The sequence below is a fragment of the Pantoea pleuroti genome (assembly GCF_014156615.1).
Taxonomy (GTDB): Bacteria; Pseudomonadota; Gammaproteobacteria; order Enterobacterales; family Enterobacteriaceae; genus Pantoea; species Pantoea agglomerans.
On the sequence record NZ_SBFD01000001.1, the window covers coordinates 733770 to 790158 of the forward strand.

Consider the following 56389-nt stretch of genomic DNA (forward strand, 5'->3'; position numbering starts at 1 on the left):
CCGTAATTATCAGCGTACGGCCGGAGAGATCGAAGATGATTTCCATACGCTGTTTGGCGAGGCCTTTCTCCACGCCTATGACATGGAGGTGAATCAGTACAAGGACTCTCAGACGCGGGTAGATGAACCATGAAAATCGTTTTTGCCAGCCGCTGCCAGCAGGGGCTACGCGATGATAATCAGGATCGCACCGGCGCAGAGCTGGATGAGCGTAAAGCCTGCTTTGTGGTCTGCGACGGCGTGGCCGGTCTGCCCGGCGGCGAGATGGCGGCGCAGCTGGTGCGTGACACCCTGCTGAGCCAGTTACAGGCGCACGCCGATCTGACGCCGGAGATAACCCATCAGGCGATTGAACAGTGCCGCTTAGCGCTGCATGAGGCACAGGGTAAAAATCCGAAATATTCACGCATGAGCACCACGCTGGCGGCCCTGTTTATTGACCGTGAAAAACAGCGTGCATGGTGGGCGCATGCCGGTGACAGCCGGGTTTACCACTTCCGCCGCGGCGTGCTTCATGAGGTCACTCGCGATCACAGTCTGGCCCAGCAGCTGAAAGAAGCGGGCTATGAAAATACCGGCATTAACAGTAATTTACTCTATAATGCGCTCGGCGCTGAACCGCCTCGCTTAGTAAGCTTTTCGCAGGAGATTGCGCTGGAGGATGGCGACGCGTTTCTGGTCTGCACCGATGGCTTCTGGCTTAATCTGGCCAGTCATGAAATGGAACAGGCGCTGCGCATGGTGAATGCCTGCGAAGAGTGGCTGGCTCTGATGGAACAGGCGGTGAGCCGCAACGTTAAGAAAGATAATCTCAGCGCACTGGCGGTCTGGATTGGTGAGCCGGAGGAGGCAACGCTGCTCTATTCACTGGCTGATTCGGCGCGCTTTCTGCCGCCTCGTTTTTGATTCCAAGGATCCTTATGAAACTGTGGTTGCCCGGCATCATCACCCTGCTGATTGCCTTTCACGCCCAGGCTGAAAATTATCGGGTTGTCTACTCCCCCAGCCTGGCGCTGGAGGTCTATATCGATAATGTGGTGAGTAAAGCGCCTGACGACTGGTGCAAAGAGACGCTGCCACTGCGCATCGTCTCCGGCAAAAGTAAGGATTCGGCGGTGCTGACCACCTTTTTACCGCGCGTCGGCACCCTGCTCGCTAATCAGTGCGGATTACTGGACGAGCTACCCTGGCAGATGACCAGTAAAGAGGGTGGCGTACTGGCCAGCGGCAGCGCCAGTAAGCTGCAGAACTGGCGTCCTATCGTGATGGCAGATGCTACAGCCAGCGCCAGTGAGAGTAATGCTGCACCGCTTGACCTGTCACGGCCCGCCAACAGTACGCCGCTGCAACATTTTGATCTCCCCAGCGGCTGCCATTTTCGCACCGCCTGGGATGAAAATGCCCAGACCCTGTTTATCCCGGATGTCAGCAAGCAGCAGTGCTCACCGGATGGCTGGGCAGAAGGCAAAAGTGAGCTGATGCTGGCGACTCCGGACCACCCAACGCCGGTGGCAGTCACCTTTTATCAGGGCTATCCCATCGCCAATCTGACGATCCCGGACAGCAAGCTGGAGGTTATCGCCGCGAACAATCAGCGCATGATTGTGACACGCCCGGATGCGAATGATAGCTGGCTGGTGCTGCCCTTTGATGCCAAACAACATGTCTGGCGCTTCAATGGTGCCCTGTTGATAAAGATGGATAAGAATGCTGCGCAGCAGGATGCTGACGCTGTGAAATCGCGAGTTGATACGTTGCGCAGCCACTGGGCGCCCTATTTCATGCCACAGCAAAAAGTGAATGTGTTACTCATCGACACCCTGCACGCGGATCTGGTTGATCCTGCCATTGGTGCCTGGCGTAACATCAATTAATTACCGCGCAGCCTGGCGAGCAGGCCGTGTACAGAGAGTTCACTATGTCGGCAAATGATAATCCGAAAACCGTTCCGAATGCCCTGCCTGACGGATACCGTTTCAATGAGTTTGAGATCAAGGAAGTGATCGGAGGCGGCGGCTTCGGCATCGTCTATCGCGCGTGGGATCACCAGCTTGAACGCACTATTGCAATCAAAGAGTACATGCCGGTGTCGCTGGCAGTCCGTGCCGCCGATTTAACGCTGGAGCTGCGCGGTGAGCGTTTCCAGAAGCTGTTTAATGCCGGGCTCACCAGCTTTATTCAGGAAGCGCGTCTGCTGGCCCGCTTTAATCATCCGGGACTGCTGCACGTGCTGCGCTTCTGGGAGCAGAACGGCACAGCCTATATGGGCACGCTCTACTACAGCGGTATGACGCTGAAAGAGTGGCAGGTAACCACCCCGGCGTCGATCACTGAAGCCTGGATCCGCCGCCTGCTGCCACCGCTGCTGGGTGCCATCAGCACCATCCATCAGGCCGGCTATCTGCATCGCGATATCTCGCTCGACAATATTCAGATTCAGGAGAACCAGCTGCCGGTTCTGCTCGATTTTGGCTCGGCGCGTAAAGAGATTGGCAACCTCTCTGACGAAACGGAAATCATGCTTAAACCTGGCTTTGCGCCGATTGAGCAGTACAGCGAAGAGGGTGAAGTTGAACAGGGGCCGTGGACCGATATCTACGCCCTGGGCGCGGTGCTGCATAACCTGATTACCGGTAATCCGCCGCCGGTCAGCGTGGTGCGCTGCATTGAAGATAATTATCAGCCGCTGGTGGAACGCCAGCCAGAAGGCTATTCGCTGCCGCTGCTGCATGCCATTGACTGCGCGCTGGCAATGAAGCCAGGCGATCGCCCACAAACGATTGATGCCTTTGCCGCGTTGATTGATCTGCCGGTCAGTGATGTGGAAGCGGTGGTAAACAGCTTCCCGGTGCCGGGTGAATCGCCTGCTCTGCCTGTCGAGGAGCCGGTGGAGGCTGCTGCGCCGGTGGTGATGGCGATGAATCATGCCGCCGCGTCCGCCGAGCCGGTGACGCCGCGCACGGTGCGTAAAATGTCGCCTGGATTGCTGGGCCTGGCTGCCGTGGCTATTCTGGCCGTGGTTGTCGCCACCTGGCTGGCGAATCGCCACAGTGCCACACCAGAGGTAGTTAACAACAGCTCAGCCATGACGCAGGCGCCCGCATCAATTCCGTCAGCCGCTGCCGTTCCGGCCGCGCTGGCGACCGTCTATCTTAAGCTGGAGAGCGGTGAAAGCGTGGTGCTTAACGGACAGCCGGTCGAGGTAAAACCGGGCAGCAGCGGATTTGCCGCGCTGAATCTGGCGGCGGGACAGTACAAAATTGACGTTAAGAATGGCAGTGAAACGCACACTCAATCCCTGACCATCGATAAGCCCGGCACCTGGCTGATTAATCCGGGTAACTAAGCCCGGTAATCCGCAGCCGGATCGTAAAAAGGCGCGACCCTGTCGCGCCCTTTTTCTCTGCTTATGCCCCGGTTCAGGCCTGCTTCAGGCAGGCTTGCTGCAGTGTCCGCACCTGATGGGCCAGCCGGCTCAGACTCTCCTCCTCCATGCCGCGCCGGGTCAGCTCCTCTTCCAGAGCAAACAGATATTGCGCATTCGAGCCAAGCGGGCCAGTGGCCGCGGCGATTAATGGCGCAATCGCCTCCGGGCAGGAGTCCGATTCATACAGCGGATGACGCGGATCCATAATAAAGGTCAGCGCAGTGACGCTGCGACCATCCTCCAGCTGTAATTCACACCAGGTTGGAAGATAGCAGCCGGTAATCATCTCACGCTTCCACAGCAGCGCCAGCTCTTCATGCAGGCGCTCTTCCGGCAGACGAAACGCCAGACCCGTGGTTCTGCCGCCCTGCTTCAGCGCCAGCATGCGGCCGGGATGCGTGGCGGTACCACGTCCGGCAATCAGCCGCAGGCAGAAAGCACGGTGCCAGCCCTCCAGCGAACCGGACGCCACTTCATCCGCCTCAAAAATCGGGTTCCACATCAGCGAGCCGTAACCAAAGATCCATACCGGGCTGTGATCGGGACGACAGGCCAGCGTGGCTGCCAGCGAGGCCGCGCGCTGCTCGCAACTCCAGAGCAACGCCTCTTCGATATCCCCGAACGACGTTTTACAATCCGCTTTTAATAGAAATTCCCGGGTAAGCAATGCGACCTCCTCAACGTCAACGGCGTCCTGCAGAATGGCTCCTGTAACATGATCTCCAAAACGGCGCTGCGTTTCGTTCATCAAATTGACATTAATCTATTTCCGCGCGGGGTTTCAAGCGTGATTCCGGTCGCAGGTTAAAAAAACCAGATAAACCTTATAGCGAAGATGAAAAAAGAGCCAGATTATCCTGGCCCTTTGGCGTGAACAGGCTAGCGACGGTGTTAACGTTTAGGATGCCACTTATCGTCATCACCTTTCTCATACTCTTTCTTCACGGCTGCCCAGGCGACTTTATGCGCCACCTCTTCCCGTGAATCATCGCCGCGTCGATCCTTAGCCTCTTTATATTCTTCCCACGCGCTGTTAAATGCCTGCTGATAGATATCCTGCGCATGCGCGGGAAGCACGTGTTTTACGTTTTCAGGTAAGTCGGTTCGTTTAGAGTAAGGCATAACGGCTCCTCAGTTTATGGATTCCTGTTAAGCCTGGCGCAACAGAACAAAAATACAAACAGCAACTTATCTCCACTTCAAATTAAAAACCAGAAACAGGCCACACAAGTTACAATGATAAGCAGATTTTCTGGCATCCTACGGTCAGATAGATGTGTAAAGAGAAATTGTTGTGGCCTGATTAATATTGCAATATTTGAGATAACTTCAGGTTAATACCGCTTCGACCATTTATTGCATTTAAGTAAAAAGCAGTAAATTTTTCCCGTTCGGAGCGGTGAAAAGATAAACTGCGCCCTGCCCTAAAACTGATTATATTTCTAACAGCAGCACTCGCTGTGTCCGGATAATCATTAACCAGAGAGGATGGTGAATGCCTTCACATGAAAAAACACGTCACAAGGAATTCTCGCTGATACTTCCCCTTATCACGCTGGGTATACTCTATTTTTTTGGTGCAAACACATCATTTCCGATTGTAGTCGGTATCAACTTAGTAGCACTGGTTGCCATTCTGAGCAGCGCCTTTAGCGTTGTACGACATGCCGACGTGCTGGCGCACCGGCTGGGCGAGCCCTATGGCTCTCTGATCCTGAGTCTCTCCGTGGTGATTCTGGAAGTGAGCCTGATCTCGGCGCTGATGGCGACCGGCGATGCCGCACCCGGGCTGATGCGCGATACGCTCTATTCGATCGTGATGATTGTAACCGGCGGACTGGTTGGCTTTGCGCTGCTGCTGGGCGGTAATAAGTTTGCGACGCAATACGTGAATCTGGCGGGCGTGAAGCAATACCTGATCGCTATCTTTCCCCTGGCGATTCTGGTGCTGGTGTTTCCCAACGCACTGCCGGGCGGTAATTTCTCTGTCACTCAGGCACTGCTGATCGCGGCGATTTCAGCGGCGATGTATGGCGTGTTCCTGCTGATTCAGACCAAAACCCATCAGAGCCTGTTTGTCTATGAGCATGAAGATGAGAGCGATGATGGCGACCCGCATCATGGCAAACCGTCGGCCCACAGCAGCTTCTGGCATACCAGCTGGCTGATCGTGCATCTGATTGCGGTCATTGCCGTGACCAAGATGAATGCTAATACGCTGGAAAGCCTGCTGACGGATCTGAATGCACCGGCACAGTTTACCGGTTTCCTGGTGGCCCTGCTGATCCTCTCACCGGAAGGCCTGGGGGCGATTAAGGCCGTGCTAATGAATCAGGTGCAGCGCGCCATGAACCTCTTCTTTGGTTCGGTGCTGGCGACCATCTCACTCACGGTACCGGCGGTAACCATTATTGCCACCCTGACCGGACAGGAGCTGATATTTGGTCTGGAGCCGCCGCAGATGGTGATTATGATGGCGTCGCTGCTTCTCTGTCAGCTCTCCTTCTCGACCGGGCGCACAAATGTACTGAATGGAGCCGCGCATCTGGCGTTGTTTATCGGTTATCTGATGACCATCATGCTGTAACGTCACCGGATTTCAGGCGAAAAAAAGAGCGATTAATCGCTCTTTTTTTTGCAGCAAACTTATTTGCTGGTATCGAGTTCCGGGAAGCTTTTCACCAGGTCGTCAATCGCTTTCATCTGCACCAGGAATGGCTCCAGCTTATCCAGCGGCAACGCGGACGGGCCGTCACACAGGGCGTGTTCAGGATCCGGGTGCGCTTCGATAAACAGACCAGCAATGCCGACCGCCATACCGGCACGCGCCAGCTCAGCTACCTGAGCACGACGACCGCCTGATGCTGCGCCAAACGGATCGCGCGTCTGCAGCGCATGGGTGACATCGAAAATCACCGGGCTGTTTTTGGTGACTTTCTTCATCACGTTAAAGCCGAGCATGTCGACAACCAGATTGTCGTAGCCGAAATTGCTGCCGCGATCGCACAGGATGACCTGCTCGTTGCCGCCTTCAGCGAACTTATCAACGATATTACCCATCTGACCCGGGCTGACGAACTGGGGCTTCTTGACGTTGATGACCGCGCCGGTTTTCGCCATCGCTTCCACCAGGTCAGTCTGACGCGCCAGGAATGCGGGCAGCTGGATCACATCAACCACTTCAGATACCGGTTGCGCCTGGGACGCTTCGTGCACATCAGTGATAATTTTGACGCCGAAAGCCTGCTTCAGCTCCTGGAAAATCTTCATCCCCTCTTCCAGGCCAGGGCCACGATAGGAGTGAATAGAGGAGCGGTTCGCTTTATCAAATGACGCTTTGAATACGTAAGGAATACCAAGCTTACTGGTGACGGTAACGTAGTGTTCGCAGATGCGCATCGCCAGGTCGCGCGACTCCAGTACATTCATCCCGCCAAACAGCACAAATGGCAGATCGTTTGCGACTTTGATATCGCCAATACTCACGACTTTCTGTGTCATGCCCTTTCCTTTTCAGTGGGTCCGCTTAGTGCAGCGTGACCTGTTTTTGTTCGATTGCGTGAATCTGAACTTTGATCATTTCGCTGACCGGGTCTTCAGGACACTGCTCAACGAAGTATGTTAAATCATTCAGGGCGATATGTTCGCACTCCAGCTGCGCATAGATCAAACCGCGATCGCGGATTTCGTAGGGATCGTCAGGATCGATACGCAACAGCACCTGACTGACGTTCAGTGCCAGCTCCATCTTCTTCTCTTCCATCAATGCCGCTTTCAGCGTGTCGAGCATCTTGCGCATCACGGTGACGGTTTTGGCTTCGTCGAGATCGTCGTCATACAGACGCGCTGTCGGGCTGATATTGCCTTTGAGCCACACTTCCAGCGTGTGCCGGTCAAGCGTTTCCCCATTAAACGGGTTGATCATCCACTTATCGCCATCAATCCAGTCGGCGCGCAGAATCAGCTGCGTCGGGAAGATCACCGGCATCAGCGGCAGTTCCAGCTCGGCGGCGATGTGCAGCAGGATAACGCCCAATGACACCGCCGTGCCCCGACGGGTCTTCAGCACATTGTCGATCCAGAGAGCATCAGAAAGATTGTAGACGCCACTGGCACCGCAAAATCCCCACTGGCGATAGAACAGCTCCAGCAGCTTTTCGAGCTGCATGTCAGCATCTTCGGTATGGCTGACATAGTCACGTGCTTCGGCGACTAACGCCGCAAGTTGTGCTTCCACCGACAACGCCGGGAAATCGGCGCGGATGGCAAGCGTGGCACCAATCACCGCTTCACACAGCGGTGTCTGGCTGAAATCTAATTGTTCGGTCGAGGTCATGCTATCCCCATAACGGCATTTTGGTCAGCGCCAGCTTAATGATGGTCACCAGGGCGATTAACGCTACCAGAAAAGCGATCCAGCGGGTGCGATCAGTGCGTGGACGGCGACTCAATGCCACAAATCCTAAGGCGATGTAGATGATAACCGCTAAAAGCTTCTCCGTCAGCCAGCTTCCTTGCGGCGTGAAGGGATAGAAGTGGGTAATCATCACCAGCGAGACGCCGGTCAGCAGTAACAGGGTGTCGTTAGCGTGCGGCAGGATGCGCACCCAGCGTTTCGTCATCATTGCCGATCCACGGCGCAGCCAGTAAAACCGCAGCAGGAACAGCGTCACGGTAAGCACCACCGTTAAGATGTGCAGATTTTTAATCAGGGGATAAAAGGCGAACATCATGAATCCTTTTCAAAGCGCTTTTATGAAGGGAACTGACCTAAGGTCACACGCGGGTTGCCGCCGTAATCGTCGACGGTTTCCACGGCGTGATAGCCTTTTTGCCGCATCAGCGTGGCCACCGCCTCGCCCTGCTGCCAGCCATGTTCCAGCAGCAGCCAGCCACCCGGCAGCAGCCATGTGGGCGCCTGCTCGATCAGCGTGCGCAGATCCGCCAGTCCCGCTTCATCCGCCACCAGCGCGCTGCGCGGTTCAAAACGCACGTCGCCCTGCTCCAGATGAACATCGCTGGCATCTATATAGGGTGGGTTGCTGACAATGAGGGTAAAGCGCTGTGGCGTCAGCGCCTGGAACCAGTGACTGAGCAGAAAGGTGGTGTTGGTGAGGCTAAGCTGCTGCGCATTACTGCTCGCCAGTTCAACGGCGGCTTCAATGCGATCCACGCCGGTGACCTGACAATTGGGACGCTCGCTGGCCAGCGCCAGCGCAATCGCTCCGGTGCCGGTGCCCATATCCAGAATGGTTGCCGGTGCTGCGGGCAGATGTGCCAGCGCCTGTTCAACCAGCAGTTCGGTATCCGGGCGCGGGATCAGCGTGGCGTCATTGACACGCAATGGCAGCGACCAGAACTCGCGTTCGCCCACCAGATGCGCCACCGGCTCACCGCGGGCGCGACGCGCCAGCAGGCTATCCAGCTGCGTCAGCTGCTCATCGCTGAGCACCGTTTCATCAAAGGCGATTAACCAGCTGCGTGATTTTCCGGTCACAAAACCTAACAGGATCTCTGCGTCACGCTTCGGACTGTCACCACCGCACAGCGTGGCGACCGCCTGTTTCAGCCAGTGACGAATATCCATTAATCCTGACCAGCCAGCGCCGCCAGTTGATCGGCCTGGTACTCCTGAACAATCGGTTCAATCAGGCTGTCGAGTTTCCCTTCCATCACTTCATCCAGACGGTAGATGGTCAGGTTGATACGGTGATCGGTCACGCGGCCCTGCGGGAAGTTGTAGGTGCGGTTACGGTCAGAACGATCGCCGCTGCCCAGCAGGTTGCGTCGGGTACTGGCTTCGGCGGCGTGACGGCGGGCCATCTCTGCAGCGTGAATACGCGAGCCCAGCACCGCCAGCGCTTTGGCTTTGTTTTTATGCTGTGAACGTTCGTCCTGACACTCCACCACGATACCGGTTGGCAGGTGGGTAATACGAATAGCGGAGTCGGTGGTGTTAACGTGCTGACCGCCTGCGCCGGATGAGCGGAAAGTATCGATCTTCAGATCGCCCGCATTGATTTCCGGCAGTTCCGCTTCCGGGATTTCCGGCATCACGGCAACGGTACAGGCTGAGGTGTGAATGCGGCCCTGGGATTCGGTCTCCGGCACGCGCTGCACGCGATGGCCGCCTGACTCAAACTTCAGGCGTCCATAGGCACCTTCGCCGGTGACGCGGGCAATCACTTCTTTGTAACCGCCATGCTCGCCTTCATTGGCGCTGATGATCTCCACGCGCCAGCGACGCGCTTCGGCATAGCGGCTGTACATGCGGAAGAGATCGCCGGCGAAAATCGCCGCTTCATCGCCGCCGGTTCCGGCGCGCACTTCGATAAAACAGGCGCGCTCATCGTCGGGATCTTTCGGCAGCAACAGAACCTGCAACTGCTGCTCCAGAACGTCACTCTTCTCACGCGCTTCCTGTAACTCTTCCTGCGCCATGTCACGCATTTCAGGATCGTCGAGCATCTGCTGCGCGGTTTCGATATCTTCCTGCACCTGCTGCCAGTCGCGGAAGCAACGGGTCACATCGGTCAGCTGAGCATATTCGCGTGACAGCGCACGGAAACGCTCCTGATCGGCGATCACGCCTGCATCGCCCAGCATCGCTTCCACTTCTTCGTGGCGCTCCTGCAGGGCTTCCAGTTTGGCAACTATAGAGGTTTTCATTTAAATGTGGGATTCCCGTAACAGGTGGCGACAGCGGTGTGCCTAATCGAGACCCAGGCTGTCGCGTAAAATCTGCAGGCGTTCATTATCGCCGTCGCGGGCGGCCTGCTGAAGTGATTTGGTTGGAGCGTGTATTAAACGGTTGGTCAGCTTGTGCGCCAGTTCCTGCATGACTTTCTGCGGATCGGCACCCTGCTGCAGCGCCTGCAGCGCACGGCCTTCCAGCTCAGCGCGGATCTCTTCCGCCTGAGAACGATATTCACGGATCGTATTCACCGCGCCCTGTGAGCGCAGCCATGCCATGAATTCGCTGCTTTCCTGAACCACGATGCTTTCGGCCTGAACCGCGGCCGCTTTGCGCTGCGCCAGGTTCTGCTCGATGATCGCCTGTAGGTCATCCACGCTGTAGAGATAGGCGTTAGGCAGGTCGCCCACTTCCGGCTCTACGTCGCGCGGAACCGCAATATCGACCAGCAGCATTGGCTTGTTACGTCGCGCTTTCAGCGCGCGCTCCATCATCCCCTTACCGATAATCGGTAGCGGACTGGAGGTGGACGAGATAATAATGTCGGCTTCTGCCAGACGGGCGTCGATCTCCGCCAGGGTGATCACCTCTGCACCCACTTCCGACGCCAGTGTTTCGGCACGTTCGCGGGTACGGTTGGCGATAATCAGATTTTTGACCTGATGTTCACGCAGATGACGCGCCACCAGCTCAATGGTCTCACCAGCGCCAACCAGCAAGACATTGACGGAAGAGAGCGATTCGAAGATCTGACGGGCCAGCGTACAGGCGGCAAACGCCACCGACACCGCGTTGGCACCGATATCCGTTTCCGTACGCACGCGCTTGGCAACCGAGAAGGTTTTCTGGAACATGCGTTCCAGTTCACTGCTCAGCGCCTGACCGCGTGATGAGTCGGCAAAGGCTTTTTTCACCTGACCGAGGATCTGCGGTTCGCCCAGCACCAGTGAGTCGAGTCCGCTGGCAACGCGCATCAGATGGCTGACCGCCTCGTTATCCTGATGCCAGTAGAGGCTGTTTCGCACATCCTCTTCATCCAGCTGATGATAATTGCATAACCAGCTTACCAGACGCGCCTGTAAGTCGGCCTGCTGCTCTACACTCAGATAGAGTTCAGTCCGGTTACAGGTGGACAACACCACGCCGCTCTGCACCATTGGCTGTGATAACAGGCTGTTTAACGCCTGCTCAAGCGTCTCCGGCCCGAACGAGACGCGTTCGCGCAGAGCAATGGGGGCTGTCTTGTGATTGATTCCGAGAGCGAGCAGCGTCATAGCGGTTTTGGTTGGGATGTCCCAATAATGTCAGGGTTTTGTGAGGCGCATTCTACAAGATGCGGCAGATCAAGAAAAGCCATACAAAGCCTATGACTGTAATAAGATTAACCCGATCGTGCTCAATTTGCTGCATAACAGCATTGACGGTTAAAACCGGGACGGTTAGCGTTATCCGTTACGAATAATAAATGTGTCCGAGGAGATGACCACTTGATGCTTAATTCACCACGCAATCTGTTGCGCCTTTTGCCCCTTGCCAGCGTGCTGCTGGCAGCCTGTAGCGTCAACAAACCGCAAGGCCCGGGCCCCAGCGTTACCGCGCCACAGTGGCAACAGCATCAGCAGGCGGTCTCAAAGGTCACGCACTATCAGACCCGCGGCGCCTTTGCCTACCTTTCTGACAAGCAGAAAGTCTATGCCCGCTTCAACTGGCAGCAGACCGCGCCCGATCGCTATCGCCTGCTGCTGACCAATCCGCTGGGCAGCACCGAACTGCAGCTGGATGCGCAGGGCTCGGTGGTACAGATCGTCGATAACAAAGGCAAGCGTTACGTCAGCAACGATGCGCAGAAAATGATTTCGCAGCTGACCGGCATGAACATTCCGCTGGCGAATCTGCGCCAGTGGATGATGGGTCTGCCAGGTGATGCCACCGACTATCAGCTCAACGAGAGCTATCAGCTGAGCAGCCTGAACTACAGCCGCGACGGTCAGAACTGGCAGGTCTCTATCGGGGGCTACGACAGCAAAGTTACCCCGCCGCTGCCTTCGAGCCTGGAGCTGAAAGAGGGTGACCAGCGGATTAAACTGCGTATGGACGGCTGGACCGTTCAATGATCACCCACTGGCCTGCCCCGGCAAAACTGAATCTTTTTCTCTACATCACCGGCCGTCGTCCCGACGGCTATCACAACCTGCAGACGCTGTTTCAGTTTCTTGATTACGGTGACCAGTTGCAGATTACCGTCGATCAAAGCGGCTCGATTACACTGTTAACGCCCGTGGCAGGCGTTGCGGATGCGGATAACCTGATTGTCCGCGCCGCAAACATGCTGAAACAGGCGGCGCAGGATAACCACCGCCTGTCCGCTCACGCGGGCGCGCAGATTGCCGTTGAGAAAAACCTGCCCATGGGTGGCGGTCTCGGTGGCGGCTCCTCTGATGCGGCAACCGTACTGGTGGCGCTGAATCATCTGTGGCAAACCGGCTTCACGCCGGATGAGCTGGCAGCGATGGGCGTGAAGCTGGGCGCGGATGTGCCGGTGTTTGTCCAGGGCTTCGCGGCCTTCGCCCAGGGTGTGGGTGAACAACTTCATCCCGCAGAGCCGAAAGAAAAGTGGTATCTTGTCGCCCATCCCGGCGTGAATATCAGCACCCCAGTAGTATTCAACGACCCTGAACTGACGCGAGATACTCCATCGCGCAGTTTATCGACGCTTTTAGCCTCACCCTTCACCAATGATTGTGAAGCAGTGGTAAGAAAACGTTTTCGTGAGGTTGATGAGCTTGTTTCCTGGCTGCTAGAATACGCGCCGTCACGCCTGACTGGCACGGGCGCTTGTGTGTTTGCTGAATTCGACACCGAGTCTGCTGCCCGCCAGGTGCTGGAGCTTGCCCCGAATGGGGTACGCGCATTTGTAGCCCGGGGCGTAAATGTTTCGCCGCTACAGCGTACCCTGCGAGGCGATTAGCGAATGCGTGACAGTGTCACCACGTTCCGGACACTGCACGTTTCGCATCAACACACCCGTGTGAACGCACATGACCGTACGCGCCGGTTACAGTCATGCCGTTCATTCTCTGGACGCAAAGCCTGAGGTTCTTCTCGTGCCTGATATGAAGCTATTTGCTGGTAACGCCACCCCGGAACTAGCACAACGTATTGCCAACCGCCTTTACACCAGCCTGGGAGACGCCGCTGTAGGACGTTTCAGTGATGGTGAAGTGAGCGTACAGATCAACGAAAATGTACGCGGTGGTGATATTTTCATCATCCAGTCCACCTGTGCCCCCACCAACGATAATCTGATGGAACTGGTTGTGATGGTCGACGCGCTGCGTCGTGCTTCTGCTGGTCGTATTACCGCAGTCATCCCCTACTTTGGTTATGCCCGTCAGGATCGCCGCGTGCGTTCCGCGCGTGTACCTATCACCGCTAAAGTAGTGGCAGACTTCCTTTCCAGCGTCGGTGTTGACCGTGTTCTGACGGTTGACCTGCACGCCGAGCAGATCCAGGGCTTCTTCGACGTCCCGGTTGATAACGTATTTGGCAGTCCGATCCTGCTGGAAGATATGATGCAGATCGGTCTGGAAAACCCGATTGTTGTTTCTCCCGATATTGGTGGCGTAGTACGTGCCCGTGCTATCGCTAAACTGCTGAACGACACCGATATGGCCATCATCGATAAACGCCGCCCTCGCGCGAACGTTTCTCAGGTGATGCACATCATTGGTGACGTTGCTGGCCGCGACTGCGTGCTGGTCGACGACATGATCGACACCGGCGGCACGCTGTGCAAAGCGGCTGAAGCGCTGAAAGAGCGTGGTGCTAAACGCGTATTTGCTTACGCGACCCACCCGATCTTCTCCGGCAATGCGGTTGAAAACCTGCGTAGATCTGTACTCGACCAGGTAATCGTCTGCGATACCATCCCACTCTCTCAGGAGATTAAGTCACTGCCGAATGTGCGCACGCTGACCTTATCTGGCATGCTGGCCGAAGCCATTCGCCGCATCAGTAACGAAGAATCAATCTCGGCAATGTTCGAGCATTAATCTTCGCAGAACCGGGCCCTGTGCCCGGTTTTTTTATGCCTGCCGGGTGCCCGATTAACGCGCTTCCTTTTCTGATATTTTCGCGATAAATTCCCCCAAAATCGCTTGTTTTCAACGCCACTCACTCTTTTGATAAAACGCCACGTTCCCTGCTTCTGCCCTGTGCCGTAAAATGGTAATTTGCAGCGCATTTCTCATAAGAACCCTGACCGCCATGAACCTCGATATCTATACGTTATTTGTCTGCGAGCTTTATGTGCTGGGTTTTCTGAGCATCATCATGTTTTTTGCCTGGATCGGATCGCAATATGATCGCGTTCTCGGCTTCACCTGCCTGTCGCTGGTTTTTACCCTGATTGCGGTATTCTTAAGTAGCCTGCGCAGCAGTGGCCTGCATTTCCTGCCCGTTGCAGTGGGTAACGTTTTAGTGATGCTGGCTTACGGCGGATTGTTAAATGCGTTCCGGCGATTCTGCGGCAAGCCCATCGGCACTCACTGGCTGCTGGGCGCCCTGCTCTGGGCCATCCTCTGCTGTTTCCCGGCGTTCTATTACAGCTTACCCAAACGGGTGCTGGTGCTCTGCATCGCCTGCATCGCCTATACCGCCGCACTGATCCAGCTGGTCTGGCTGGCACGTGACACGCTAAAGGCAACTTTCTGGCCTGCACAGCTGCTGCTGTGGATCCATCTGCTGTTTCACCTGGCTCGCCTGTTTCTGGACAGCGCTATTCCCAGCACGCTGCCTGGCGCCATTGGCGGATCAAACTTCTCGATTTACGTCATCCTGGAATCGATTCTGTTTGTCATCGGTCTGACATTTACTATCCTGGCCATGGTGAATGAACAGATGCAGTCAGTCTTAAAGCATGCCTCGATGCACGATCCTTTGACCAGCGTCTGGAATCGTCGTGCTTTATTTAATGAAGCAGAGAAGATTGTGGCGCGATGCCGCCGTCAGAACCGGCCCTTTAGCGCGATACTGTTCGATCTGGATCATTTTAAGAGCATTAATGATCGGTATGGCCATCAACAGGGCGACCAGATATTGATTCACTTTTGCGACATTGTCAGAGGGCTGATACCAGCCGAGGGGCGTTTTGCGCGACTGGGCGGAGAGGAGTTTGCGGCGATAATTCCCGCGGCGGCAACAGAGGCAGAAGTCTGGTGTGAGACGATTCGGCAGGCTGTCTGTGCGTCACAACCCAATTCAATCACCTACTCAGTGAGCATTGGATTTGCTTCTGTCACGCATCAGCAGCAGGGTTTTGACGATTTACTCGCACTGGCGGATAAAGCGCTTTATCACGCCAAGGCCAGCGGCCGGAACCGCATCGCGCAGCATCCGGTCACTGCTGGCATCAGTTAATGGTGAGAATTGTGCGACCGGCGACAACGTTTGTCATAGTGACGATGCCAGTAATAACGATCTTCAACCTTTTCACGACCACTCAGACCCGCCCCGACCAGCCACATCATTGCACCAACAAAGATGCCTAAGATTGCGCCCTGCGCCAGCGCATCTGGCAGATCAAGCGAGGGAAGCTGGTTCATAATTGAGAAACCCACGCCCAGCACCATTGTGACTAATCCCAGTACCATCAAGCTGTTACCCGCTACGCGGCAGTGTTGATGTTTCATGCTGCACCTCCATCCATATGAGTCAATAACCGCACACAATGTTAAGTGCCATAAGCTTAGGCAATGGGTGACGATAACGTTGCGGACTGGATCACACATCAGCCATAAATAATTAACTGGTCCTGATTGCAGCCTGTTGATTCAGATGGAAAATGATTAATCACCGTCATGAACCATTTCGATGCTTGTACTTTGTCATCTCGGCCATGGCGAAGTAAACTAACGCCCTTTCGCGATAACAGCAGGATAATCATTGTGAGCAGCATTAAACTGATTGTGGGCCTTGCCAATCCAGGCGCTGAATATGCCGCCACGCGCCACAATGCGGGTGCCTGGTATCTGGATTTACTGGCTGAGCGCCACAATCAGTCACTGAAAGAGGAAGGCAAATTCTATGGCTATACCGCGCGCCTGGCGATAGCCGGAGAGGATGTGCGCCTGCTGGTGCCGACCACCTTTATGAACCTGAGCGGGAAAGCCGTGGCGGCGATGGCGACCTTTTATCGCATCGCGCCAGAAGAGATCCTGGTGGCGCATGATGAACTCGATCTGCCACCCGGCGTGGCGAAGTTCAAGCAGGGCGGCGGGCATGGCGGCCATAACGGGCTGAAAGATATCATCAGCAAACTGGGCAACAACAACAATTTCCATCGGCTGCGCATCGGTATCGGGCATCCCGGTGATCGCAACAAGGTGACCGGATTTGTGCTGGGCAAGCCGCCCGCCAGTGAGCAGAAGCTGATTGATGATGCCATTGATGAGGCGGCGCGCTGCACCGAACTGTGGCTGAAAGAGGATCGTATCAAGGCGATGAACCGGCTGCACGCCTTCAAGCCTGCTTAAACGCCCGAATCGTCGTGATTCCGTGTATAATGCGCGAAATTTTTCAATTCGTCTCCGACAGTCCGCCTTCTGGCGAACTGTCCATCCAGTTATAAAGGGTATCAAACCATGGGATTCAAATGCGGTATCGTGGGCCTGCCGAACGTCGGTAAATCCACTCTGTTTAACGCGCTGACTAAAGCGGGCATCGAAGCGGCTAACTTCCCCTTCTGCACCATTGAGCCAAACACGGGCGTGGTGCCGATGCCTGACCTGCGTCTCGACCAGCTTTCTGAGATTGTTAAGCCGCAGCGCGTGGTGCCGACTACCATGGAATTCGTCGATATCGCCGGTCTGGTAAAAGGCGCGTCAAAAGGTGAAGGCCTGGGTAACCAGTTCCTGACCAACATCCGTGAAACCGAAGCGATCGGCCACGTGGTGCGCTGCTTTGAAAACGACAACATCATCCACGTGGCGGGTAAAGTGAACCCGGCTGAAGATATTGATGTGATCAACACCGAGCTGGCGCTGTCCGATCTTGAAACCTGTGAACGTGCGATTCAGCGTGTGCAGAAGAAAGCCAAAGGCGGCGACAAAGATGCCAAAGCCGAGCTGGCTGCGCTGGAGAAGTGCCTGCCGCATCTTTCTGAAGCGGGCATGCTGCGTTCACTGAATCTGGATGAGGACGACAAAGCGGCAATCCGCTATCTGAGCTTCCTGACCCTGAAACCCACCATGTACATTGCTAACGTCAATGAAGATGGTTTCGAGAACAACCCGTACCTGGATCAGGTGCGCGCTATCGCCGAAGCGGAAGGTTCAGTCGTGGTGCCCGTGTGCGCCGCCGTTGAGTCTGACATTGCTGAGCTGGAAGATGAAGACCGTGACGAGTTCATGGCAGAGCTGGGACTGGAAGAGCCAGGCCTGAACCGCGTTATCCGCGCCGGTTACTCCCTGCTGAACCTGCAGACCTACTTCACCGCTGGCGTGAAAGAAGTACGTGCCTGGACCATCCCGGTTGGCGCGACGGCTCCACAGGCCGCCGGTAAAATCCATACCGACTTCGAGAAAGGCTTTATCCGCGCCCAGACCATCGCGTTTGAAGATTTCATCGCTTATAAAGGCGAGCAAGGTGCTAAAGAAGCCGGCAAGATGCGTTCAGAAGGCAAAGAGTACATCGTGAAAGATGGCGATGTGATGAACTTCCTGTTCAACGTCTGATTAAAGATTGTTGTCTCATGGGGTTTCATCAAAACCATGAAGTCTGACAGACTCCCTAAAATCCACGCCATGGCGTGGATTTTTTATTATGCGCTCGGGGGTAAAATTCAGGCGGACACGTCCTTCCCATTAGCCGTGCTGCAAAACACTTTCAGATCGACCCCGCCCGAGGCTTATCAGGCGGAGCCTTAAGACGTTATTGCACCAGGTTATGTTGCAGGGAATATTTCACAATATGGGCATTATTAGTAAATTTCATTCGCTTCATCATGCGTGATTTATAGGTGCTGACGGTTTTATTACTGATGGAGAGCGCATCGGCTATCGCATTAATCGACTCCCCATGGGCCAGCATGATCATGATTTGCCGTTCGCGCATCGTCAGGCTCTCATGAGGCGCACGATTATTGCTCTGGTAGTCGGAGAAGATAATCTCCTGTGCCAGATCGTGATCGATATAGCGTGATCCCTGCGCCACGGTACGAATTGCTTTGAGTAAAACATCCGGCGACTTGTCTTTGGTGATATAGCCCAGCGCGCCATTATTTAACACCCGCCGGGTAATTTGCGGTTCGTTGTACATACTCAATACCAGAATGCGCAGCCGGGGATAGAGAGGCATCAGGCGGGTAATCAGATCTTCTCCGCTCATGCCAGGCATCGAAATATCGAGCAGCAGCAGATCGACTTCGTGCTGACGCAGGCGCTCCAGCACCTGGCCGCTATCCGATGCTTCGCATACCACGTCGATATTGTCATCAAGAGCAAAAATTTGCTTCAGGCCCTCGCGCATAATGGCATGATCGTCGGCAATCATCAGACGTATGCATTTACTCATCGGTTAATACTCCCGGTTTTCGGACAGGATGCGACTGATTTAGCGCTTACAGAGAGGGGGAACTTCAGTTTGACCCGGGTCCCTTTACCAGGTGTGCTATCGATGGTCCCTTCTCCATTTAGCATGCGTCCTCGCTCCCTGATGCCGTGCAGCCCACACGTCCCTTTCTTCACTCGATTCAGATGAAATCCTTTACCGTTATCGACAACTTCGATGAGCAGCGAATCCGGCGTGAGTTTGACGAAGATATAAACATTGCTGGCTCTGGCATGGCGGACGACATTGGTGAGAGACTCCTGTACCACGCGAAACGCCGCCGTCAGCGTCGCTTCATCCAGCACCACGGTATGTTCATCAGGTGCCAGTAAAATGCAGCGGATTCCATTATTTTTTATAAACTGATCGCGCAACCATTCCAGCGCCGGAATTAAACCAAGATTGAGAACGTTAGGCCGCAGGCGGGTCGAGACATCCCGTACCACCTGAATCGTGCTGTCCAGATGCACCGTCAGCTGCTGAATTTTTGCCTGCTGCGCATCGACAGGCTGATCTTTACGCATCGCCAGCAGCGACAACCCTGTACGCAGAGCGGTTAAATGCTGGCCCAGCTCGTCATGAATATCACGCGCCAGCTGTTTTTTTTCCGCTTCCCGCGCCCGCTCGAGATTATGAGTTAACTGCCGCAACTCCTCTTCGGTCTTGCGGATTGCGGTGATATCGCGCCCAACCGCCAGCACGCTAACCAGCTCGCCCTGTAAATCATATTCCGGCACGCAGCGCACATGCAGGGTACGTTTATCACCCTGATGCTTTACCACCAACTCATCTTCGGCCACTTTCTCATCAACCATCGTGCGTGAGACCAGCTTAAACAGGCTCAGTCCAATCCCCCCGCGCTGCACGCTTTCAGTCAGCGGCACCCGACTGATATCGTTTTCGCTAAGATTAAACCAGCTGCGGACCGCCAGGTTGGCATAGAGGCAGCGGGTCTGCAAATCAAACCGTAAAATGAGGTCGGGAGAATTTTCCACTACCTGATGCAGCTGTTTTTCCCGAAGTTGCTGCTGCTCTTTTTGCCGGCGAATTTCATGCATATCGCGCACAATGCATAAGATATGCAGCTCACCATCCTGGTGATATCCGCTACAACTCACTTCTACGGGAAAAACGTCATGCCGGCCGGTATGATGTGAAGTGAATTGTATCCCTTCAGGGCGGGTACTGAGTTTCCACCACAGGGCAAAAACATCATTGTCGCGCAGTTCTTTATCAATGATGTCAAAGCTGAGCTGCGAAAATGCCTCGCGGGAATATCCCGTCAACTGGCAGGCCTTTTCATTGACATATTTGATATGCAGCTGGCTGTCTATCAAATATATCGCATCATGAATTTTGTTTAAGGCAATATTTGATAAACCGGTGATAGTAGTTTTGTGATTGTCATTCTGGTCAGATACACCCTGTAAAAGCATTATTCCCTCCACGGATTTATCAAGCCGCAGAGAATAACGTTCCGACGGCATGATAGTCATAACCCGCTAAATATTAACGAGCTGATAAGCTTAGCAGTTAAATTGCCATTTTTCGCAGGCCCATATTCAGGCGTAAATTCTCCCCTTTAATGTTTCCCGCGCGCGTGAGAGCCGAGAGCGCACGGTGCCCACCGGGATTTCTAACTGCTGAGCGATATCCTGATAGCTGCCCTCCTCCTCCACAAGGATAGACAGCATCACCCTGACGTCTTTCGGTAAAATTTCGAGGGATGCCAGCGTATGACTCAGTAATTGCCTGTTTTCCGTCAGATCGCTGGGATCATTATCCAGCAGCAGATCGGCGATAACTTCATCATTAAGATTATCAAAAAGATAGTGGATCTGTTTTGATTTGTAGTAGTTGCGAATCAAATTAACTGCGATGCCAAATACCCACGTTTCCGGACGGGATGCGCCGCGAAACTTATGGCGGTTACACAACACTTCCAGACAGGTCATTTGGAGGATGTCATCAGCATCTTCATGGCTGGCAATACGTTTTCGAATGAAATTTAACAGCTTCTTATTATGCGTAACGAAGATCTCATCCCAGTTTACGTTAATTGCTAAGGGTGACTCTGCGACAGCGGATACGAGCGTTGAATTAATCATTTTCTTATCTCTCTCATTAGTAGCAATTGATTTCGTTACATAGCAAGAGATATGCCATCTGCTGCTCAACAAATAAGCTGCTGTTTATGAAAACAATTAATTCTCCATACAGAATTATCTGAGACAGTTTTTACCCTTCCTGATCGATGAATAATGCAAAAAATTGCACTGATTTCCGGATGAAATTATTTCCACTTTTTTTTACCGCTTTTTTCGGAACCGGTAAGCGTTATTTGACACAGAAAGAGAGTAATAACCATTGAGGATGGCTGGCGATGCTCAAAATACAACATGCGATACCGGCGCTGGCGCACTCGCTAAAAGCTCTGCATAAAAACACGCCACAGGCAGCAGGTAAAAACGACGTGCCGGATAATGTCCGCGCGCGTGAAACGTCACTGAATGACGCGATGGAAGAAATTGGCGCCGCGTTCAGTGAAAAGATGGAACGCAGGCAAAAGGCGCAGGACCGCCGTAATGCGTCACGAAACCAGCAGCGTGGCAAGCATGCGCTCAGCAAAGTCGGAGAGCTGAATGCGCTATTTTCCCTACTCGATAGCGGCGATGAACAACAAACGCTGGAGCAGATGGCGTGGCTGCGTGCCGCCCTGCGCCAGAATCCGCCGCCGGATAGCGACACACTTCTGGAAAAGACCGGCGGCGATCCGGCGCGCACCGCCCTGCTACTGCGTGTGATCGGCGAACAGGCACAGGATAAAGGCGACGGGGAACTGGCCGGGCTGGCCGGGTCCCAGTTGGATAAGCTACAGCAGACCCACGGCCAGACCATTCGTGCGGGCAACAACACAGCGTCAGCCATCGCCGGGTATACCCGCGATCCGCAGCGTAAACAGTCGTTGCGCAACCTCTATTACGACGGCATCGTCCACCAGCAGTCCGCAACCAGGATGCTGGATATGCTGCTGGAGCTGATCGGCTCGCGTAATCTGATCCCGACGCTGCGTACTCTGCAGCGCGCGCTGGCGGATGATATCGCCGCACTTGCTCCCTCAATCAGCGTTATTACCCTCGGACGTATCCACCGCGGACTGCGCGATGCTGCCGGGATAAGCCAGACGCTAAGCGACAGCACTGCCTTTTTGCAGCGTATGCGCAGCAAACTGCCCAGTGTTGCCATGAACAGCCTGACTCTGGCGCGCCGGATGTTGCAAATCAGCCATAACGGCGCTTATCAGAGTGATTTTACCGGGCTGGCAGACGAGATTGTCGGCCAGAACAGGCAACATCTGCCGCTCTTTTTTAGTTCGCTTTTTCCGCTCCTGCACGGCGTGCCAGCCTCGCTGTGGCCCGCTCAGGAAAATCGTGACAACGCGTTAAAACTGCTGCGCGGCATGATTACGGACGTCACTAAAACTGAGCAGCAACAGCAACGCCGCAACCGGAACGCTGCGTCGTGAGGCAACAAAGATGAATACCCTGTTTCAGATATTGAATCGAATCGCGATCAGCGCCATGCAACGCTCCGAAGTGGTCGGTGCGGCTTTTGCCATGGCGCTGGTGTTTATGCTTATTATTCCCTTACCGCTGCCATTAATTGATGCGCTGATAGCGGTGAATATCTGCCTGTCATCTCTGCTGGTCGTGCTGGCCATGTATCTGCCAAAGCCGCTGGCGTTCTCGACCTTTCCCGCCGTGCTGCTGCTCACCACCATGTTCCGCCTGGCACTCTCTATCTCCACCACCCGCCAGATCTTAATTCAGCAGGATGCGGGCCATGTGGTGGCGGCTTTCGGTAACTTTGTGGTGGGCGGCAACCTTGCGGTAGGGATGGTGATGTTCCTGATCCTGACCGTGGTGAACTTCCTGGTCATTACCAAAGGCTCCGAAAGGGTAGCCGAAGTGGCTGCGCGTTTTACCCTTGATGCAATGCCAGGTAAGCAGATGTCCATCGACAGCGATCTGCGCGCCGGACTGATTGATGGGGTACAGGCCAGAAACCGGCGTAATGAACTCGCAAAAGAGAGTCAGTTATTCGGGGCGATGGATGGCGCGATGAAGTTTGTTAAAGGTGACGCTATCGCCGGGCTGGTGATTGTCGTAATTAACCTGATTGGCGGCATCAGTATTGGCGTGCTGCAGCTGGGCATGCCTGCTGGCGAAGCGATGCATATCTACTCGATTCTGACCATCGGTGACGGACTGATTGCACAGATCCCTGCGCTGCTGATCTCGCTGACCGCCGGGATGCTGATTACCCGCGTCTCGTCCGACAATGAGCAGACGGCTGACAATAATATCGGCCGCGAGATTGCCGAGCAGTTAACCAGCCAGCCGAAAGCCTGGCTGCTCTCCTCAATGGGGATGGTGGGCTTTGCCCTGCTGCCAGGTATGCCAACGGCAATTTTTCTGCTGCTGGCCGCGCTGACGATGATTAGCGGCGGTTTTCAGATCTGGCGTGTCAGAAAGACCCTGAGCCTTGCGCAGCCGCAAATGGAAAATGAGGTCATTCCCCCTGAGCTGAACGGCAAGGAGGATTTACGTCAGTTCAACCCAACACGACCTTATCTGATCAATTTCTCGTCCTCATGGCGCGGGCATCCGGAGATGCTTGAGCTGGTGCAGGATATTCGCCGGCTGCGTAACCGTATCGTTTACCACTTCGGCTTTACCCTGCCAGCGTTCGATATCGAGTTTCTCGACCAGCAGACGGAAGATGAGTTTCGCTTCTCGGTTTATGAAATCCCGAAAGTAAAAGGCACATTTAACGTGTCGCATCGGGCGGTGAAACGCCGCTGGCTGGACGAGATCGCGTCAACCGACAGGGAAAGCGTGGCAGAGGGCGACGAGCAGCGTCAGGAAGGCGATCTTATCTGGCTGGCGGCGGACCATCCGCTGCTGCAAAACGAAGAGGTCGAGCGCTGGACGGCGCGCGAAATCCTGGTAAAGCGCATGGAGAACGCTATTCACGCCAGCAGCCCGCATTTTATTGGTCTGCAGGAAACCCGCGCGCTGGTGAGCTGGCTGGAATCAGAGCAGCCGGAGCTGTCGCAGGAGTTACAGCGCGTGATGCCCCTCTCACGTTTCTCCAGCGTCCTGCAAAAACTGGTTTCAGAACGCATTCCGCTGCGATCGGTTCGGGCAATTGCCGAAGCGCTGATCGAGCATGGGCAGCATGAGCGCGACATCTGGCTGCTGACCGACCAGGTGCGCATCTCGTTAAAAAATCATCTCTGTTACCAGTATGCCCGTCCGGACGGCCTGCATGTCTGGCTGCTGACACCGGAACTGGAAGAACAGTTGCGTGACTCGCTTCGTCAGACGCAAAACGATCTGTTCTTTGCGCTAACCCATGAGCAGATCAGCGCCATTCTCCCGCTCATTGCCAACGCATTCCCGGTTGACACCCCGGAAAGCGCGGTGCTGCTGGTCGCCCAGGATCTGCGCAGCCCGATGCGCGGGCTTATCCAGGAAGAGTTCCACTATGTGCCGGTGCTCTCGTTTGCAGAGCTGCAACCCAATCTCGCAGTAAATGTGCTGGGGCGTATAGAGCTCGATCCGGCCGCTTACTCACTTACCACGTGGGAGAGTTAATCATGTTCGAACTGCGCGTGCTGTCTGGCCTGCATTTAGGCGCCGCGTTACCCCTCTTCGGCGATAAATGGCTGATTGGCCACGCCGATGAGGCCGATCTTATGCTTAGCGATGCTCGCGTTGCCGCCCGCCATTGCGAGCTGCGCCGTGAAGAGACTCAGTGGCTGGCACAACCGGACGGCGGGGAAGCCTATGCCATTAATAGTGAAGAACCCTTTCAGGTCGCTGACGTCTGGCTCTGCGTTGCGCGTATCGACACGCCGTGGGCCGCCTGTATGCCGCCTGCCCCCCCTTCTATGCCAGAAGAAACTGCTGAAACGCCGAATGAGGCCATACCCCCGGTCGCTGCCCGTAAAGGGATATTCACCCGCAGCATCCGCACGCTGGTCTGGAGCCTGATGTTGCTGCTCACCCTGACAGTAATGAGCTGGGTTTTGCAGCCCACCGTAGCCCAGACTCAGGTCACCTCCTCCCGGCCACTGAGTACTCCCGCAGAATTGCAGGCTCCGTTACAGAAAATGTTGCGCGAACGCGATCTGGCGAGCCTCGTGAAAGTGGACATGCATAATCAGCGACTGCGTCTTACAGGCCGCCTCAGTAAGCCACAGATGCAAATCTATAAACGAATGCTGGAGCGCTTTAACGCAACGTACACCAGCGATATCCCGCTGGATAACCAGGTCAGGCTGCTGAAGGTCAGGCTGCCGTTTCGCATTGTGCAAATCACCACCGGGAGCCGCGCCAATATCGTCACTGATGATGGGCAGCGTCTGTTTATCGGCGATGAAGTCGACAACCTGCGGCTGGTGGCGATTACCAGTAACCAGATCGAGTTCAACGGGCGCGATAACATTAAGGTGAGCTGGTAATGACGATGACGCTGGAGCAGTGGTATCAGCAGCAGCGGCGGCGGCTGACCAGCTTTTCGCCGGTCGAAAGCTTTGGTCGCATTACCGGGATCAGCGGGATATTGCTCGAAAGCAGCCTGCCCGAGGCGCGGATTGGCGATCTCTGCCAGATCGCCCGGGATGACGGGCAAAGCGTGTTGGCAGAGGTGGTCGGCTTTAACCCGCAGCACACGCTGCTCTCCGCCCTTGGCCAGCTCGACGGCATAGCCCGGGGCGCGCGCGTGGTTCCGCTGCGCCTGCCGCACAGTATTGTGGTGTCGGACGCCCTGCTCGGCAGCGTACTTGACGGCTTTGGCCGTCCACTGGATGCAGGCCAGCCTGGCGCGTTCGCCCTGCCCGGTACGGTGGATGATGCGGTAGGCGTACTGGGCGATGCCCCGGCACCCACCGATCGTCCGCGCATCGATACGCCGCTGCCGACCGGCATTCGCGCCATTGATGGTCCGCTGACCCTCGGCGTGGGACAGCGGGTGGGGATCTTCGCCGGCGCGGGCTGCGGGAAAACCACCCTGCTGGCGGAGATTGCCCGTAATACGCCCTGCGATGTCATTGTCTTTGGTTTGATTGGCGAGCGTGGGCGCGAATTGCGCGAGTTTCTTGACCACGAACTGGATGAGGCGCTGCGCAGCCGTACGGTGCTCATCTGCGCCACCTCCGATCGCAGCAGTATGGAACGCGCCAGGGCCGCTTTTACTGCCACTGCCATCGCCGAAGCCTGGCGCGATAAGGGTAAGAATGTGCTGTTGATCCTCGACTCCCTGACCCGCTTTGCCCGCGCCCAGCGTGAAATCGGCCTCGCGCTGGGCGAGCCGCCGGGTCGCGGCGGGCTGCCGCCTTCAGTTTATACCTTATTACCCACCCTGCTGGAGCGCGCAGGACAGACCTCACGGGGGGCCATCACCGCCCTCTATTCCGTACTGATTGAAGCTGATTCAATGAACGATCCGGTCGCGGACGAAGTGAGATCCCTGATTGATGGCCACATTGTGCTGACCCGTCGTCTGGCGGAGCGCGGACACTACCCGGCTATTGATGTGCTGGCGAGCCTGAGCCGTACCATGAGCAACGTTGCGACTCGCGAGCATAGCCGCGACGCCACGCAGCTGCGCCGCATGATGTCCGCCTGGCAGCAGGTAGAAATGTTAATCCGCCTGGGAGAATACCAGCCGGGACACGATGCCATGACCGATGCGGCGGTATCGGCTCAGGAGACGATAAATGGCTATCTGCAACAGGCGATGCACGCGCCCTGCGGATATGACGACACACTGCATTACTTAGCGGAGGTAAGCCAGCATGCGCCGTCATCCGCTACCTGATCACGACATCACGACTGATGAGGGCAGCGCTGAATTGCAGCAGGCCTTCTCTCTGCTGCTGCCAATTCGCCGCCAGCGCTTACGCCGCTGCGAACGGTTGCAACGGCAAGCGGAGCAGGCGCTGTGCGAAACGCAACGCCAGTCAGCCGAGGCGGAACACCAGCTTGAAGCCGCACAACAGCATTATCAGCAGTTGCGCGATAGCTTTGCCGGACACCACCAGTCGGGGCTGCAAAAACAGGAGCATCTGGTCGGGGGATTGGCCCGGGAGCGTCAGGCCAGCGACGAGGTGAGTGGACAACGTAATCAGCTGCAACAGTGCCGCGCACAGCAGGTTATGCAACAACAACAGGTGCAGCACACACAGCAGCAAACACAGGCGCGTCTGCGCGATGTGGAAAAACTGGAATATCTGATGGCGCACAGCGAGGCATTACGATGACAGCCTTACCCCACCCCCCGCAAAATAATCCAGCGCCGCCTGCACGGCCGGAGGTGCAGCGCCGTTCGCCGCAGACCGGACCTTCAGACGTCGCGACGTCCGAGCGTAAATCCCGCGCCGAGCCGTTTCGCGAAGAGGGTTCGCTGTTCGACGCGCTGTTGCTCACCCCCAGCGAACTGCCGCAACCGCTTATCATACCCTGGGAAGGCTCCCCCTCTTTTGGGTCACAGTTATCCCATGAGCCTGTGGCTCCCGCTTCTCCGGTCAGGGCCTGGCAACAACTGGAGCCTCCTATGTGCGCCATGGCAGAAAAGCAGCCTGCTGGCCCGATATCAATGACGCTACTGCTGCCCCTTTTAGGCGAAGTGGATGCCCGCCTGAGTCCGTTTGCCGCGGGCTGGGATATCAGCCTGCGTTTTGCGCCACCTGCCATGACGATGATGGCCGCCCATCAGGAGCGCTGCCGGGAGTCACTGCGCCGCCGGATGGCCTGCGCTGTGCGCCTGCGCTTTGAGCAGCGCGGAGGCCGGGAATGAAACCCTTGTCCCTGCGCACTCTGCCGCGCGAGGAAGCCCGCCTGCGTCAGCATATCGGCCACGGTCTTGGCTATCCTTTTACCCTTGCAGGCGAAGCGGGTGAGCTTCAGCTGCGGCTCGCCCCCCCCGGCGAGCGGCCACCGGCGCAGAACTTCTCCTGCAAGGCGGGAGGGTTATCTCTGGCGGAAAGCGAAGCGCTGCTGAGTCTGTTTTCCACTTGCCCGCTGCTGCCAGAACCCGGGGCGTGCGCTGACTGGTACTGGCCGCTCTTTAACCAGCATCTCAGCCCGGCATTGCGTGCGCTGTTTGGCGACCTGACGCCGCAGGACGCGCTCTGCGCACCGGTTGAGGGGATGTGGATTGCAATTAGCGTCACGATCGGTGAGGCGCAGGCGCAAAGTCAGTTATATCTTGCGCCCGCCACATTGGCGGCGTTGTTAAACCAGCCTGGCTGGGCTCCGCTCCCTGCACCGCTTTGCAGCGCCCTGCCGTTATCGCTGCCGATAGAACTGGGTGCGGTGTCGTTTGCTCCCTCGCAGTTACGCACACTTCGCCCCGGTGATGTGATTTTCCCTGCTACCTCGTATTTTTTCCCGACCGGTCGCGGCGAGCTTCGCCTTGCGCAATTGCACCTTAAGGGCGAATTGCTGTTCGGGGAGGGGCATCCTGCCCGTTTTCTTATTACCCGTCTGGAGAATAGTTACATGAATGTGACCCCCGAAGATAATCTGCCCGCCGATACACCTCAAGCGGATGAAGGCCTGACTGAAACAACGGCGCCTGTGGCATCACCTTTTGATGCGCTGCCGCTGGCCCTGACCGTGCGCTGCGGCCATCTCAGACTTACCCTGGGTGAGTTAAATCGTCTGGATGTTGGCTCGACGGTCACGGTCGAAAACGTCGTGCCCGGTGAAGCACTGCTATGTCACGGCGAGTTTCTGCTGGCGAAAGGAGAACTGGTCGATGTCGAAGGACGTCTGGGGTTGCAGATTACTCACATGCTGCCGGGCGTGGCGAGCGTCGGGGATGTGAACAGGTGATTCCGATGGAGATGGGGCCTCTCAACCCGATTATGCTGGCGCTGTTTCTCGGCGCGCTGGCACTGCTGCCGATGATGCTCATTATCTGTACCAGCTTTTTGAAAATTACGATGGTGCTGCAATTGACGCGCAACGCGATGGGCGTGCAGCAGGTGCCGCCAACGATGGCGCTCAACGGCATTGCGCTGGCGGCAACGCTATTTATTATGGCGCCGGTATTTAGCGATATGACCGACAGGCTGAAAGCGATCCCTGTCGATTTCAGCAGTATGGAGCGGCTCGAATATACCGCCGCTAATGGTATCGAACCGCTGAAAACGTTTATGCATAAAAATACCGATCCGGACATCGTCATCCATCTGCAGGAAAATGCCCAGCGTATGTGGCCAAAGAAAATGGCAGATTCGGTCACCCCCGACAATATGCTGCTCATTATCCCGGCCTTCGTGCTATCAGAGCTGCAGAACGGTTTCAAGATCGGCTTTCTGATCTTTATTCCTTTTATTGTCGTTGACCTGATCGTCTCGAATATCCTGCTGGCACTCGGGATGCAGATGGTATCGCCGATGACCGTTTCGCTGCCACTGAAGATCCTGCTGTTTGTGCTCATCAGCGGCTGGACGCGGCTGCTCGACGGCCTGTTCTACAGCTATTTATGAGGTCATCATGGATATTCTGACGCTGTTTCGCCAGGGGTTATTGCTGGTGGTTATCCTCTCCGCGCCGCCGCTGCTGGTGGCAGTGATCTCCGGGGTAATTATTTCACTGGTGCAGGCCGCGATGCAGTTGCAGGATCAGACCCTGCCCTTCTGCATCAAACTTATCGCGGTCGGCCTGACGCTGGCGCTTACCGGGCGCTGGGTCGGTGTTGAACTGATGGAGCTGGCGCAGGCGGCGTTTGCGATGATGTCAACGGTCAGTTCCTGATGCTGACAGGTTACCCACTCACCGATACGTTTCATGCAATCCTCGCGCTAGGACTTGGCATGGCGCGCATCTTTCCCTGCCTGTTACTGACACCGATATTCTCTTTTAGCGTCATAAAAGGGCTGCTGCGAACCGCCATTGCTGTGGCGCTGGCGCTGTTTATCGCCCCAGGCATCAAAGAACAAATTGATGTGCTTGAGCCGACAATGATGGCGCTGGCAGGGCTGGTACTCAAAGAGTTGATGATAGGCACCCTGCTCGGATTGTTGCTGGCGTTGCCTTTCTGGCTGTATGAGTCTGTCGGTGCGTTATTCGATAACCAGCGGGGTGCCTTAATGGGTGGGCAAATTAACCCCCAGCTGGGGCCGGATGTGACGCCTCTGGGTAAGTTAATGCAGCAGGTGCTGATATTGCTGCTGGTCACAGGGCTGGGATTATCGACCATCACCCAGGTTATCTGGGACAGCTATCATCTTTGGTCCGCCACCCAGTGGATACCTTTCCCCGCAGAGGCGGGTTTTCACGTCTGGCTTACGCTTTTGGGGAAAATCTTCAGCGATATGGTGCTTTATGCCGGGCCGCCGGTGGCGCTGATGCTGCTGCTCGATTTTGCCATCGGTGTGATGAGTCTCTATAGCCCACAGCTACAGGCGACTGCCCTGACAATTCCGTTGAAATGCCTGCTCGGCATGTTGTTTTTTATCCTCTATTTGCCACTGCTGGACCATCTGGGTAATACGCGGTTGTATGAACTGCGCGATCTTATCCCTGTCCTGTCGCAGATATTTTCCCCTTCAGCCGGGAGCGCGCCATGAGCGAAAAAACCGAAGACGCTACACCGCAAAAACTCAGAGAGTCGCGCAAAAAAGGCCAGGTCAGCCAGAGCCAGGATATCCCTAAGCTGCTTATCTCAATCGGTATCCTTGAGACCCTGTTTGCTATGGTAGATACCGGGATGCAGCGGTTGCAGGCGATGATGCTGCTGCCGTTAACGCGTCTGCGCGACCCATTCGATCACGCGATGGAGGAAGTAATAAGTGATAGCGTCACCGTAATGCTGGTGCTGGTGGGCATCGCGTGCGCCATTGCCATGCTGCTGCGGGTGGTGGGCGGCTGGGTGCAGTTCGGCCCACTCTTCTCCACCGAAGCGCTGGCACCGAAACCGGATGCGCTTAACCCGTTTAATCACCTGAAGAATATGTTTTCCGCCCGCCAGTTTACCCAGCTTTTGACCAGCATCTTTAAAGCGGTGGTGATAGGCCTGGTGGTATGGCAAGCGATCATGCCGGACCTCGGTGGCCTTGCTCAGCTGGCGCTTGGCGATCTCAACGGTTTCTGGCAGGGGGTGATGGCGCTGTTTATGAAGGTGTCACGTCGGGTGCTGATGGTGATGCTAATAATCAGCCTGTTCGATTTTGGTATTCAGCGCTATTTCTTCCTCAAACAGCAGCGTATGAGTCATGAAGATATCAAAAACGAATTTAAGCAGAGCGAAGGCGATCCGCATATGAAAGGCCACCGCCGTCAGCTGGCTCAGGAGATCCTGAATGAAGAGCCGGTGCCTGCCCGTGAGATTAACGTGGAAGACGCGGATGTGTTGCTGGTTAATCCCACCCATTTTGCCGTCGGTCTCTATTATCGCCCGGATGAAACGCCGCTGCCGCGTCTGCTGTTTAAGGCTTGCGATGAAGAGGCGCGGGCATTAATTGAAGAGGCGCAGCGTAAAAAGAGACCGGTTATCCGCTTTATCTGGCTGACCCGCACTCTGTGGCGCACCACGCGCGAAGGGGCTTATGTTCCACGCGAAACGTTAAATGCCGTCGCGCACGTCTATCGTCTGCTGCGGGAGCTGGAGGATCACTATCTGGATGAGGTGATTGAGATTCGGGAAGAATAGTGCGGAGGGTAACTCCGCACTATCTTATCAGGCAGTCACATCTGCGTCTCACGTGCCTGCTGAATAAAAGCCAGTATTAAAGCGCTAAACGTCGCCGGGGTAAAACCGGCAAGCGGTTGCTGATAACAGAGCCGCCTGCGGTCTGCTGCAGGAAAACTGACGTAATGGAATAGCGTTACCAGCACTGGCACGCGGGCAAAGAGTGCGCCGCACACAGGCTTCCCGGAAACGGAAGGTGAATAGCTATGGTCGATTCTCGCTCAAATATGGCCCCAGCGATCAGCCGGGGCCTGGGACTGCCGAAACGTGGTTAGTTATCTACCGTTATCCGCGTATAGTCGTTCGGGCCATTACGCAGTTGTGGTTGCCACCAGATGGTCAGGTTATGCAGGTCTGAAGAGGGGCGACAGCCCACGTCATTACATCCGCCCTGCGGCCGCGCGCAGGCACTCAGCACCAGCGCGGCGGCGGTAAGCACAATTATTCTCACTAACATGCTTTTTCCTTATCAGCTCAGTAGAGGTTTTTGGCCGGTGCACCGCCTGCTGAAGAGAGCAGCGAAGCGCGAGAAGGACGTGACGGAGCATTGCTATCAAATGCGACGAATACCTCCGCCGATTCACCCGGACGCAGTTCTCCACGCGGCCAGACCGCTACCGCCAGCGTGCGGTCGCTGCGGCACAGACTCTCATCAAAACGCTGCGTCTGCTGGGTGTTGTTGGTGATCACCCCAACGGTTATCTGTACGCTGCTGTTGCCGTACCACTGATGCCGACGGAAATCGCTCCCGAAAGCGCCCGAAATGCGGCACAGGGAGGAAAGCGTCTGGCCCGTGCCACCGCTGGTCATCCCCGCTGGCACGCGGTTCAGCGCCAGGTCGCGCATCGCGCCTTCCACCATCCCTTTGACGTCGGTGTACTTATGACGATTAGTCACCTCATCCATCGCGCTATTAAGCTGTTCGCGCGACTCGGCAGCGATATACCGGGTCGGATCGACCTGGTCACCAATTAAATGCGGCGTAATAATAAACAGCCGCTCACGCTGGGAGGTTTCATAGCGCGTTGAGGTAAACAGCTTGCCGATCAGCGGAATACTGCCGAGGATCGGGATGCGTCGCTCACGGTCGCCCGTCTCTTTGGAATGGAACCCGCCCAGAACCAGCGAGCGTCGCGCCTCCACCAGCGCCTGGGTGCTGACCGCTGCGTTATGGGTTCCCTGCGCATCGCCCTCATCATCTTTATTGAGCTTTCCATCTTCCACATCAACAATGAGCTGGATAGCCGATTTTTGTGAAGTGGTGATTGCGCGTGGCGTCACCCGCAGGCTTGTGCCTGCGGTGACAGACTGAATATCCGCCACCCTCTCGCCAATGGCGCGTATAAAGGCAGTATCGCTGAAATCAATCACCGCGGGCTGATTCTCCAGCGTGAGGATAGTGGGGTTAGCGATAATGGATGCCGTCCCTTCCCCCTCCATCGCTTCGATACTGGCAAAAAATCGCTGGAAATCGGTCACAAACAGTGTACTGGCACCGGAGAGCATATTGGCGCCGCTGGCGACACTGCCAAACTGACCGGCCAGGTTGCTGGAGAAGCGTTTCAGCGCGCTGCGGTCGATATCGACAATCACTGCATCGATTTCGATCAGCTTTTGCGGAACATCAATGGCGTTAATTAATGCCTGATAAGCGTCCCGGGTTTTCGGATCGTCACGCACCAGCAGCAGGTTGTTACGCACATCCGCTGATACTTTACCCGCCAGACTGCTGACAGGCGCCTTTTTACGTCCGGAGGCCGGCATATTGCGATTAATCAGCTCGTTTAAAACACTTTGCGACTGTTCACGTGATACCTGTTCATCCTCTCCCTGGCCTGATGACATTCTTCCGGAAGAGGCGTTGCTGGACTGACCCAGCAGTTCATTCAGAATGGTGGCCACCCCCGGCACCAGCAGCTCCTGATCGCGATAGCGAATGGTGCGATCCGCCACGGCCGCATAACGCAGCGGGAATGCCATCATATCTTTACTGGCCTCAGCTTCAGGTTTGCTTTCCGATTTACGGGCAAATTCCGTTATCTGGCGCACATACTCCGGCGGACCGGTCACCAATACCACGCCTTCATCCGGCAGTTCGCCCCAGCCGAAGCGGGGTTCCAGCAGGCCGACACCGCGCAGCGCCTCTTTCAGATCCGGCGCGGCTTCCGGGGAAATCTCAATACGCTGGGAAGTTTGCGCTGCCTGCGGGCTGACGTAGAGCGTGTTGTTATAAACAAACCACTGAAAGCGATACTCAAGCGCCAGGCGATTAAGGAACCCTTCCGGGCTGTCTGCGCGCAGTTTACCGGTGACATTGCTGTCGCCCAGCGTGCCAAGGTTGACCTCAACACCAAAGCTGCTGGCAAAATCGTCAAGAATAATATTAAGCGGGGTATTATCTGCCGAATAGGCATATGCACCATTCTTCCACTCATCCGGCACACGAGCGTTTGTGATGCCCATACTCAGTAGCAGCAGGGTAATGGCCGCCAGCAGGCGGCCCGGAAAAGAAAACGTAAACACGCCTGACTCCTTGATGACAGGGGCTTAGTTAACAGCGTCGATGATCGCTTTACGGATGCCAAACTTGAACTGGGTGTATTGCGAACTTGCCCAGCTGGCGTTGGACATATCCTGCAGGCGATTCTGGAAAGCATACATATCCGCAATGCTGAACGATTCGCCCGAAACATCGCGGGCAAACTGATAGGCTTCATGATGTTTGCGGTTCGAGTTGGAAGATAACTGACGCTGTAACAGATCGCTGGAACTCATGATATTGACTCCTCTTGTTGGACACCCCTGTTAAGTGGCGCGACAAGCGAAGCAGTTCCACTGTTTTTGCTTTTTTTATGCATTCTCTTCTGCCAGCGCTGGCGCGAGCTGCCGGCACAGCGTCCGCCAGTTAACCATCAGCTCGCCTGCGTCGGTAATAAGCCGCAAGCGATCTGGCTCAAGCGCCGGGTCGGCGCACAGCGTCCAGCGAAGCTGCGACTGCGCGGCCAGCCAGCCGTTAATCTCCTGCTCCTGCCCGCTGGCGCAATACAGCGTCGCCTGCTGCTGACGCGGATAGTGACGCAACAACTGTCTGAGCAACGCGTGAAAACGGCGCTCATCATCCACCTCATCGAGCAGGTGTTGCAGTGCCTCGTTCAGAACCTTTCCAGCGAGCAACACCAGCTGCGTCTCTTCGGCTGCACGCTGTTCCTGCCAGTCCGCAAAGAGCGTCTGCGCCTGCTGCCAGAACCGGGCTTCCCATTCGCGCTGGCTGGCCGCCCTTTCGGCTTGTGCCTCGGCGCGTACCTGCTCGCGGATCGTTTGCGCCTGTTTATGGGCCAGCTCGATAATGGAAGCCGCTTCAAGCCTGAGCGCAATTTCCTCGCGGCGCAGCATATTACCCGATGGGGCGCTGCCGCCCTGCAGATGCAGGCTTTTAAGTTTCCACATCGCGCGTCTCTCCCGAATGTTGTTGCACCTGCCAGAGCGCCGTTTCCCATAAAGGACGCAAACGATGGCCAGGCAGTGAAAGTGCCGGGTTTACCGGCGCGTCGCTTACAGGGAAGAGTAGCCGCAGGCGCGGCCAGATAGCCGGAAATAACGCCTGCAGCAGACAGAGGCTGTCGGCGCTGCCACCAGTAGTGAAAAGCCCGGCGGGCAGCCAGCACTCAATGCGCATTCCTTTCGCCAGACGCCGCAACCAGATCTTTAGCTCTGCGGGTAGCGGCATGGCACCGGCGCAAATTTCCGCGACTAAAATCAACAGTTGCGCGCGCTGTTCGCAGCTTAAGTCGCTGATGGCCAGCACCATCGGCTCCGGCGCGACCAGTTCGCCTGGTACACCCAGTGTGTGGTGCCAGCACGAGGCATGCTGGCGGAGATAGTGCCTCTGCAAAGGCGCAGATAAACGGGCCAGTGGCTGGGTGCACCAGCTTTCATCAGCCTGTAACCAAAAGTCAGCGTGCCACCAGCGCAACCAGCGCAGGGTAATTTCCTCATCAGCCGCAGCGTTGAGCATAATCAATCACTTCGCCTGTGCAGCCAGGCGCTTACGACTCAGAGCCTGACGAATGAACGCATTTGCCACCAGTAACAGCAGCAGCACCCCCAGGCATGTTGTAACTATCTTGACCATCTCGTAACGTTCCGGGCTAAGCTGAAACGGCCCCAGCTGCACCATTTCAATTTTATCCTGCCAGGCTTTCGCCGGGACAAAGACAATCGCCAGATCTCGGTCATCGCGCCCACCCAGCCCCGGAATGCTGGTTGCTACCAGCCGGCGAATGCGCGGTTCGATACTGTCCGGGTCGAGGTTTTCATGATATTTGATAAATACCGAGGCGGAAGCGGGTTGTACCGGCTCGCCGGGGGCGATACGCTCGGGCAATACGACATGCACACGCGCCACCACGACGCCATCAATTTGTGACAGCGTCGCTTCTACCTCCTGTGACAGCGCATAGATATAGCGGGCGCGCTCCTCCAGCGGACTGGAGATAACACCACTTTTCTGAAAAACCGCGCCAAGGCTGGTTCGCGCCTGATGAGGCAGTCCGGCGGCATTGAGGATATTTACCGCCCGCTCAATGTCACTGCGCGCGACGCTAACGCTAACCCCCTCTTTAGAAACCTGTTTATCAGCCTCAATCTTAAAGCGGCTCAGTTCTGCCACCACATCGTTGGCATCGTTTTCTGACAGTCCGCTGTGCAACTGAGTCTGATCACCGCAGCCGGTAAGCAGCAGCGCCAGGCACAGAGCACAGAAGCATTTAATGACAGCGCCATTCATAAGATTCACTGCAGGTTGCTGAGTTTATCGACTGACTGAACGGTTTTGGCGATCACTTTGGCGTTCATCAGACTCTCGATATAGTAATCAGAGAGCTGCGCATTGGCGCGGGAGAAATCTTCCGCACTGGATGACCGCGAAGCGACTCTGAGATCGTTAAAGGCTTCTTTTTGCGCACGCTGGTTGCCGCTCAGCGATTGCAGAATATTGCCGACCACGCCAGGCTCTGAAGAGCTCATCTGGCTGCTGTCAGGCGCAGGGCCATTAAGCTTTGCATTAAACCATTGAATATCTTCCGCCGACGGTGTTTCCTGGTACATTTCGACTGACGGAACCGGTTCTGAAGTGAGCAAGGAAGATTGAGAGACTTTCATCAGTAAAACTCCTGTGGGATTAGAGAGCAGGGAGACAAAAAAACACCTCCCTGCCGGAGTCGATTAGTACTGAATTTTGACCTGGGCTGCGGCTGACGCGGCCTGCGCATTACTTTCGGCGATGCCGTTAATGCGCTGGAACTCTACATCGCGATCCATTTTATCGGCCTGGTTTTCCTGCATCTTGTCCATCGCCTGTTGCGAACGGACCATATATTTCGCACCGTTGTAAGCACCGGCAACCTGAGTGTAAGCAGAAGCTGCGTTGGTGATCCCGTTGGAAAGTAAGCTAGCACCTGACATAGTCATTCCTCGCGTTGATGATAGGTTGTAGTTGGGTGTTGCATTCATTAAGTAATCAATGAAGCTATCCGGTTCCATCGCAAAGAAAATATTTATGCAGATAAAGCCTGCTGGCCCACGGCAAGAAAGGTGGGCGACATGTCAGGCGGTAAGTTTTAACAACTTCAGGCGGTGATAAAGGGTGCGCCTGGGAATCCCTAACTCAAGAATGACATCATCGATACGATTGTCGTGCCGGTTCAGGCAGTCGTGGATCAGGCTGCGCTCAATGCGCCGCATTCTGTCTTTTAATAACACGCGCCCTTCCTGCTTTATCTCACAGCACAGCGGCGGTAAGCCCAGCACAAAGCGTTCTGCCGCCGCTTTAAGCTCGCGGATATTTCCCGGCCAGCTATGCAGCAGCAGGGTCTCATCAAGCGCGAGCGATCCTGCCGGCAGAGGCTGATTCAGACGCAGCGCTGCCTCCTGCGTAAACTGGCGAAACATGGGCAAAATCAGCTCCGGTCGTGATCGCACGGTTGGTGTGGCAATTTTAATTGTGTCGAGGCGAAAGAAGAGATCCCGACGAAAACGGCCCTGAGCCACCAGCTGCGCCAGTGGAATTTGTGAGGCGACGACCACCCGCAGATCCAGCCCGATACTTTTGGTGCTGCCCAGTCGCTCTACCGCGCGATTTTCCAGTACACGCAGCAGCTTAGCCTGCATCGTGAGCGGCATACTGTCTATTTCATCCAGAAACAGCACGCCGTGATTAGCACTCTCAATATACCCGGCACGGGAACTGCTTGCGCCGGTGAACGCCCCGGCCATGACCCCAAACAGCTCGCTTTCGGCAAGTGTCTCCGGGATGGCTGCACAGTTGACCGGCACCATCGGGCCGCGACAGCCGGAAAGTTGATACAGCCGCTGGGCCAGTGCATCTTTCCCGGTACCCGTTTCACCCTCGATTAAGACATCTATGTTTAACGGTGCAATCGTATTTAAAATCTTATACAGATGAGTATGGATATCGGTTACGGGCTCCGGGTAACCCGCCGCCGCATCCGGGCGGGAATCAACCTGGCGTAAGACGTTATCCGCACTCTCCTCATCGACAGTCCCGTGGCCTGACTGTGTCCTGTAAAGACGAACCATACATTCTCCATTAGCTTCGCATAAGCGCGCCTTACATGAGACGCGCTGCTCGTTCAGCACTTGTGGATGTTCTGGAAGCAGAGCCTGATGCAAAGAATTACAAATTTACCGCGGCCTCACTCTCACCCAATCAGGTCATCCCCGCTATCAGTCCAGGATTATTATCTTGTAGGGATAGACGCTCAACCGGTAAGGATTACCCTACAGGATTCACAGAAAAACCTTCAAAAACAGAATGATAATTTCTTAATGGCGGTGCCGCTGGATTTTTATAAATCTGAACCCGTATCACAAAGGGAACATTTTTAGTGGAACCATCCCGGGACAACCGCCACTCACAGTGCGAGGTAGCATCAGCCTGAACGGTAAAATTGTGCAATCGGCAGTAATCAGGATTGCAAAATGTTACCGCTGTTGCTGCCCAATCAATCGCTGACTTATTAACTCTGAGGAATAAATTCATGAAGATTCCAGGATTTGGTGGTGGGGCTACAAACGCGAACAAAATCGATATGCCTCCGGCAAATATGCCAGGCAAGACGGGGGGCAGTCCGTCAGGTAAACCTGACTTACCTGATCAGCCCGGAAAATCGTCGTTACCTTTTCTCAGTAATGCGAAAACAGGCCCGCTCAATTTTGCCAGTAATGCCTTTGACGGCCTGAGCACACTGGCTTCGCTGACCGGTTCAGGCGGAAGTCAGAAAAACGGCCAGGCAAACGGTGCAAACTCGCCTGACGCCCCGTCGGGCGGTGGCTTACTGCAGCAGATTATGATGCTGACAGGCCTGCAACAGCTGTTGGGCGGCGGTAATAAGGCGCAGCAGCCGGAGCAACCGGGCACGCCTGCACCTTCACAGGGCACGAATCACAGCGGCAATCCGCTTGAGCAGCTGATGCAGATGCTTCAGCAACTGCTCCAGCAGATGATGGGGATAGATAAAGGTAAAGGGGCAGACAGCGGAGAATCTGGCGGTAATGCACCACAGGCACCGGCTCAGGGAGCAACTGACAATGGTGGGCAACAGGGCGGAATGATGCAAAACCTGCTGTCCCTGTTAGGGCTTTCTTCATTGTTGCAGGGGCTTTTGGGCGGCGGTGAGGGGCAATCTTCCCAGAAAAATCCGCAAAGCTAACTCAGGGGGCTTGTATGGTTATGCCAATACCTGGCGGGGGGGGAATAACCCCCGCTTTTTCACCCGGCAGGCCACTGCCGGGTAACCTGCCATTATCCACTCCCCTGCCGGGCTCCGCGTTCCCGGTCCCGGGCAGCGATCTCCCCATCAGCTACTCCGGTGGGAGCGGAACACCGCTGGCGGGCCTGTCCGATCCGATCCGGGAGCTTGATCAGCTGTTAACGCAGGCTGGATTGGGGGCGCTTGTCGATCCAGCAGCCACTGAAGAAGGGACGATGCCCACGGCGTTATTTGCCAGCGAAACAGCAGGCGAAGATACTCCACAGACACCGGGCGATGGCGTGCGAACCAGTGAGAAGGACACCCGCGTCAGGCCGACGGAGGAGAATCTGAAGGGCCGTCCACCGGGCGATAACCGCAGCGCCGAACAGATCATTGATGAAAACCCGGTGCTGAAAAACCTTGGCAACCAAAAAGATATCAAGCAGGCAGAGCTAAAAGAGCGCTTCGGCGACTGGACGGATGCCAATAAAGATCCGAAGAGTCGTGCTGATGCGGCGTATAACATGGCCTGCGTGTTAAACAGCATAAAAGGCCTGAATGCGCGCGATGGCAGCGAGCGGAAGGAGATCTCAGCTAACGACAAAATAGAGGGCATCACCAAAGATGGTGACGCGCGCCACGGTACCGAGGCGGGTGTGCTGAAGGATATCGCCGAGCAGGGTCTGAAGATGCTGCCGGAGAATAAACAGCTGCCGGAGACGAATGATTCGCACGTTCGTATGGATGGTACCAATAAAGACAACTTCCAGTGGGGCATGGGTGAGTTCGGCAAAATATTGTCGAACATTCCCATTCTCAAATCTGTTGCCGCGCCTTTCTTTAACAATATTGGCGAGGCCCGCAATGTGGGCGAAGTCTTTACCGGTGGCCTGAAAGGACTGGCCGAGGGTGGAATGAGCGCGGCGCGTGGGCCAATTGGCTGGGGCATCACGGCAGCGACCGATACCGTACAGATTGCGGTGGAAAATAGCGGGGGGAAAGGCAAGAACGAACCGCCGCCGTTTGCCTGATTTTGAAGGCTGCTCATGTTTGTCCCTGTACCCGGTACAGGGACTTTTTTTTGCGCGTTATGCAGGTAACGTGCCTTTGCCGCTGGAGATAATGTCGGCAAAGTTGAGAACTTTTCCAACATAAGTCGGATCGCCGGTTCCGGTTTTCGAGATATCCGTCAGATCGTTGACATTCACATTCCCTGGCCCTGAGTTATAAGCTCTCAACCCGGCACCGGAATCGCCCCCAAAAGCCTCCCGCTGCTCTTTCAGATAGAGCCCGCCAGCCATGATGCTGTCTTCAGGACTGGACGGGCTGGCATCTGGCCCCAGCAGATGCGGGTATCTGCTTTGCAGATCGGCGAAGGTGTTGGAATTAACCTGCATCAGGCCGCTGTCGGAAAGGCCATTACCGCCGTTCACGGTGGTCGCCTCTGTTTTTCCGCGTGACTCCTGCCAGATTTGCGCTGCCAGCACTTCAGGCGCCTGGTTAGTCTCTTTGGCGGCACGCATTATCGCCTGCTCATGATCCAGTAACGGGGCAGGTAAATGTAACCCCGACTCGCCTTTTATCAGCGGGACGCCGCCGGATGCTGGCGTCTGCCGGGCAGGCGTATTTAGTGCAGCATCAGAAGCCTTACCTGGCTGTGGCATTGTACTGGCCGTTAGCGGTTGCTGTGCAGAAGCGGATTCAGTCGGGTTAACAGGCTGCTTCATCGCGGCATTAAACGGTGCGGTGAGCGAAGCCCCCTCTTCTGCTGAGGTGCCCGGCATATCGGCACCGCCGCCACGCCCGCCTCCTGCGCTGTTATTTTGCTGCTGACCAGCGAAGAGCTGTTGCAGCATTAATAGCAGTTGCAGCAATGCCTCTATTTGCGGCCCCAGTTGCTGCATCAGCCCCTGCATCTGCATCGGATCCCGGTTGCTCACACTGTCGGGCGTGGCGGTGAGACTACTGAAATCCGTGCCGCTCATGGCATCATTGCCAAAGTTAATCGTCTGGCCACTGGCGCCAGAATCTGGCGGAGTAAACGAGGCTAAATTTTTTTCATCGAGCGAGCTAAAATCAGGCAGTTGCGGCTGTATCGGCCCGAAAGCCGAACCTGACGAGATATTCATTCTTCTCTCCTCTCAACAAATCTTCATCGTTAGCGCCAGCCAGACTGACGCCTTTCTCCCGCTATGACCGGGTACGATTGAGTGGAAAGCGCGAGGCGGGAGTTCCGGGCGGCGCGTGAGACAGAGCAAATTCGGCGTAAAAAAAGCCGCATCGCTGCGGCTTCTAAGGTGTGGCATCAGGAGGCTTTTTTCGTTTCTTCAGGTTCTGGCGATCCTGCAGGCCCTGCGGCTTCTGATGACGCGGATGACCCGGATGCCACTGATGATGCTGATGATGTCGGTAAGGAGTCCGGCAGCGGTATCATCTCGGCAATGCGTTCGCTCATCTTCTCTGCTTCAGCTTCAAGGACGGCGATGATGGCCTCATAGTCAGCCTGGGTTAACTTCTCAGGCTGTGGACTTTTGATATTCGCCAGGCCCGGGTATGATTGCCACCATGCAGAGGTATCACCCGCAGCGCGCATTTCTGATGAACGCTCAGGCGGGGTATTACGTAATGGCCCGGAGTTATGCGAATGTACGCTGTCGCTGTCCGATTCGCCTTCTTCTGACGGCCCTTTCGCCCGGGTACCGGTGCTGGGTGCTGGCGTGCCGGCCGGGGTTCTCGCCTCGGTACCAACACTGGGTGCTGGCGCGCCTTCCGGCGTTCTCGCCTCAGTACCCACGCTGGGTGCTGGCGCGCCTTCAGGTGTTCTCGCCCCTGAACTCATCGGGGCTTCCTCTTCTGTCGCGTCGGCGGGCTTCGGGTGCAGCTTGTTTGCCACTGCTCGCTCAGCCTCCTGATAAAGAAGACCGAACACCCCCTGTTGCAGGTAAGAATAGGCGTTTGGCACCAGGGCCGCCGCATTGCCAATGCTTTCGCGGGAAACGCGGAAGCCAGATTTGTTCGCCAGATCCAAAGCGGTCTCTGCCGCACTTGTCTTGCCGGAGGTGAAAAGCTTCTCTGCACCACCTTTCGTCACACGTGCCGCCCCCGCTCCGATGCCCAAACCGAGCGCTTCCATCGTCTCAGAGGCTACCGCACTTAATGCACTCAGCGTTGTAACGCCTTCAACCCAACGTTTTGGCGCTTTAGCGTGTTCCCACACCGCATCGAAGTGGCTCCCCTCGCCACTATTCGTGTGCCCGCTGGACAGCGCCTTATAACGATCCTTCCAGTCGTTACGGCCAAATAAAAACTCCGCGCCATGCAGGTTGTCGTAGTAGTTTTCCACAACTCCACTCAATGCACCGGCAGCGGAAGTCAGGCCAAAACCTGCTATCTGGTTGATGGCATAACCCGGCTTGAGCGCACCCTGTATAATCCCCATCGGTTCTGGCCGCGGCTTATTTTCGGGTAATAGCTGGGTTGCACTGGAAATTCCACCCGTCACCGGGTTGCGGACGTTAAAGCCCGTCCCGCCCAGCGCCGTCATTTTTAATTTATGCCCAAATGTCTCGCGTTTTTCTGCCTCATCTTTCATAAGAGGCTCCAGTGCATCCATATCTGCCTGCATCCATCTCGAATCCTGGATGCTGCTACCGATAACCCGAGTGAGCACCGCTTTAAAAGCCACTGCAGTCATCCCCCCCGCTACGCCAGCGACAAAGTTGTGCATGGGCGTGCCCGGCTCCAGCTTCATTGCGCTAGCTATCCCCTTGCCGACCAGATCGCCAGGTACACCGGAAAGGGCATAGGTCATTCCAATCGCCCCCTTTGCCTTGGCCATGATCATCGTGTCGCAGCTGTGAGCCAATTTGATGACATCTTTTACCTGATCGTCCGTCTGGTGCAATTCATCGTGCAGGGTGACAGCAATTCCTGCCAGGTAATCACGCACGTTCTCTCCGCCTTTACACGCGTTATGCAGAGTAGCTGTAATACGGCTAATTTCCGCAGAACGAGCCCTCGCAGCAGGGGTTGTAGCAGTGACTTCAGTTGTTGATGGCCCACCGCGCGTGGGCATTTCTATCGTTTCGTGATGTACAGGGGAAGGTGTGCGTCTAATTCCATCCATAATTCTCACTCCGCCAGGTTGTGCCGGTTATCACTAACCGGTCAGTTGATAACTTGCGAAATGAGCAACTCACCCCGCAGCGTCAGGGTTGAGTGATGCGCGAGCGAGCCTGGTTTCAAATCAGGAAGAAATTCTAAAAATTTTGTGATGCATCTCACAAAATAGCCGGATGGGTAGCGGTGAAGCGCGGCGCTTATTCAGCCCCCAATAAACTGCGTTTCACACTGCCGGGCGATCTCCCACAGTCTGTTACGGATGACCTGCTTAAGTTGCAGAGTGGACTGCGACTGTGGCTGGTCACGGCGGCTGATCAGCATCACTTCAAACGGCAGGGGCTGTGCTATGGGTAGCAGCTTTAGCTGTTCGGCATAGCGACAGGCGGTGAAGAGATCCACGACGCCCGTGCCGCCGCCTGCCAGCACCATATCCGCAATGACCGAATAGGTTTTAATCGACAACGACACGGCGGGATTCAGTTTTTTATCGCGCAGCGCTCGGTGAAGTACGCGTCCAAGCGGATCCTGAGCCTGCATCATCAGTAAATTATTGTTGCATAACCACGCAAGTGTAACGGGTTCATTACGGGGATGATTGAGCGGTAACAACGCGACCATCGAAGACTGAAACAGAGGTTCAGCCAGAAGATCCGCATCGACCTGCTGACCAAAAACCAGCGCAAAATCGAGCTGATTATCCAGAATCATCTGGCATAAAGTACTAAAGTGCTCGGTGACCAGTTCGACACTGACCGAGGCCATCTGTTGCCGCCAGGTGATTAATGCGGGTGCCAAAACCATCTGACCAAAAGCGTGAGCCGCGCCGACGCGAACTAACTGCCCTTCGCCACGCCGCAGCTGTTCTGTGAGCTGGGTGATAGATTGCAGGCGCTGGCAGAGATCGTCTATTTCAGGCAGAAGGCGTCGTCCTTCTGCCGTCACACTCATTCCCTGTATACGTCGCTCAAACAGCGCAAATCCCAATTGCTGTTCAGCATGATTCAGCACACGGCTGATATTGGGCTGCGAAACATTGAGTAAGCGCGCCGCAGCGCTGATGCTGCCGGTCTGTACGATGGCCTGAAAGACCTCTATATGGCGGAGCCGCATGACTATTTACCCTGGATGGAATACCGAAAACGAAGGCCTCTCCGACAGGCTGTACGATCAGGTCCAGGCGGAGGGTGAGAGAGCAATCATTATCCTGTTGCAAAAACTGTACCGTAAAACCGGTGCAGGCTCAGCTGCCTGTTTCGCCCCCATCCGCACCCGGCAGTCCTGACTGAAGCCTTTGCAGGGAGCGGGTCTCGCGCTGACGTGGTGCAGTTAAAGGAGCGCTGGTCAGCAGCACGGGTTGCGCGGATTTAAGCCAGCAGCGATGCTGGCTCGTCAGAGGGAAGATGCACATGCACAGTCCGCACTACAGGCGTGTGCCTGGCAGCGCGGTTTCAGGAGAACCGGAACGGCGGGCTTGACGGGCTGATGTTGCATGCAGCCCGGGATAATTTCGCTATGACTGTGTGCTCGCCAGATAGGAGAATGCACTGAGTAAGCTGATTAACGTCTCCATATTCTCCGCCTGATACGCCACGGTAACGGCATCCAGGCGCGTGACGCCGGGGATCAGGCTGAACAGATCGGCCAGCACCGGTTTGGTGGCCTGAAGGCGCATAGCGTAAGGTGCCGTCAGGCGGCTCGTGCTCACCTGAGGGGGATGTTGCAGTGCGGCGCTTGCTGCGGCAGCGATCGCACGCTGTGCCGCTTGTGGGCTGATTGATTCCGCGCAGGTATGAGAAATGGCGCGTTTTACACAGACGTAATTGACTGCTGAGTAGTGTTCCGCAATCCAGCTCTGTAACTGATCGTCACCGGTGACCAGCAGCAATGGCGTGCCGTGCTCAGCAGCGGCGGCCGCATAAATATCGGTTTCTCCCATCACCAGACCATTGATATGGATACGCCAGAATGCCCGGCCGTTGATGGTATGCGCCAGTACGCCCGGTTCACCTGCTGCGCTGTGAAATCCCACCAGAAACAGCCCGTCGAACGTCTGCTGCTCTATCCCTTCCACCATCGACAGGACACGGGGTTTTCCCTGCACCAGCCGGGCGCGGGGATCGATATTTTCCACACGCAAATTGGTCATCTGCGCATGGCTGTCTGCCACCACCACTTCCGTTGCCCCGCCGGCAAAAGCCCCCTCAATCGCAGCATTCACTTCCTGCTCCATCAGACCACGGGCCAGCTGATGTTCCGGGTGGCCGGGTGTACATTGCTCCGGGCGCATGACCCCCGCGATACCTTCAATGTCGGCCGAGATAAAAATTTTCATGTCGTTAATCTATCCAGAATCTGCGTCAGTGAGGGGCGATGATGACCGCGAAAGCCGGTAACAGCCTCAGCGCTCAGCAAAGCATCCAGTACAGCCTGTTCAGTTGCATCTGCCGCTGCAGCAAGCAGCGGCTCCAGCGTGTCGTCCTGTGGCGGATGCGGCAGAGGTTGCGTTGAAAACGCCACCGCAATGTCGCCCGATCCGTGGCCCCAGTAACTGCCCAGCCGTCCCAGGCCGGCACCGGCTCGCTTCGCGATGCGCTTTAACTGACGTGCGTCCAGCGGTGCATCCGTCGCCATGATGATGATGACCGAACCGGCATCCAGCTGCGGCGTCTCCCCGGCCAGCAGCGGCGCAATCATCTCGCCAGCCCGAACGCCATCGAGCGTTAATGCTTCCAGTGCGCCGAAATTGGCCAGCACCAGCACGCCAAGCGTGGCGTTGAGCGAGGGAATAACCCGCGAGGCGGTTCCGATGCCCCCTTTGAGGCTGAAACAGCTCATCCCGCGCCCTGCGCCGACGCTGCCGCGCGCGAAGTCTGCTGAGGCCGTCTGCAATGCCTCCTGCGCCATCGCTTCAGTGATGGCCAGCGCCTGGATATCATTCAGCCAGCCATCGTTGCACTCCAGCACCAGCGGATTGACCGTGGGCAGTGTTCGTCCCAGTTCCGGGTTACGACTGATGGCATCCCGCACCAGCGTGGTAAACAGCGTGCCGACCGCCAGCGTGTTACTGAGCAGAATCGGCGTCTGAAGCACACCAAGCTCCTCTATCTGAACCAGTCCGATGGGTTTCGCAAAGCCGTTCAGGACCTCAACCCCACACGGCAGCGGCGTGAGAAACAGATTGCCGCCCGGCGGTACGATAGCGGTTACGCCAGTCTGCTTTTCGCCTTCATTCAGCGTGTAATGTCCGACACGCATGCCCGCAACATCGCTGATTCGATTGGTGGGTCCGCAGGCGCTTCGCGGCTGCCCAAGCTGACGTCTGTCACGCCAGCGTTTCAGCAGCAGTTCACGCTGCAATTGTTGGAAATCCATAGTCAGCCCTTGAGTTTTGGATCGAGCGTGTCGCGCAGCGCATCTCCAAGCAGATTGAATGCCAGCACGGTAATAAAGATCGCCAGCCCCGGAAATACGCTCATGTGCCACGATCCGGCCATCATCATGCTACGGCTCATCGCCAGAATATTGCCCCATTCAGGCACGTCAGGCTCCGGACCCAGTCCAATAAAACTCAGGCCCGCGGCTGTCAGAATACTGGTGCCAATGCGCATAGTGAAATAGACAATCACGCTGGAAAGCGTGCCGGGCAGAATATGCCGCAGGATAATGACGCTGTCTGGTGCACCGGCACAGCGCACGGCTTCAACATAGGCAGCCTGTTTCAGAGAGAGCGTCGACGCCCGCACGATGCGGGCAAATACCGGCACGCTGAATACCGCGACCGCGATAATGACATTGTTCAGGCCCGTCCCCAGCAGCGCCACCACCGCAATGGCCAGCAACATACCGGGAAACGCGAATAATACGTCGGCACCGCGCATGATCAGCATATCAACCCAACCGCCGTAATAGCCCGCCAGTAAGCCCAGCATGACCCCGACCAGCATGCCGATCGTCACCGACAACACGCCGATATAGAGCGAGATCCGCGCGCCATAGATAATGCGGCTGAGCAGGTCGCGCCCCAGTTCGTCGGTCCCCATCCAGTGTGCCGCCGTTGGTGGCGACGATAACGCCATCCAGTCCGGAGCCATGGGATCCCAGGGCGCCAGCCAGGGCGCAAAAATCGCCACCACAATCAACAGCAGCACAAACCCGCCTGAGACCAGCGCCAGAGGGTTCCGCACAAGGGCATGCAGGAAATCGCGCCACGGCGAACGAATAATCTGAGGCGGATTTTCAGTCAGCGATTGAATACTCATTTTGGCTCCTGTCGCAGACGAATGGCCGGATTAACCACCGCGTAAAGCAGATCGACCAGCAGATTAATCACAATAAATTCAAACACGAACAGCATCACCAGTGCCTGAATCACCGGCTGATCCTGCGCTTTGATCGACTCAATCAATAACCAGCCTAATCCTGGCCAGTTGAAAACGCTCTCCACCACGATGGATCCGCCCAGCAGAAAGCCGAACTGCAAGCCCAGCATGGTAATCACCGGGATGAGCGCATTACGCATCACATGTTTCCACGTCACCAGGCGGTTACGCAGCCCTTTGGCTTTGGCGGTACGCACGTAATCTTCCTGCGCCACCTCAAGAAACGCCGAACGGGTAAAGCGCGCCATTACCGCCGCAACCGATGAACCCAGCGTGATGGCGGGCAGGACTATATCGCTGGCCTTGTTAAAGCCGCTGACCGAGAACAGCCCAAAAGGCATCGCGACGAACTGGATGAGCAACAGCCCCAGCCAGAAGGCTGGCATCGAAATGCCGCCGACCGCCACGCTCATCAGCGTCCAGTCCTGCCATCTTCCACGTTTCAGTGCAGCCATAACGCCGAATAACAAACCGAGAATGACGGACCAGGTAAAACCCGCTAAGGCGAGCCACAGCGTCGGCATGAAGCCCTCCCTGATCACCTCCAGCACCGGTTGCTGGGTGCGATAAGTGGTGCCCAGGTCGCCCTGCAACAGGCTGCCGATCCAGTGGAGATACTGCTGCGGCAGCGGATCGTTAAGCCCGAGGTGCTGACGCGCCGCTTCGATCGCCTCAACAGGCGCATCCGGTCCGGCATAAATACGCGCCGGGTCGCCCGGCATGAGCTTGATAAAACCGAAAACCAGCAACGAGACCACCAGCAAAACCGGGATCATCTCCAGCAATCGGCGAATGATGTATGCAAACATGCCATTCCCTGAAATGAGATGCGACGGGCCTCTTCACGTCCCTCATCCGTTCCGGACAGGGGACGAGGAAGAAGAGACCGTCTTATTTAAAGGACGCCTGAGTGAACAGTAAATTGCCATCAGGCAGCATCGAAACGCCGCTCAGCGTGTTGCGCTTGCCCACCAGATTGTCTGGCGTGCCAAGGAACGCCACCGGTGCTTCTTTCCACAACACCTTTTGCGCTTGTGCATAGGCGATGCCACGCTTTGCCGGATCGGCCGTCGCCAGCCCTGCAGCAATCGCTTTGTCTGCATCAGGGTTACTGAAATAGGAGACGTTATACGAGGTCGGAACCCAGGACTCGGTGGCAAACAGCGGACGCAGCGCCCAGTCGGCATCCCCCGTAGAAGTCGACCAGCCGCCATAATAGAGGTCAAACTCCGCCTTTTTCGGGTCCTGAACGCCCCACAACTTAGCGTTGCGCGTGCCGGAATCCATCGGTGTTACCGTGGCACGAATGCCTGCCGTGGCCAGTTGCGCTTTCAGCACCTGAGCGGCACGGACGCTGGCCGTGGCGTTGGTCACCCAGAGCTTAAGATCCAGTCCCTCCGGATAACCCGCCGCTTTCAGCAAGGCTTTGGCCTTATCCGGCGCATAGCCGTAATCAGGATCGTCCTGTTTCTGATAGAACTGTACGCCTTCCGGGATCGCGGATGTGGCAGGTTTGCCCAGACCGGCGAAGGCCACTTTCAGCCACAGATTACGGTCAATCGCATAGTTGATTGCCTGACGCACCCGAACATCGGCCAGCGGCTTGTGCTGCGTGTTGATCGCCATGTAATAAAGGTAAATGCTCGGATCGCGCTGAATAGAGAGGTGGCTGTCCTGCTGAACGGCCGCGATGAGGTCTGAAGGCAATGGCCAGATGGCATCCACCTGCCCCGATTTCAACGCTGCCACCCGTGTCGCATCTTCGGGACTTGGAGAGAAGATAACATGGTCCACTTTTGGCCATCCCTGCTGCCAGTAGCCTGCATATCTGGCCAGCGTAACGGCTTTGCCCGGTTTCCAGTCGACAAAGGTAAACGGACCGGTTCCCACCGGATGCAGTCGCAACTGCGCTTCGTCCGGATATTGCTTAAGAATTGACGGGCTCCACATCACCGCGGAAGGATGCGCCAGGGTGTTGATAAAGGCCCCGAACGACTGATTCAGATCGATTTTTACCTGGTCGGGTGCCAGCACCGTGACCTTATCAATCATTTTGTAGAGGCTGTTACGCTTCAGCCCTTTTTTCTGATCTGCCAGACGATCAAGGTTCGCTTTGACGGCTTCTGCATCAAAAGGGGTACCGTCCTGGAAGGTAACGCCTTTGCGCAGCGTCAGCGTAAATTCGGTGGCACTGTCATTAGAGGTATAACCGGTCGCCAGCCAGGGTTGCAGCTTCATCCGGGAATCAAACTGGAACAGGCGCTCAAAGATGCCGCTCTGAACCGAGTAACTGACATTATCCGAGGTGTCGTGCGGATCCAGCCCCGTGATATCAGCATACATTGAAATGCGCAGATCCTGTGCCTGCGCAGTCATGACCAGCGTCGTCGTCAATGCGAGGGCGAGCGAAGTACGGCGAAACAGCGTTTTCATAAATTCTCCTGGTCGTTAAGGATTATTGCAATGCAATGCCGTCAGCTACCCAGTGCTGGGGGGCAACCTGCCGATATCGGGTTTTAGTGACCGTTTCGCCCACCTTACGTAACGGCGAGGGGATTTCGCTGTCATCGAAAATACGGGGCTGACGGTTTTCAGGATCCGCTACCGGCACGGAGGCCAGCAGACGTTGGGTATAGGGATGTTGCGGCTGATTAAATACCGACTGGCGCGGTCCAAGCTCCACAATCTGGCCGAGGTACATCACCGCTACGCGATTAGCAATACGCTCGACTACCGCCATATCATGAGAGATGAAAATCCACGCCACGCCCGTTTGCTGCTGCAGATCCATCATCAGATTGACCACCTGCGCCTGAATCGAGACATCAAGGGCTGATACCGCTTCATCAGCAATAATCACTTTCGGTTTCAGCGCCATGGCGCGGGCAATGGCAATACGCTGACGCTGACCGCCAGAAAATTCGTGCGGATAACGACGCGCGTGCTCTGGCAGGAGACCGACGCTCTTAAGCAGCGCGTCTATCTGTGGAGAAGCCTGCTCAAGCGAAGAGACCATGCCATGTAACAGCAACGGCTCGGCAATGGTGAAACCCACCGTCAGGCGGGGATTCAGTGACGCATAGGGATCCTGAAACACCATCTGAATTTCACGGCGGAGCGGCTGGAACTCTGCCTCTTTCAGGTCAGAGATTTCCTTGCCTTCAAAGTGAATACTTTCAGCTTCACTGTTGATAAGGCGCATCAGGGCCCGTCCGGTTGTCGATTTGCCGCAGCCGCTTTCACCCACGATGGCCAGGGTTTCACCTGGCCACAGACTGAAATCAATCTGCTCAACCGCATGCACATGATGCGTAAGGCTCGATAAGATGCCGCTGCGAATCGGGTAATAGACTTTTAATCCGCGCACATCCAGCAGCGGCGCCACGTCATAGCGCGCGGTATGCTGTTCGCCTTGCACAGCCTCGCGGGCACCGGGCAGAGGAAAGCGTTGCGGCCACGTGTGTTCCCGCATATCGCCGAGTTTTGGTACTGCCGCCAGTAACGCTTTGGTATACGCATGCTGCGGGGCGGCAAAAATCTCAGACACGGTTCCCTGCTCTACCACTTCGCCACGCAGCATGACCACCACGCGATCGGCGATTTCTGCTACCACGCCCATATCATGAGTAATAAACAGCACCGCCATTTGTTTCTCGCGTTGCAGCTCACGCAGAATATGGAGAATGCGCGCCTGTACGGTGACATCCAGCGCAGTGGTAGGCTCGTCGGCAATCAGGAGTTGCGGATCACAGGCAAGGGCCTGCGCAATCATCACACGCTGCCGCATGCCGCCTGACAGCGAGTGAGGATAACTTTTCATGACGCGGTCCACATCGGCGATACGCACCTGTCGCAGCAATTCACGCACCCGCGCATGGGCCTGCTTTCTGTCGCACTGCTGATGATCGCGTAATGCCTCAGTAAGTTGATCATCAATGCGCAGCACCGGATTCAGCGAGGTCATGGGCTCCTGAAAGATCATCGTCATTTCACGGCCACGCAACGTGCGGCGATGAGCATCATCCAGCGTTTCTAACGCATGCACTTTTCCGCTGCGGTCGCGGAACTGCATGCTGCCGCCATCGACACGGCCATTATTTGCCAGCAAGCCCATCACAGCCAGTGACGTGACAGATTTGCCTGAGCCGCTTTCACCCACGACGGCGACGATTTCACCTGGATGAATGGCAAAACTGATGCCTTTGAGTGCCTGATTTTCACCGCTGCGTCCATGAAACGAGACGCTGAGATCCTGAATCGCCAGCACGGGAGAGGCAGAGGCAGCGCGGGTTGCAGGGGAAGTACGTTGTGTGTCCGTCATCGTCGCCTCACAGAGTTATAGCCAGATACGGCCTTGGGAGTAGCTCAGGAAAGGAGAACTGTCGGCGGCAAGCCAGATGGGGCCATCCAGATCGACGAACTCAGCGTTAACCGCGACGGGCAATGCGGCCTCCATGGCCAGTGACGAGCCCAGCATGCAACCGACCATAATGCGCATATTGAGCATCCGCGCTTCATCCACCATCGCCAGCGCTTCTGTCAGGCCACCGCACTTATCCAGCTTGATGTTGATCATCTCGTAGCGATCGCGTAATCCGGCAATATCCGCCCGCGTATGGCAGCTCTCATCGGCACAGACCGGTATGGGATGTTTGAAACGTTTCAGGTCATGATCCTGTCCGGCGGGAAGGGGTTGCTCCACCATCGCGATGTTGAATGCCTTCAGTGCCACCAGCAGGCTTTCCAGTTCCAGACCCGACCAGGCTTCATTGGCATCGATAATGAGCGTGGCACGCGGTGCCGCCGCGCGAATCGCCGCCACTTTTTCCAGGATCGCATTACGGTCGAGCTTAATTTTGAGCAGGAGGGCGCCACGTGACACAGCATCCGCCGCCGCCAGAGCCATACATTCCTGCGTATCGAGGCTAAGGGTTTCTGCCGTAATGACCGACTCTGGCTGAGAGCAGGTGCTCTTTTGCCAAAGCGTTTGATTAGCCCGTGCGGCATCAAGTCGCCATAGCGCACAGTCCAGCACATTGCGCGCTGAACCGGCGGGTAAGCGATGTTGCAGATCATGACGGCTGAGGCCCGACTCCACGTCAGTGCGTACCGCTTCGAGCATGGCCTGAACGCTATCCGGCGTCTCATCGTAGCGGGCCGTCGGGGTACATTCGCCCTGCCCGATGAATCCCTCCTGCTCCAGCGTGACACGGATGGCCGTCACGGCGGTACGGGTACCGCGTGCGATAGCAAAGGGTCGCGCCAGCGGCAGCTCCACCACATCAATCTGCAACTTTCTCATTTCAGCCACGCTCCTGAAGCAGTGCGGCGATCTCATCAATACCAAAACGCACCGGATCTGTGGCCGGTAAGCCAAACTCAGCGCTGATTTCGGCGCAATAAGCGAGCGCCTCTTCTTCACTGTAATTGGAGGTGTTGATAGCAAAGCCAGCCAGCTGAACAGACTCACTGGTCACCTGCGCGGCACGCAGATTGGCTTCAACGCACGCCTGCAGGCTGACCATGGGCTGGTGTGGCAAATGACGCATGTGAGGTCGTCCCATTTCATGGCACATGACCAGCCAGTGTGGTTGCGCACCGTGCATCAGCCCCATACTCACGCCCGCATAGGAGGGATGGAACAGTGAGCCCTGACCTTCAACGATATCCCAGTGGTCCTCGTCATTCGCCGGTGACAGTGCTTCTGCTGCACCGGCAATAAAATCAGCGATGACCGCATCCACAGCAATGCCCTCCCCTGCGACCAGAATCCCGGTCTGCCCCGTGGCACGAAAATCGGCTTTCAGGCCACGCGCGCGCATCGCCGCTTCCAGCGCCAGTGAGGTATACATCTTGCCCACTGAGCAGTCCGTACCCACCGTCAGTATCCGCTTACCTGAACGCTTCCTGCCGCTGCCAACACTGAGCACTGGACGCATATGACGCAAATCAAAAAGCTCAACACCCGAAGCCTGTGCAAGCGTCACCAGCTCCGGTTCGTCTACCAGTCGGTGGTGCAGACCACTGGCCACATTCATGCCTGCTTTAATGGCACTTTTGATCGTTTCCAGCCAGTGCGCTGGCAGATAGCCCCCGGCATTGGCAGTGCCAAGCACCAGCGTTTTCGCTCCGCGCGCTTTGGCGCCGGGAATATCCAGTTCATCCAGACCCAGACTGACCGTGCAGCCCGGCAGTTTAATTTCGCCAACGCACTGCTCCGGCCGCCAGATATGAATACCGCGCGCCGTTTTTGCCGCAAGGGGATCGGTAACATCACCAAGAAAGAGTAAATAGGGTTGTGGGATTAGCATGTTGTCTCTCGTTTCAGCCAAAAGATCAGGTTCTGAAACCACTATTTCATGCGCTCTGAAAGGTGACGAATGCTTGTTTAGCAGGAGGGTATAACGGCAGGTTATAGCCAGAGGGAATAATGATGATGGGTGGGTTTTTCAGGGGAAATGGGACAGGGGATGGAGTAAAAGAAGGAGTGGGTCATAGGAAAAAGATCGTGTTGAGAGAAAAATAGAAGAGAGTCGCGGAATGGGTATTCCGCGATAATAGCACTTCAGACCAGTATGGGTTATTTCATGCGACGCTGCCGGGCGACGCTGGCGAGGCGTTGTGTCCGGCAGTAAATGGCAAACAGGATGAAAGCCTGCCCGTTAAGTATCCAGCGAGCACCCACCAAAGCCGCGAGTGCCAGAATCAGCCACAGGCCCGAGTGGCTACCCATAACTACGCTGTAGCTCAATAGTAAAACAGTCGATATAAGCAACATCGCACAGACGTAAGCCAGCCCCGCCACACCGGCTGTATGGCCTCGCGCAAGCAGGTAACTGGCCGTGAGTATCGCGCCAATAACAACGATTGAGGGAACAAAAAAACTCAACGCATGTATCTGTGGACTGAGCGGAGGTAGAGCGTGCAGAAACGTCAGCAAATTAAATGCAAATGCAATCAGCAACAGCATCAGCACTATCGCAACCGGGAAGCCGTTTTGCCGGGGAAGCGCCTCAGAAGGCTGTTTAAAATAACGTTCAAGCTCTGTAGTGGAACGGGCAAGTATCGAATTATCCTGCCGTGCGATTACCTGATCTATTTCGCGACCATGTTGCAGTAGTTCAGTGATATTTGGCCCGACAAGCCATGATAGAAATTGCATTAAAATACCGCCAGTGATTGAATTGTTCCCACAATATAGCGCCCGGAGCGCGGCACATTACCTGGAGCAGCAATGATACCACTGACAGCACTGCCTGCCACAGCAGCTGCGCTCGTAACGACCTGCGCGAGTTGCTTAACAAGTTCTTTTTGCACCGACTCTACAGGGAAACGCTTTGGATAAAGTCCTGCACGGATGGCGGCTTTAAGCTCTTTATTACTTATACCAGGATTTTGTGCCTTAATGATTAATTCAGTAAGGCGAGCCCGGTCCTGCCTTGGATAGTTCCGGAGCCACTCCGTTGCTTTTAAAGAAGAGACTGATTTCATCGCTCGCCATGTTGCCAGGGCTTCTTTTAACGCACCGCCCACACTGGCTAGTGAAATAAGGTCAAGGGACGTTGAAGTGGCAACGTACCAATCCTGAGAGTCCAGCCACGCTACGTTTTGACCACCGTTTTCGACGAGATCATAAACCCGGTAAATACCATTGACACATTGCACGCCTGTTGCGGCAGCGCCAGCATAACCAATAGCAACAAGCACGCCGCTACTGCCAGCGGTTATAGGCGTTGCTGAAGCGCCGATAACCGCTACACCAGCGGTGATAATCATTGCACCACAGGAAAGCACGGTCGAGGCAATCTCCGTTCCCATTGAGGTTACGCTTACGGCTTCACTAAGTGACTTGCCCGTATTAGACGCTGTGGCTTGCTTAGGCGTTTTGGTCACAATCAGATGTGTAACGATACCACTTTGACCATTAGGATGACGCTGACCAGGCCGAACAAGATAACGCTGTGCGCCATCTGCATAGATGATGCCAGCCTGATAAAACTCCCGAGTACAATCCATTGCTGCACCCAGCGCTTTGAAATCAAAATCAGGTGCTCCATAACCGGTCATCTTCGCGATGTCATAACCCGGTAAGTTATTCTCGGGATTCATTCCTGGCAGGTTCATTTTATCTCCTTATAGGCTCAAACTGATGAAGAGAGAGTTCTTAAAAATTGAAATTTGGAATGCAGGCCCAGTCATTACCGCAACAGGATTACATATCAATAAGCATATAATACGCTAAAAAACCATCATGTTTTAATTAAACAAAAGAACAATAGTTATTCTACTTAACCTTTCACCAAGGACATATAATAGCAGAACCACACTCCATCATAAAAAACCTTTAAAATAAATTGACATCAAAAATAACATTATCCAGGCGGTAGTCACCATAGTAGCAATAGCGCTAACAGGCATGTCCGTCATCTTTTTCAATCGTTCGTCCTTGAATATCGTAGTGCCTGCAGGCATTTATAATCCTTACCAAGATTAATAGTTAAACCTTAACGCCCTACATTATAATTTTCTGCAGTAGCACTACGCATTAATATATTAACAGGGTGATTAACTTTAAATTTATCTCCACTCAATATATATCCCACAAGTAAATGATCTTTCA

60 protein-coding genes (2 of these 60 only partly in view) are annotated in these 56389 nt (G+C 55.7%); 24 read left to right on the forward strand and 36 right to left on the reverse strand.

Annotation, left to right across the window (positions count from 1 at the left end; genetic code table 11):
• The 4 genes in view from tagH to EPG66_RS03580 are tightly spaced (at most 44 nt apart) and all read left to right on the forward strand, a layout consistent with a single transcriptional unit that may run on beyond the window.
• Nucleotides 1–133, forward strand: partial view of a type VI secretion system-associated FHA domain protein TagH gene (gene tagH, locus EPG66_RS03565; RefSeq protein WP_031590517.1) — the 3' portion only. It extends 1004 nt beyond the left edge of the window; 133 of the gene's 1137 nt are visible here — the last part of the coding sequence; its start codon lies off the left edge, out of view; it ends in the stop codon at nt 131–133.
• Nucleotides 130–906, forward strand: a complete 777-nt coding sequence (locus tag EPG66_RS03570; RefSeq protein WP_031590518.1) for a PP2C family protein-serine/threonine phosphatase — start codon at nt 130–132, stop codon at nt 904–906. Before tagH ends, EPG66_RS03570 begins: the two co-directional genes overlap by 4 nt.
• Nucleotides 907–920: 14 nt before the next feature.
• Nucleotides 921–1874, forward strand: a complete 954-nt coding sequence (locus EPG66_RS03575) for a hypothetical protein (RefSeq protein WP_010245838.1) — start codon at nt 921–923, stop codon at nt 1872–1874.
• Nucleotides 1875–1918: 44 nt separating this feature from the next.
• Entirely contained in the window at nt 1919–3346 is a 1428-nt protein-coding gene (locus EPG66_RS03580) for a serine/threonine protein kinase (protein ID WP_182685965.1), read from the forward strand.
• A 73-nt stretch (nt 3347–3419) separates the two neighbouring features.
• Here EPG66_RS03580 and EPG66_RS03585 read toward each other — a convergent pair whose 3' ends face one another.
• Nucleotides 3420–4094 (reverse strand): gamma-glutamylcyclotransferase, encoded by a 675-nt coding sequence (locus EPG66_RS03585; RefSeq protein ID WP_162848978.1) that lies wholly within the window; start codon nt 4092–4094, stop codon nt 3420–3422.
• A 224-nt stretch (nt 4095–4318) separates the two neighbouring features.
• Entirely contained in the window at nt 4319–4549 is a 231-nt protein-coding gene (gene chaB, locus EPG66_RS03590; RefSeq protein WP_033767055.1) for a putative cation transport regulator ChaB, read from the reverse strand.
• 373 nt (nt 4550–4922) lie between these two features.
• On the opposite strand from chaB, the gene chaA reads away from it, so the two are divergent.
• Nucleotides 4923–6014 carry a sodium-potassium/proton antiporter ChaA gene (gene chaA, locus EPG66_RS03595; protein ID WP_064704449.1) on the forward strand — a complete coding sequence of 364 codons (1092 nt, stop codon included), beginning with the start codon at nt 4923–4925 and terminating at the stop codon, nt 6012–6014.
• Nucleotides 6015–6073: 59 nt separating this feature from the next.
• On the opposite strand, the gene kdsA is transcribed toward chaA, so the two are convergent.
• The 6 genes from kdsA to hemA are packed head-to-tail and all read right to left on the reverse strand — an operon-like array spanning nt 6074 to nt 11395.
• Entirely contained in the window at nt 6074–6928 is an 855-nt protein-coding gene (gene kdsA, locus EPG66_RS03600) for a 3-deoxy-8-phosphooctulonate synthase (protein ID WP_010669989.1), read from the reverse strand.
• 25 nt (nt 6929–6953) lie between these two features.
• Nucleotides 6954–7763 carry an invasion regulator SirB1 gene (gene sirB1, locus EPG66_RS03605; protein ID WP_010669988.1) on the reverse strand — a complete coding sequence of 270 codons (810 nt, stop codon included), beginning with the start codon at nt 7761–7763 and terminating at the stop codon, nt 6954–6956.
• Between the two features lies 1 nt (nt 7764).
• Nucleotides 7765–8157: a SirB2 family protein gene (locus EPG66_RS03610; RefSeq protein WP_031594610.1), complete on the reverse strand. Its 393-nt coding sequence runs from the start codon at nt 8155–8157 to the stop codon at nt 7765–7767.
• 23 nt (nt 8158–8180) lie between these two features.
• Nucleotides 8181–9014, reverse strand: coding sequence for a peptide chain release factor N(5)-glutamine methyltransferase (gene prmC, locus EPG66_RS03615; RefSeq protein WP_182685967.1), 834 nt, complete (start codon nt 9012–9014; stop codon nt 8181–8183).
• Complete coding sequence (gene prfA, locus EPG66_RS03620) at nt 9014–10096, reverse strand: peptide chain release factor 1 (protein WP_010245863.1); 1083 nt, start codon at nt 10094–10096, stop codon at nt 9014–9016. The genes prmC and prfA overlap by 1 nt, the downstream gene beginning before the upstream one ends.
• Before the next feature lie 42 nt (nt 10097–10138).
• On the reverse strand, nt 10139–11395 hold the full coding sequence (gene hemA, locus EPG66_RS03625; protein ID WP_010669985.1) for a glutamyl-tRNA reductase: 1257 nt from the start codon (nt 11393–11395) through the stop codon (nt 10139–10141).
• A gap of 216 nt (nt 11396–11611) precedes the next feature.
• Between hemA and lolB the strand changes: the two genes are divergently transcribed.
• The 4 genes from lolB (at nt 11612) to EPG66_RS03645 (ending at nt 15539) form a co-directional block, all read left to right on the forward strand.
• Entirely contained in the window at nt 11612–12235 is a 624-nt protein-coding gene (lolB, locus tag EPG66_RS03630) for a lipoprotein insertase outer membrane protein LolB (protein ID WP_031594611.1), read from the forward strand.
• A complete protein-coding gene (ispE, locus tag EPG66_RS03635; protein ID WP_031594612.1) occupies nt 12232–13089 on the forward strand; it encodes a 4-(cytidine 5'-diphospho)-2-C-methyl-D-erythritol kinase in 858 nt (285 codons plus the stop codon). The genes lolB and ispE overlap by 4 nt, the downstream gene beginning before the upstream one ends.
• Nucleotides 13090–13225: 136 nt before the next feature.
• Complete coding sequence (prs, locus tag EPG66_RS03640) at nt 13226–14173, forward strand: ribose-phosphate diphosphokinase (protein ID WP_182685976.1); 948 nt, start codon at nt 13226–13228, stop codon at nt 14171–14173.
• Between the two features lie 214 nt (nt 14174–14387).
• Nucleotides 14388–15539 carry a GGDEF domain-containing protein gene (locus tag EPG66_RS03645; protein ID WP_039391735.1) on the forward strand — a complete coding sequence of 384 codons (1152 nt, stop codon included), beginning with the start codon at nt 14388–14390 and terminating at the stop codon, nt 15537–15539.
• On the opposite strand, the gene ychH is transcribed toward EPG66_RS03645, so the two are convergent.
• Nucleotides 15536–15811, reverse strand: coding sequence for a stress-induced protein YchH (ychH, locus tag EPG66_RS03650; RefSeq protein WP_010245880.1), 276 nt, complete (start codon nt 15809–15811; stop codon nt 15536–15538). The two genes, EPG66_RS03645 and ychH, sit on opposite strands and share 4 nt — an antisense overlap.
• Before the next feature lie 255 nt (nt 15812–16066).
• Here ychH and pth point away from each other — a divergent pair, with 255 nt between their 5' ends.
• Nucleotides 16067–16654 carry an aminoacyl-tRNA hydrolase gene (pth, locus tag EPG66_RS03655; RefSeq protein ID WP_010245882.1) on the forward strand — a complete coding sequence of 196 codons (588 nt, stop codon included), beginning with the start codon at nt 16067–16069 and terminating at the stop codon, nt 16652–16654.
• A 108-nt stretch (nt 16655–16762) separates the two neighbouring features.
• Nucleotides 16763–17854: a redox-regulated ATPase YchF gene (gene ychF, locus EPG66_RS03660; protein WP_010245885.1), complete on the forward strand. Its 1092-nt coding sequence runs from the start codon at nt 16763–16765 to the stop codon at nt 17852–17854.
• 196 nt (nt 17855–18050) lie between these two features.
• On the opposite strand, the gene EPG66_RS03665 is transcribed toward ychF, so the two are convergent.
• The 3 genes from EPG66_RS03665 to EPG66_RS03675 form a co-directional block, all read right to left on the reverse strand.
• Nucleotides 18051–18692: a response regulator gene (locus EPG66_RS03665; RefSeq protein WP_010245888.1), complete on the reverse strand. Its 642-nt coding sequence runs from the start codon at nt 18690–18692 to the stop codon at nt 18051–18053.
• Nucleotides 18689–20224: a PAS domain-containing sensor histidine kinase gene (locus tag EPG66_RS03670; protein ID WP_343055053.1), complete on the reverse strand. Its 1536-nt coding sequence runs from the start codon at nt 20222–20224 to the stop codon at nt 18689–18691. The genes EPG66_RS03665 and EPG66_RS03670 overlap by 4 nt, the downstream gene beginning before the upstream one ends.
• Nucleotides 20225–20290: 66 nt before the next feature.
• On the reverse strand, nt 20291–20836 hold the full coding sequence (locus EPG66_RS03675) for an RNA polymerase sigma factor (protein WP_010245893.1): 546 nt from the start codon (nt 20834–20836) through the stop codon (nt 20291–20293).
• 275 nt (nt 20837–21111) lie between these two features.
• Here EPG66_RS03675 and sctW point away from each other — a divergent pair, with 275 nt between their 5' ends.
• Genes sctW through sctU form a run of 11 tightly spaced genes read left to right on the forward strand, consistent with a single transcriptional unit; the run spans nt 21112 to nt 31457 of the window.
• A complete protein-coding gene (gene sctW / locus EPG66_RS03680) occupies nt 21112–22254 on the forward strand; it encodes a type III secretion system gatekeeper subunit SctW (protein WP_182685980.1) in 1143 nt (380 codons plus the stop codon).
• A gap of 10 nt (nt 22255–22264) precedes the next feature.
• Nucleotides 22265–24388, forward strand: coding sequence for a type III secretion system export apparatus subunit SctV (gene sctV, locus EPG66_RS03685; protein WP_033771569.1), 2124 nt, complete (start codon nt 22265–22267; stop codon nt 24386–24388).
• Nucleotides 24389–24390: 2 nt separating this feature from the next.
• On the forward strand, nt 24391–25257 hold the full coding sequence (locus EPG66_RS03690; RefSeq protein ID WP_069026127.1) for an FHA domain-containing protein: 867 nt from the start codon (nt 24391–24393) through the stop codon (nt 25255–25257).
• Nucleotides 25257–26615 carry a type III secretion system ATPase SctN gene (gene sctN / locus EPG66_RS03695; RefSeq protein ID WP_081325934.1) on the forward strand — a complete coding sequence of 453 codons (1359 nt, stop codon included), beginning with the start codon at nt 25257–25259 and terminating at the stop codon, nt 26613–26615. The genes EPG66_RS03690 and sctN overlap by 1 nt, the downstream gene beginning before the upstream one ends.
• Nucleotides 26593–27057, forward strand: coding sequence for a hypothetical protein (locus tag EPG66_RS03700; protein ID WP_069026125.1), 465 nt, complete (start codon nt 26593–26595; stop codon nt 27055–27057). The genes sctN and EPG66_RS03700 overlap by 23 nt, the downstream gene beginning before the upstream one ends.
• Complete coding sequence (locus EPG66_RS03705; RefSeq protein WP_182685982.1) at nt 27054–27593, forward strand: type III secretion system HrpP C-terminal domain-containing protein; 540 nt, start codon at nt 27054–27056, stop codon at nt 27591–27593. The genes EPG66_RS03700 and EPG66_RS03705 overlap by 4 nt, the downstream gene beginning before the upstream one ends.
• On the forward strand, nt 27590–28633 hold the full coding sequence (sctQ, locus tag EPG66_RS03710; RefSeq protein WP_115758419.1) for a type III secretion system cytoplasmic ring protein SctQ: 1044 nt from the start codon (nt 27590–27592) through the stop codon (nt 28631–28633). Before EPG66_RS03705 ends, sctQ begins: the two co-directional genes overlap by 4 nt.
• Before the next feature lie 5 nt (nt 28634–28638).
• Nucleotides 28639–29292, forward strand: a complete 654-nt coding sequence (sctR, locus tag EPG66_RS03715) for a type III secretion system export apparatus subunit SctR (protein WP_010245912.1) — start codon at nt 28639–28641, stop codon at nt 29290–29292.
• A gap of 7 nt (nt 29293–29299) precedes the next feature.
• The gene (gene sctS / locus EPG66_RS03720) at nt 29300–29560 is read left to right on the forward strand and encodes a type III secretion system export apparatus subunit SctS (RefSeq protein WP_010245915.1); all 261 of its coding nucleotides are present in this window, start codon (nt 29300–29302) and stop codon (nt 29558–29560) included.
• Nucleotides 29560–30375, forward strand: a complete 816-nt coding sequence (sctT, locus tag EPG66_RS03725) for a type III secretion system export apparatus subunit SctT (RefSeq protein ID WP_182685984.1) — start codon at nt 29560–29562, stop codon at nt 30373–30375. Before sctS ends, sctT begins: the two co-directional genes overlap by 1 nt.
• Nucleotides 30372–31457, forward strand: coding sequence for a type III secretion system export apparatus subunit SctU (sctU, locus tag EPG66_RS03730; protein WP_033771566.1), 1086 nt, complete (start codon nt 30372–30374; stop codon nt 31455–31457). Before sctT ends, sctU begins: the two co-directional genes overlap by 4 nt.
• A gap of 310 nt (nt 31458–31767) precedes the next feature.
• On the opposite strand, the gene hrpT is transcribed toward sctU, so the two are convergent.
• The 10 genes from hrpT to EPG66_RS03780 form a co-directional block, all read right to left on the reverse strand.
• Nucleotides 31768–31953: an HrpT family type III secretion system protein gene (gene hrpT / locus EPG66_RS03735; RefSeq protein WP_010669971.1), complete on the reverse strand. Its 186-nt coding sequence runs from the start codon at nt 31951–31953 to the stop codon at nt 31768–31770.
• Nucleotides 31954–31970: 17 nt separating this feature from the next.
• Nucleotides 31971–34019 (reverse strand): type III secretion system outer membrane ring subunit SctC, encoded by a 2049-nt coding sequence (sctC, locus tag EPG66_RS03740; protein ID WP_182685986.1) that lies wholly within the window; start codon nt 34017–34019, stop codon nt 31971–31973.
• A gap of 24 nt (nt 34020–34043) precedes the next feature.
• Entirely contained in the window at nt 34044–34271 is a 228-nt protein-coding gene (locus EPG66_RS03745) for an HrpF protein (RefSeq protein WP_069026120.1), read from the reverse strand.
• A 75-nt stretch (nt 34272–34346) separates the two neighbouring features.
• Nucleotides 34347–34943 (reverse strand): type III secretion system stator protein SctL, encoded by a 597-nt coding sequence (gene sctL, locus EPG66_RS03750; RefSeq protein WP_083068241.1) that lies wholly within the window; start codon nt 34941–34943, stop codon nt 34347–34349.
• Nucleotides 34930–35511, reverse strand: a complete 582-nt coding sequence (locus EPG66_RS03755; RefSeq protein WP_223265946.1) for a serine kinase — start codon at nt 35509–35511, stop codon at nt 34930–34932. The genes sctL and EPG66_RS03755 overlap by 14 nt, the downstream gene beginning before the upstream one ends.
• A gap of 6 nt (nt 35512–35517) precedes the next feature.
• Nucleotides 35518–36282, reverse strand: coding sequence for a type III secretion system inner membrane ring lipoprotein SctJ (gene sctJ / locus EPG66_RS03760; RefSeq protein ID WP_182685988.1), 765 nt, complete (start codon nt 36280–36282; stop codon nt 35518–35520).
• A 5-nt stretch (nt 36283–36287) separates the two neighbouring features.
• Nucleotides 36288–36656: an EscI/YscI/HrpB family type III secretion system inner rod protein gene (locus EPG66_RS03765; protein WP_083068243.1), complete on the reverse strand. Its 369-nt coding sequence runs from the start codon at nt 36654–36656 to the stop codon at nt 36288–36290.
• A 63-nt stretch (nt 36657–36719) separates the two neighbouring features.
• Nucleotides 36720–36959 carry a hypothetical protein gene (locus tag EPG66_RS03770; RefSeq protein WP_010245940.1) on the reverse strand — a complete coding sequence of 80 codons (240 nt, stop codon included), beginning with the start codon at nt 36957–36959 and terminating at the stop codon, nt 36720–36722.
• A gap of 141 nt (nt 36960–37100) precedes the next feature.
• Nucleotides 37101–38093: a sigma 54-interacting transcriptional regulator gene (locus EPG66_RS03775; protein WP_033771563.1), complete on the reverse strand. Its 993-nt coding sequence runs from the start codon at nt 38091–38093 to the stop codon at nt 37101–37103.
• 196 nt (nt 38094–38289) lie between these two features.
• Nucleotides 38290–38556 (reverse strand): hypothetical protein, encoded by a 267-nt coding sequence (locus tag EPG66_RS03780; RefSeq protein ID WP_182685990.1) that lies wholly within the window; start codon nt 38554–38556, stop codon nt 38290–38292.
• Between EPG66_RS03780 and EPG66_RS03785 the strand changes: the two genes are divergently transcribed.
• Complete coding sequence (locus tag EPG66_RS03785; RefSeq protein WP_069026118.1) at nt 38555–39226, forward strand: hypothetical protein; 672 nt, start codon at nt 38555–38557, stop codon at nt 39224–39226. The genes EPG66_RS03780 and EPG66_RS03785 overlap by 2 nt on opposite strands.
• A gap of 14 nt (nt 39227–39240) precedes the next feature.
• Nucleotides 39241–40299 (forward strand): hypothetical protein, encoded by a 1059-nt coding sequence (locus EPG66_RS03790; RefSeq protein WP_083068244.1) that lies wholly within the window; start codon nt 39241–39243, stop codon nt 40297–40299.
• A gap of 57 nt (nt 40300–40356) precedes the next feature.
• Here the strand turns inward: EPG66_RS03790 and EPG66_RS03795 are convergent, their stop codons facing one another.
• From EPG66_RS03795 to EPG66_RS03860, 14 genes are all read right to left on the reverse strand, one after another.
• Nucleotides 40357–41397 carry a lytic transglycosylase domain-containing protein gene (locus EPG66_RS03795; RefSeq protein ID WP_083068245.1) on the reverse strand — a complete coding sequence of 347 codons (1041 nt, stop codon included), beginning with the start codon at nt 41395–41397 and terminating at the stop codon, nt 40357–40359.
• Nucleotides 41398–41573: 176 nt separating this feature from the next.
• The gene (locus EPG66_RS03800) at nt 41574–43217 is read right to left on the reverse strand and encodes a hypothetical protein (protein ID WP_182685992.1); all 1644 of its coding nucleotides are present in this window, start codon (nt 43215–43217) and stop codon (nt 41574–41576) included.
• 374 nt (nt 43218–43591) lie between these two features.
• Nucleotides 43592–44500, reverse strand: a complete 909-nt coding sequence (locus EPG66_RS03805) for a LysR family transcriptional regulator (RefSeq protein ID WP_182685995.1) — start codon at nt 44498–44500, stop codon at nt 43592–43594.
• A 400-nt stretch (nt 44501–44900) separates the two neighbouring features.
• Nucleotides 44901–45722 (reverse strand): M55 family metallopeptidase, encoded by an 822-nt coding sequence (locus EPG66_RS03810; protein ID WP_182685997.1) that lies wholly within the window; start codon nt 45720–45722, stop codon nt 44901–44903.
• On the reverse strand, nt 45719–46762 hold the full coding sequence (locus EPG66_RS03815; RefSeq protein WP_069026115.1) for a DmpA family aminopeptidase: 1044 nt from the start codon (nt 46760–46762) through the stop codon (nt 45719–45721). Before EPG66_RS03815 ends, EPG66_RS03810 begins: the two co-directional genes overlap by 4 nt.
• A gap of 2 nt (nt 46763–46764) precedes the next feature.
• A complete protein-coding gene (locus tag EPG66_RS03820) occupies nt 46765–47649 on the reverse strand; it encodes an ABC transporter permease subunit (RefSeq protein WP_033786129.1) in 885 nt (294 codons plus the stop codon).
• Nucleotides 47646–48578 (reverse strand): ABC transporter permease, encoded by a 933-nt coding sequence (locus EPG66_RS03825; RefSeq protein WP_069026114.1) that lies wholly within the window; start codon nt 48576–48578, stop codon nt 47646–47648. Before EPG66_RS03825 ends, EPG66_RS03820 begins: the two co-directional genes overlap by 4 nt.
• A gap of 82 nt (nt 48579–48660) precedes the next feature.
• Nucleotides 48661–50202 (reverse strand): glutathione ABC transporter substrate-binding protein, encoded by a 1542-nt coding sequence (locus tag EPG66_RS03830; RefSeq protein ID WP_182685999.1) that lies wholly within the window; start codon nt 50200–50202, stop codon nt 48661–48663.
• A gap of 22 nt (nt 50203–50224) precedes the next feature.
• Nucleotides 50225–52090 carry an ABC transporter ATP-binding protein gene (locus EPG66_RS03835; RefSeq protein ID WP_182686001.1) on the reverse strand — a complete coding sequence of 622 codons (1866 nt, stop codon included), beginning with the start codon at nt 52088–52090 and terminating at the stop codon, nt 50225–50227.
• A gap of 15 nt (nt 52091–52105) precedes the next feature.
• Entirely contained in the window at nt 52106–53071 is a 966-nt protein-coding gene (dgcA, locus tag EPG66_RS03840) for an N-acetyl-D-Glu racemase DgcA (protein ID WP_115758429.1), read from the reverse strand.
• 1 nt (nt 53072) lies between these two features.
• Nucleotides 53073–54080 (reverse strand): N-acetyltransferase DgcN, encoded by a 1008-nt coding sequence (dgcN, locus tag EPG66_RS03845; protein WP_115758430.1) that lies wholly within the window; start codon nt 54078–54080, stop codon nt 53073–53075.
• 269 nt (nt 54081–54349) lie between these two features.
• Nucleotides 54350–54931 (reverse strand): immunity protein Sip4, encoded by a 582-nt coding sequence (ssi4, locus tag EPG66_RS03850; RefSeq protein ID WP_083068267.1) that lies wholly within the window; start codon nt 54929–54931, stop codon nt 54350–54352.
• Complete coding sequence (gene ssp4 / locus EPG66_RS03855; protein WP_115758431.1) at nt 54931–55893, reverse strand: Ssp4 family T6SS effector; 963 nt, start codon at nt 55891–55893, stop codon at nt 54931–54933. The genes ssi4 and ssp4 overlap by 1 nt, the downstream gene beginning before the upstream one ends.
• 453 nt (nt 55894–56346) lie before the next feature.
• On the reverse strand, nt 56347–56389 hold the 3' portion of the coding sequence (locus EPG66_RS03860) for a hypothetical protein (protein ID WP_182686003.1). It continues 428 nt past the right edge of the window; the window shows 43 of its 471 coding nt (coding positions 429–471); its start codon lies off the right edge, out of view — the gene reads right to left on this strand; its stop codon occupies nt 56347–56349.

Excerpts from the sequence above, each read along its gene's own strand:
- EPG66_RS03570 (WP_031590518.1), top strand. The coding sequence starts at position 130 with ATGAAAATCGTTTTTGCCAGCCGCTGCCAGCAGGGGCTACGCGATGAT.
- EPG66_RS03575 (WP_010245838.1), top strand. The coding sequence starts at position 921 with ATGAAACTGTGGTTGCCCGGCATCATCACCCTGCTGATTGCCTTTCAC.
- EPG66_RS03580 (WP_182685965.1), top strand. The coding sequence starts at position 1,919 with ATGTCGGCAAATGATAATCCGAAAACCGTTCCGAATGCCCTGCCTGAC.
- chaB (WP_033767055.1), bottom strand. The coding sequence starts at position 4,549 with ATGCCTTACTCTAAACGAACCGACTTACCTGAAAACGTAAAACACGTG.
- chaA (WP_064704449.1), top strand. The coding sequence starts at position 4,923 with ATGCCTTCACATGAAAAAACACGTCACAAGGAATTCTCGCTGATACTT.
- kdsA (WP_010669989.1), bottom strand. The coding sequence starts at position 6,928 with ATGACACAGAAAGTCGTGAGTATTGGCGATATCAAAGTCGCAAACGAT.
- sirB1 (WP_010669988.1), bottom strand. The coding sequence starts at position 7,763 with ATGACCTCGACCGAACAATTAGATTTCAGCCAGACACCGCTGTGTGAA.
- EPG66_RS03610 (WP_031594610.1), bottom strand. The coding sequence starts at position 8,157 with ATGTTCGCCTTTTATCCCCTGATTAAAAATCTGCACATCTTAACGGTG.
- prmC (WP_182685967.1), bottom strand. The coding sequence starts at position 9,014 with ATGGATATTCGTCACTGGCTGAAACAGGCGGTCGCCACGCTGTGCGGT.
- prfA (WP_010245863.1), bottom strand. The coding sequence starts at position 10,096 with ATGAAAACCTCTATAGTTGCCAAACTGGAAGCCCTGCAGGAGCGCCAC.
- hemA (WP_010669985.1), bottom strand. The coding sequence starts at position 11,395 with ATGACGCTGCTCGCTCTCGGAATCAATCACAAGACAGCCCCCATTGCT.
- lolB (WP_031594611.1), top strand. The coding sequence starts at position 11,612 with ATGCTTAATTCACCACGCAATCTGTTGCGCCTTTTGCCCCTTGCCAGC.
- ispE (WP_031594612.1), top strand. The coding sequence starts at position 12,232 with ATGATCACCCACTGGCCTGCCCCGGCAAAACTGAATCTTTTTCTCTAC.
- EPG66_RS03645 (WP_039391735.1), top strand. The coding sequence starts at position 14,388 with ATGAACCTCGATATCTATACGTTATTTGTCTGCGAGCTTTATGTGCTG.
- ychH (WP_010245880.1), bottom strand. The coding sequence starts at position 15,811 with ATGAAACATCAACACTGCCGCGTAGCGGGTAACAGCTTGATGGTACTG.
- ychF (WP_010245885.1), top strand. The coding sequence starts at position 16,763 with ATGGGATTCAAATGCGGTATCGTGGGCCTGCCGAACGTCGGTAAATCC.
- EPG66_RS03665 (WP_010245888.1), bottom strand. The coding sequence starts at position 18,692 with ATGAGTAAATGCATACGTCTGATGATTGCCGACGATCATGCCATTATG.
- EPG66_RS03670 (WP_343055053.1), bottom strand. The coding sequence starts at position 20,224 with ATGACTATCATGCCGTCGGAACGTTATTCTCTGCGGCTTGATAAATCC.
- EPG66_RS03675 (WP_010245893.1), bottom strand. The coding sequence starts at position 20,836 with ATGATTAATTCAACGCTCGTATCCGCTGTCGCAGAGTCACCCTTAGCA.
- sctW (WP_182685980.1), top strand. The coding sequence starts at position 21,112 with ATGCTCAAAATACAACATGCGATACCGGCGCTGGCGCACTCGCTAAAA.
- sctV (WP_033771569.1), top strand. The coding sequence starts at position 22,265 with ATGAATACCCTGTTTCAGATATTGAATCGAATCGCGATCAGCGCCATG.
- EPG66_RS03690 (WP_069026127.1), top strand. The coding sequence starts at position 24,391 with ATGTTCGAACTGCGCGTGCTGTCTGGCCTGCATTTAGGCGCCGCGTTA.
- sctN (WP_081325934.1), top strand. The coding sequence starts at position 25,257 with ATGACGATGACGCTGGAGCAGTGGTATCAGCAGCAGCGGCGGCGGCTG.
- EPG66_RS03700 (WP_069026125.1), top strand. The coding sequence starts at position 26,593 with ATGCGCCGTCATCCGCTACCTGATCACGACATCACGACTGATGAGGGC.
- EPG66_RS03705 (WP_182685982.1), top strand. The coding sequence starts at position 27,054 with ATGACAGCCTTACCCCACCCCCCGCAAAATAATCCAGCGCCGCCTGCA.
- sctQ (WP_115758419.1), top strand. The coding sequence starts at position 27,590 with ATGAAACCCTTGTCCCTGCGCACTCTGCCGCGCGAGGAAGCCCGCCTG.
- sctR (WP_010245912.1), top strand. The coding sequence starts at position 28,639 with ATGGAGATGGGGCCTCTCAACCCGATTATGCTGGCGCTGTTTCTCGGC.
- sctS (WP_010245915.1), top strand. The coding sequence starts at position 29,300 with ATGGATATTCTGACGCTGTTTCGCCAGGGGTTATTGCTGGTGGTTATC.
- sctT (WP_182685984.1), top strand. The coding sequence starts at position 29,560 with ATGCTGACAGGTTACCCACTCACCGATACGTTTCATGCAATCCTCGCG.
- sctU (WP_033771566.1), top strand. The coding sequence starts at position 30,372 with ATGAGCGAAAAAACCGAAGACGCTACACCGCAAAAACTCAGAGAGTCG.
- hrpT (WP_010669971.1), bottom strand. The coding sequence starts at position 31,953 with ATGTTAGTGAGAATAATTGTGCTTACCGCCGCCGCGCTGGTGCTGAGT.
- EPG66_RS03745 (WP_069026120.1), bottom strand. The coding sequence starts at position 34,271 with ATGAGTTCCAGCGATCTGTTACAGCGTCAGTTATCTTCCAACTCGAAC.
- sctL (WP_083068241.1), bottom strand. The coding sequence starts at position 34,943 with ATGTGGAAACTTAAAAGCCTGCATCTGCAGGGCGGCAGCGCCCCATCG.
- EPG66_RS03755 (WP_223265946.1), bottom strand. The coding sequence starts at position 35,511 with ATGCTCAACGCTGCGGCTGATGAGGAAATTACCCTGCGCTGGTTGCGC.
- sctJ (WP_182685988.1), bottom strand. The coding sequence starts at position 36,282 with ATGAATGGCGCTGTCATTAAATGCTTCTGTGCTCTGTGCCTGGCGCTG.
- EPG66_RS03765 (WP_083068243.1), bottom strand. The coding sequence starts at position 36,656 with ATGAAAGTCTCTCAATCTTCCTTGCTCACTTCAGAACCGGTTCCGTCA.
- EPG66_RS03770 (WP_010245940.1), bottom strand. The coding sequence starts at position 36,959 with ATGTCAGGTGCTAGCTTACTTTCCAACGGGATCACCAACGCAGCTTCT.
- EPG66_RS03775 (WP_033771563.1), bottom strand. The coding sequence starts at position 38,093 with ATGGTTCGTCTTTACAGGACACAGTCAGGCCACGGGACTGTCGATGAG.
- EPG66_RS03785 (WP_069026118.1), top strand. The coding sequence starts at position 38,555 with ATGAAGATTCCAGGATTTGGTGGTGGGGCTACAAACGCGAACAAAATC.
- EPG66_RS03780 (WP_182685990.1), bottom strand. The coding sequence starts at position 38,556 with ATGAATTTATTCCTCAGAGTTAATAAGTCAGCGATTGATTGGGCAGCA.
- EPG66_RS03790 (WP_083068244.1), top strand. The coding sequence starts at position 39,241 with ATGGTTATGCCAATACCTGGCGGGGGGGGAATAACCCCCGCTTTTTCA.
- EPG66_RS03795 (WP_083068245.1), bottom strand. The coding sequence starts at position 41,397 with ATGAATATCTCGTCAGGTTCGGCTTTCGGGCCGATACAGCCGCAACTG.
- EPG66_RS03805 (WP_182685995.1), bottom strand. The coding sequence starts at position 44,500 with ATGCGGCTCCGCCATATAGAGGTCTTTCAGGCCATCGTACAGACCGGC.
- EPG66_RS03810 (WP_182685997.1), bottom strand. The coding sequence starts at position 45,722 with ATGAAAATTTTTATCTCGGCCGACATTGAAGGTATCGCGGGGGTCATG.
- EPG66_RS03815 (WP_069026115.1), bottom strand. The coding sequence starts at position 46,762 with ATGGATTTCCAACAATTGCAGCGTGAACTGCTGCTGAAACGCTGGCGT.
- EPG66_RS03820 (WP_033786129.1), bottom strand. The coding sequence starts at position 47,649 with ATGAGTATTCAATCGCTGACTGAAAATCCGCCTCAGATTATTCGTTCG.
- EPG66_RS03825 (WP_069026114.1), bottom strand. The coding sequence starts at position 48,578 with ATGTTTGCATACATCATTCGCCGATTGCTGGAGATGATCCCGGTTTTG.
- EPG66_RS03830 (WP_182685999.1), bottom strand. The coding sequence starts at position 50,202 with ATGAAAACGCTGTTTCGCCGTACTTCGCTCGCCCTCGCATTGACGACG.
- EPG66_RS03835 (WP_182686001.1), bottom strand. The coding sequence starts at position 52,090 with ATGACGGACACACAACGTACTTCCCCTGCAACCCGCGCTGCCTCTGCC.
- dgcA (WP_115758429.1), bottom strand. The coding sequence starts at position 53,071 with ATGAGAAAGTTGCAGATTGATGTGGTGGAGCTGCCGCTGGCGCGACCC.
- dgcN (WP_115758430.1), bottom strand. The coding sequence starts at position 54,080 with ATGCTAATCCCACAACCCTATTTACTCTTTCTTGGTGATGTTACCGAT.
- ssi4 (WP_083068267.1), bottom strand. The coding sequence starts at position 54,931 with ATGCAATTTCTATCATGGCTTGTCGGGCCAAATATCACTGAACTACTG.
- ssp4 (WP_115758431.1), bottom strand. The coding sequence starts at position 55,893 with ATGAACCTGCCAGGAATGAATCCCGAGAATAACTTACCGGGTTATGAC.